General features: G+C 41.5%; 33 protein-coding genes and 14 pseudogenes. 23 read left to right on the forward strand and 24 right to left on the reverse strand.

What is annotated here, in order from left to right:
* Nucleotides 1–248 precede the first annotated feature (248 nt).
* Nucleotides 249–356: pseudogene (locus NI455_RS15565) on the forward strand (site-specific integrase); the annotation flags it as partial.
* A gap of 64 nt (nucleotides 357–420) precedes the next feature.
* Nucleotides 421–1496, forward strand: a protein-coding gene (locus NI455_RS12435; RefSeq protein ID WP_253114452.1) for an IS3 family transposase whose coding sequence is annotated in 2 segments (ribosomal slippage) — nucleotides 421–673 and nucleotides 673–1496 — 1077 coding nt in all. Because the reading frame shifts where the segments join, the coding sequence is not laid out codon by codon here.
* Between the two features lie 168 nt (nucleotides 1497–1664).
* Here the strand turns inward: NI455_RS12435 and NI455_RS12440 are convergent.
* The 4 genes and pseudogenes from NI455_RS12440 to NI455_RS12455 all read right to left on the reverse strand — a co-directional run bounded on the left by NI455_RS12440 (nucleotide 1665) and on the right by NI455_RS12455 (nucleotide 7394).
* A complete protein-coding gene (locus tag NI455_RS12440; RefSeq protein ID WP_253114471.1) occupies nucleotides 1665–4331 on the reverse strand; it encodes an excinuclease ABC subunit UvrA in 2667 nt (888 codons plus the stop codon).
* Between the two features lie 42 nt (nucleotides 4332–4373).
* Nucleotides 4374–5596, reverse strand: a pseudogene (locus tag NI455_RS12445) (IS256 family transposase).
* A 93-nt stretch (nucleotides 5597–5689) separates the two neighbouring features.
* Complete coding sequence (gene acuI / locus NI455_RS12450) at nucleotides 5690–6667, reverse strand: acrylyl-CoA reductase (NADPH) (protein WP_166137089.1); 978 nt, start codon at nucleotides 6665–6667, stop codon at nucleotides 5690–5692.
* A gap of 82 nt (nucleotides 6668–6749) precedes the next feature.
* Nucleotides 6750–7394 carry a TetR/AcrR family transcriptional regulator gene (locus NI455_RS12455; protein ID WP_166137092.1) on the reverse strand — a complete coding sequence of 215 codons (645 nt, stop codon included), beginning with the start codon at nucleotides 7392–7394 and terminating at the stop codon, nucleotides 6750–6752.
* A gap of 303 nt (nucleotides 7395–7697) precedes the next feature.
* Here NI455_RS12455 and NI455_RS12460 point away from each other — a divergent pair.
* From NI455_RS12460 to NI455_RS12495, 8 genes and pseudogenes are all read left to right on the forward strand, one after another.
* A pseudogene (locus NI455_RS12460) lies at nucleotides 7698–7931 on the forward strand (transposase); the annotation flags it as partial.
* A gap of 114 nt (nucleotides 7932–8045) precedes the next feature.
* Nucleotides 8046–8878: pseudogene (locus NI455_RS12465) on the forward strand (IS982 family transposase).
* Nucleotides 8879–8886: 8 nt separating this feature from the next.
* Nucleotides 8887–9008 (forward strand): annotated as a pseudogene (locus tag NI455_RS12470) (IS5/IS1182 family transposase); the annotation flags it as partial.
* A gap of 85 nt (nucleotides 9009–9093) precedes the next feature.
* The gene (locus NI455_RS12475) at nucleotides 9094–10905 is read left to right on the forward strand and encodes a monovalent cation:proton antiporter-2 (CPA2) family protein (RefSeq protein WP_004647827.1); all 1812 of its coding nucleotides are present in this window, start codon (nucleotides 9094–9096) and stop codon (nucleotides 10903–10905) included.
* Nucleotides 10906–11038: 133 nt separating this feature from the next.
* Nucleotides 11039–11305: a transposase gene (locus NI455_RS12480; protein ID WP_228127489.1), complete on the forward strand. Its 267-nt coding sequence runs from the start codon at nucleotides 11039–11041 to the stop codon at nucleotides 11303–11305.
* Between the two features lie 84 nt (nucleotides 11306–11389).
* Complete coding sequence (tnpB, locus tag NI455_RS12485) at nucleotides 11390–11779, forward strand: IS66 family insertion sequence element accessory protein TnpB (RefSeq protein WP_253114455.1); 390 nt, start codon at nucleotides 11390–11392, stop codon at nucleotides 11777–11779.
* A 160-nt stretch (nucleotides 11780–11939) separates the two neighbouring features.
* Nucleotides 11940–13093, forward strand: a pseudogene (gene tnpC, locus NI455_RS12490) (IS66 family transposase).
* A 31-nt stretch (nucleotides 13094–13124) separates the two neighbouring features.
* Nucleotides 13125–13492, forward strand: a pseudogene (locus tag NI455_RS12495) (HipA domain-containing protein); the annotation flags it as partial.
* 29 nt (nucleotides 13493–13521) lie between these two features.
* Here NI455_RS12495 and NI455_RS12500 read toward each other — a convergent pair.
* From NI455_RS12500 to fruB, 4 genes and pseudogenes are all read right to left on the reverse strand, one after another.
* On the reverse strand, nucleotides 13522–15204 hold the full coding sequence (locus tag NI455_RS12500; RefSeq protein WP_253114458.1) for a fructose-specific PTS transporter subunit EIIC: 1683 nt from the start codon (nucleotides 15202–15204) through the stop codon (nucleotides 13522–13524).
* Between the two features lie 4 nt (nucleotides 15205–15208).
* Nucleotides 15209–16141 (reverse strand): 1-phosphofructokinase, encoded by a 933-nt coding sequence (pfkB, locus tag NI455_RS12505; RefSeq protein WP_253114460.1) that lies wholly within the window; start codon nucleotides 16139–16141, stop codon nucleotides 15209–15211.
* Nucleotides 16142–16148: 7 nt separating this feature from the next.
* Nucleotides 16149–17798 (reverse strand): annotated as a pseudogene (ptsP, locus tag NI455_RS15610) (phosphoenolpyruvate--protein phosphotransferase); the annotation flags it as partial.
* Nucleotides 17799–17884: 86 nt separating this feature from the next.
* Nucleotides 17885–19013: pseudogene (fruB, locus tag NI455_RS15615) on the reverse strand (fused PTS fructose transporter subunit IIA/HPr protein); the annotation flags it as partial.
* Nucleotides 19014–19341: 328 nt separating this feature from the next.
* Here fruB and NI455_RS12515 point away from each other — a divergent pair.
* Nucleotides 19342–19491 (forward strand): annotated as a pseudogene (locus NI455_RS12515) (VF530 family DNA-binding protein); the annotation flags it as partial.
* Between the two features lie 352 nt (nucleotides 19492–19843).
* Here the strand turns inward: NI455_RS12515 and lldD are convergent.
* The 4 genes from lldD to NI455_RS12535 all read right to left on the reverse strand — a co-directional run bounded on the left by lldD (nucleotide 19844) and on the right by NI455_RS12535 (nucleotide 23795).
* On the reverse strand, nucleotides 19844–20989 hold the full coding sequence (gene lldD / locus NI455_RS12520) for an FMN-dependent L-lactate dehydrogenase LldD (RefSeq protein ID WP_253114465.1): 1146 nt from the start codon (nucleotides 20987–20989) through the stop codon (nucleotides 19844–19846).
* A 3-nt stretch (nucleotides 20990–20992) separates the two neighbouring features.
* Nucleotides 20993–21736: a transcriptional regulator LldR gene (lldR, locus tag NI455_RS12525; protein WP_005093795.1), complete on the reverse strand. Its 744-nt coding sequence runs from the start codon at nucleotides 21734–21736 to the stop codon at nucleotides 20993–20995.
* A gap of 17 nt (nucleotides 21737–21753) precedes the next feature.
* On the reverse strand, nucleotides 21754–23418 hold the full coding sequence (gene lldP, locus NI455_RS12530) for an L-lactate permease (protein ID WP_180181368.1): 1665 nt from the start codon (nucleotides 23416–23418) through the stop codon (nucleotides 21754–21756).
* Nucleotides 23419–23642: 224 nt separating this feature from the next.
* On the reverse strand, nucleotides 23643–23795 hold the full coding sequence (locus tag NI455_RS12535; protein WP_370940781.1) for a hypothetical protein: 153 nt from the start codon (nucleotides 23793–23795) through the stop codon (nucleotides 23643–23645).
* A 288-nt stretch (nucleotides 23796–24083) separates the two neighbouring features.
* Between NI455_RS12535 and NI455_RS12545 the strand changes: the two genes are divergently transcribed.
* Both NI455_RS12545 and NI455_RS12550 read left to right on the forward strand, forming a co-directional pair.
* Complete coding sequence (locus tag NI455_RS12545) at nucleotides 24084–24317, forward strand: hypothetical protein (RefSeq protein WP_225554309.1); 234 nt, start codon at nucleotides 24084–24086, stop codon at nucleotides 24315–24317.
* A 190-nt stretch (nucleotides 24318–24507) separates the two neighbouring features.
* Nucleotides 24508–24849, forward strand: a complete 342-nt coding sequence (locus NI455_RS12550; RefSeq protein ID WP_004282152.1) for a histidine kinase dimerization/phospho-acceptor domain-containing protein — start codon at nucleotides 24508–24510, stop codon at nucleotides 24847–24849.
* Nucleotides 24850–25270: 421 nt separating this feature from the next.
* Here the strand turns inward: NI455_RS12550 and bioD are convergent, their stop codons facing one another.
* The 7 genes and pseudogenes from bioD to NI455_RS12585 form a co-directional block, all read right to left on the reverse strand.
* The gene (bioD, locus tag NI455_RS12555) at nucleotides 25271–25936 is read right to left on the reverse strand and encodes a dethiobiotin synthase (protein ID WP_044112456.1); all 666 of its coding nucleotides are present in this window, start codon (nucleotides 25934–25936) and stop codon (nucleotides 25271–25273) included.
* Nucleotides 25933–26718, reverse strand: coding sequence for a malonyl-ACP O-methyltransferase BioC (gene bioC, locus NI455_RS12560; RefSeq protein WP_004647806.1), 786 nt, complete (start codon nucleotides 26716–26718; stop codon nucleotides 25933–25935). The genes bioD and bioC overlap by 4 nt, the downstream gene beginning before the upstream one ends.
* Nucleotides 26685–27854, reverse strand: coding sequence for an 8-amino-7-oxononanoate synthase (locus NI455_RS12565; RefSeq protein ID WP_004647805.1), 1170 nt, complete (start codon nucleotides 27852–27854; stop codon nucleotides 26685–26687). The genes bioC and NI455_RS12565 overlap by 34 nt, the downstream gene beginning before the upstream one ends.
* Nucleotides 27851–29131 carry an adenosylmethionine--8-amino-7-oxononanoate transaminase gene (gene bioA, locus NI455_RS12570; protein ID WP_253114467.1) on the reverse strand — a complete coding sequence of 427 codons (1281 nt, stop codon included), beginning with the start codon at nucleotides 29129–29131 and terminating at the stop codon, nucleotides 27851–27853. Before bioA ends, NI455_RS12565 begins: the two co-directional genes overlap by 4 nt.
* An 88-nt stretch (nucleotides 29132–29219) precedes the next feature.
* Nucleotides 29220–29930 (reverse strand): alpha/beta hydrolase family protein, encoded by a 711-nt coding sequence (locus NI455_RS12575; protein WP_253114468.1) that lies wholly within the window; start codon nucleotides 29928–29930, stop codon nucleotides 29220–29222.
* A gap of 66 nt (nucleotides 29931–29996) precedes the next feature.
* Entirely contained in the window at nucleotides 29997–30986 is a 990-nt protein-coding gene (bioB, locus tag NI455_RS12580) for a biotin synthase BioB (protein ID WP_004647802.1), read from the reverse strand.
* Between the two features lie 147 nt (nucleotides 30987–31133).
* Nucleotides 31134–31742: pseudogene (locus tag NI455_RS12585) on the reverse strand (IS982 family transposase); the annotation flags it as partial.
* On the opposite strand from NI455_RS12585, the pseudogene NI455_RS12590 reads away from it, so the two are divergent.
* The 8 genes and pseudogenes from NI455_RS12590 to mdh form a co-directional block, all read left to right on the forward strand.
* A pseudogene (locus NI455_RS12590) lies at nucleotides 31731–32261 on the forward strand (TolC family protein); the annotation flags it as partial. The pseudogenes NI455_RS12585 and NI455_RS12590 sit on opposite strands and share 12 nt — an antisense overlap.
* Nucleotides 32251–32661: pseudogene (locus NI455_RS12595) on the forward strand (transposase); the annotation flags it as partial. The pseudogenes NI455_RS12590 and NI455_RS12595, both read left to right, overlap by 11 nt.
* A 306-nt stretch (nucleotides 32662–32967) precedes the next feature.
* Nucleotides 32968–35124, forward strand: coding sequence for a TonB-dependent siderophore receptor (locus NI455_RS12600; protein ID WP_004647799.1), 2157 nt, complete (start codon nucleotides 32968–32970; stop codon nucleotides 35122–35124).
* A gap of 71 nt (nucleotides 35125–35195) precedes the next feature.
* Entirely contained in the window at nucleotides 35196–35807 is a 612-nt protein-coding gene (locus tag NI455_RS12605; protein ID WP_004647798.1) for a DUF4198 domain-containing protein, read from the forward strand.
* A gap of 42 nt (nucleotides 35808–35849) precedes the next feature.
* Nucleotides 35850–36131: a hypothetical protein gene (locus NI455_RS12610; RefSeq protein WP_004647796.1), complete on the forward strand. Its 282-nt coding sequence runs from the start codon at nucleotides 35850–35852 to the stop codon at nucleotides 36129–36131.
* Nucleotides 36132–36134: 3 nt separating this feature from the next.
* On the forward strand, nucleotides 36135–37694 hold the full coding sequence (locus NI455_RS12615) for a PepSY-associated TM helix domain-containing protein (protein WP_253114469.1): 1560 nt from the start codon (nucleotides 36135–36137) through the stop codon (nucleotides 37692–37694).
* Nucleotides 37691–37963: a hypothetical protein gene (locus tag NI455_RS12620; protein ID WP_004647794.1), complete on the forward strand. Its 273-nt coding sequence runs from the start codon at nucleotides 37691–37693 to the stop codon at nucleotides 37961–37963. The genes NI455_RS12615 and NI455_RS12620 overlap by 4 nt, the downstream gene beginning before the upstream one ends.
* 255 nt (nucleotides 37964–38218) lie before the next feature.
* The gene (gene mdh, locus NI455_RS12625; RefSeq protein WP_071850974.1) at nucleotides 38219–39391 is read left to right on the forward strand and encodes an iron-dependent methanol dehydrogenase; all 1173 of its coding nucleotides are present in this window, start codon (nucleotides 38219–38221) and stop codon (nucleotides 39389–39391) included.
* A gap of 505 nt (nucleotides 39392–39896) precedes the next feature.
* On the opposite strand, the gene NI455_RS12630 is transcribed toward mdh, so the two are convergent.
* A complete protein-coding gene (locus tag NI455_RS12630; RefSeq protein ID WP_004647792.1) occupies nucleotides 39897–41078 on the reverse strand; it encodes a helix-turn-helix domain-containing protein in 1182 nt (393 codons plus the stop codon).
* Between the two features lie 201 nt (nucleotides 41079–41279).
* Between NI455_RS12630 and exaC the strand changes: the two genes are divergently transcribed.
* Nucleotides 41280–42791 carry an acetaldehyde dehydrogenase ExaC gene (gene exaC, locus NI455_RS12635; protein ID WP_253114470.1) on the forward strand — a complete coding sequence of 504 codons (1512 nt, stop codon included), beginning with the start codon at nucleotides 41280–41282 and terminating at the stop codon, nucleotides 42789–42791.
* A 177-nt stretch (nucleotides 42792–42968) separates the two neighbouring features.
* On the opposite strand, the gene pnuC is transcribed toward exaC, so the two are convergent.
* The 4 genes from pnuC to NI455_RS15510 all read right to left on the reverse strand — a co-directional run bounded on the left by pnuC (nucleotide 42969) and on the right by NI455_RS15510 (nucleotide 47424).
* Nucleotides 42969–43538, reverse strand: coding sequence for a nicotinamide riboside transporter PnuC (pnuC, locus tag NI455_RS12640; RefSeq protein ID WP_004281962.1), 570 nt, complete (start codon nucleotides 43536–43538; stop codon nucleotides 42969–42971).
* Nucleotides 43539–43566: 28 nt separating this feature from the next.
* Complete coding sequence (locus tag NI455_RS12645; RefSeq protein ID WP_191112722.1) at nucleotides 43567–45747, reverse strand: TonB-dependent siderophore receptor; 2181 nt, start codon at nucleotides 45745–45747, stop codon at nucleotides 43567–43569.
* A gap of 40 nt (nucleotides 45748–45787) precedes the next feature.
* Nucleotides 45788–46993 (reverse strand): phosphotransferase enzyme family protein, encoded by a 1206-nt coding sequence (locus NI455_RS12650; protein ID WP_155861424.1) that lies wholly within the window; start codon nucleotides 46991–46993, stop codon nucleotides 45788–45790.
* A gap of 299 nt (nucleotides 46994–47292) precedes the next feature.
* Nucleotides 47293–47424 carry a hypothetical protein gene (locus tag NI455_RS15510; protein ID WP_005100775.1) on the reverse strand — a complete coding sequence of 44 codons (132 nt, stop codon included), beginning with the start codon at nucleotides 47422–47424 and terminating at the stop codon, nucleotides 47293–47295.
* Between the two features lie 337 nt (nucleotides 47425–47761).
* Here NI455_RS15510 and NI455_RS12655 point away from each other — a divergent pair.
* Nucleotides 47762–48441: pseudogene (locus tag NI455_RS12655) on the forward strand (IS30 family transposase); the annotation flags it as partial.
* Nucleotides 48442–48522: the final 81 nt, after the last annotated feature.

The following is a 48522-nucleotide window of genomic DNA, read 5'->3' on the forward strand; positions in this document are numbered from 1 at the left end:
ATATTTTATATCCAGTCCATGGTGATAAAAACCATCATAAACCAGACATTTTTATTGGTGAGAATATAGACACTTTAAATGGGTTCTAACACACTGATTTCGTATAATATTGATTATGTTAAATCCGATACACCTAACAATAACTTCATATCCTTCTTTCTTAAACCAAAATTCAATAACTTAAGTGATTTCTATTTTACTCATAAAATATGATATGTTGACCTTAAGAATACTTCATAAACTTTACTATGTTTGCTTTAAAAACAATTCATTTGGAAAAGAAAGTTTCAAACGAAAATCAAATTATTCTTTTGTTTGATCTGGATTCATCATGTCCATGTTTGTACCCAGTAATCCCTCCTAAAAACAATAGGACCTAAAAGTAGAATTTTCTCTTAAAGTATAGGCAGGAGATTCTGCATGAAAATATCTAAATTTACTGACAGTCAGATCATGTCCATTTTGAAACAGGCGGAGTCTGGCACACCTGTAGCCGCCCTTTGTCGTGAACACGGTATGAGTAATGCGACCTTCTATAAATGGCGTGCCAAATATGGCGGTATGGATACATCATTAATGGCAAAACTCAAAGAACTGGAAGCAGAAAATACCAGACTTAAAAAGATGTATGCTGAAGAACGCTTAAAGGCAGAGATCATTCAGGAAGCGATGGCAAAAAAGTGGTGAGGCCATCTTGCCGACGTAAGATGGCACAACAGGCAGTTGCCCACTATGCGATTAGCATTCGTTTGGCTTGCCGAGGATTTAGTATCAGTGAAACCTGCTACCGTTATCAATCCAAGTTAAACGATGACAATACATTAATTGCAGAACAGCTCATTGAGCTCACTGAAGAAAATACAGATTGGGGTTTTGGTCTGTGTTTCTCTTATCTACGTCATGTTGAAAACCATGTTTGGAATCATAAGCGTGTTTATCGCATTTACTGTGAGTTAGCACTGAATCTGCGCATTAAACCGAGAAGAAGACTAAAACGGCATGCACCAGAACCACTGAAAGAGCCGATCCGGGCAAATCAGGTCTGGTCACTGGATTTTATGCATGACCAGCTGATCGATAGTCGTAAGTTCCGATTGTTGAATGTGATTGATGATTACCGTCGAGAAGGTTTGACTATTGAAGCAGGATTCTCATTACCCACGATCAGGGTTATTCACACATTGAATCAGTTATTGGAATGGCGAGAAAAACTGTTAGTTATTCGGTGTGACAATGGCCCGGAGTTTATCAGTCACGAATTTGTACGCTGGGCAACTGAACAAGGTATTCGTATTGAATATATTCAACCAGGTAAACCACAGCAGAATGCGTATATTGAACGCTATAATCGGACTATACGTTATAGTTGGCTGAGCAAACATTTATTTGATACTTTGGATGAAGTACAAGATTATGCAACAAACTGGCTGTGGCATTACAACCATGAAAGACCACACCAAGCAAACAAAGGAAGGCCACCTCTAATGGCTGCTTAACCTCTACTTTTAACTTCGGTTATTAATGGGAGGATTACCGTTTGTGCAACAAAGCCCTTAGTTGAAAAAAACTTTTAGATTTCATGCTCACACACCACCTAAAACAAAAAATATCTGATTGATTTTACAGGCTTTTAATTTAAGGTTTTATTCTACCCACTCGCAATATCAACGTTTAGTATCACGACTCACTAACTCATTAACTAAATATGGAGCAGTACGGCTATCTTGATTTTCTGTTATTTCTTTTGGTGTTCCTGCCACAACAATATTCCCACCAGCATTTCCAGCACCTGGTCCCACATCAATCACCCAATCTGCTTGTGCAACGGCACGCATATCATGCTCAATCATAACCACGGTATTACCCGCATCGACTAATCGCTGCAATTGAACTAACAATCGATCTACATCTGATGGATGCAAACCTGTAGTTGGCTCATCAAGTATATACAGTGTATTTCCACGCTGATTGCGTTGCAGCTCGGTCGCCAATTTAATACGTTGCGCTTCTCCACCAGATAGTTCAGTCGCTGGTTGCCCTAAACGTAAATAACCAAGGCCAATTTCCTTTAATAATTGTAGTGAACGAGCAATCGAGACCTCTCCATCAAAAAAATCACGTGCTTCATTGACGGTCATTCCTAATACTTCAGCAATATTACGTCCATTCCAGCGAATTTTCAGAGTGTCATCATTATATCGAGCACCATGACATGTCGGACAAGGGGCATATACACTTGGCATAAACAATAACTCTACACTGACAAAGCCTTCACCTTCACAAGTTTCACATCGCCCTTTAGCCACATTAAACGAAAAACGTCCAGCATCATAATGAGCTTGGCGAGCTTCAGGAGTCCCAGCAAATAACTTTCTAACATGATCAAATAAACCCGTATAAGTTGCCAGATTAGAACGTGGAGTACGGCCAATTGGTTTTTGATCAACCTGTACCAGACGCTGTATAGCCTCCACATCACCAGCCAGAGAACCCTGTGTAACCTCGTTAACCAACATTCCTTCATTTAAAGGATTATTTTCATTATTGTTTTCAGTTTCAGACTCATTGCCTAAATATGAAAGTACTAACTCGGGTAAAGCTTGAGAAACGAGACTAGATTTACCTGAACCTGAAATACCTGTAACTGCTGTAAGTACACCAAGAGGTATACGAGCATCAATATTATGCAGGTTATGTCGGTAAATATTGTTAAGTTCAAGCCAACCAGAGGGTGTACGTCCATAACTTTGAGTAACTGGGATTTTATTAAATAAATAACTTGCAGTACGTGACGCTGAAATCTCACTTAAACCCTGAGGTACTCCACTATATAAAATATTACCACCTTGCTCTCCTGCATCTGGTCCAACATCCACTAACCATTGAGCACGACGCATGAGCTCTAAATCATGCTCTACAACAAATACGGAGTTTCCAGCGTCTCTTAATTTATCGAGAGAATCATATAATGACTGACTATCTGAAGGATGTAATCCAGCAGACGGTTCATCCAGTACATAAACTACACCAAATAGCATAGAACTTAATTGTGTTGCTAAACGCAAACGTTGTAACTCTCCCGCTGAAAGAGTCGGTGTGGCTCTATCTAATGTTAGATAACCAAGACCTAACTGGCGTAATTGATTTAAACGCCCCACCACACCATTTGCTAAACGCTGGGCAGCAATTTTCTTTTCATCTGAAAGTGCTGACGTACGTCTTACATCTGGAGATACAGAATGCACTGCTCTACCTGTTGTTGCTCGTTCAGATCTATCAAGTTGGGTTACTTTATTATTAGCCTTTTCTCCAGCATTATGAGCGTCGAAATTGCCAAGAACAATGGGCTCAAGCAGGCAAGTTAACTTATCCAAAGAAAGTTGCATAAACTCACCAATATCTACTCCAGCAAAGGTAATAGATAAGGCTTCTGGTTTAAGGCGTTTACCATGACAGGAAGGGCATATTTTTCCTTCCATAAAACGTGAAACACGTTTTTTCATCAACGTACTTTGGGTATTAGCAAAAGTATGAAGGACATAGCGACGAGCACCAGTGAAAGTGCCCATATAGCTGGGTTCTAGTTTACGTTTAAGTGCAGATTGAGTCTCAGCGGGGCTTAAACCAGCATAGACAGGAACTGTTGGGGTTTCTTCAGTAAATAAAATCCAGTCTCTATCCGATTGCGGTAAATCTTTCCATGGTCGATCAACATCATACCCTAGGGTTACTAGGATATCGCGTAAGTTTTGCCCGTGCCAAGCAGGTGGCCATGATGCGATAGCTCTCTCACGAATACTGAGTGTTGGGTCAGGAACCATTGTCGATTCTGTAACTTCATAAATGTGACCTAAACCATGACAGGTAGGACAAGCACCTTGAGGAGTGTTCGGTGAAAAGTCCTCGGCATATAACATTGGCTGATCGGCAGGATATGCACCAGCACGCGAATAAATCATTCGCACGAGACTTGATAAAGTTGTTACACTTCCAACAGAAGAACGGGTATTACTTGCACCACGTTGTTGTTGCAATGCTACTGCTGGTGGTAGACCATCAATAGCATCAACATCTGGTACTCCGGCCTGATCTATTAAGCGTCTTGCATAAGGTGCAACAGATTCGAAATATCTTCTTTGTGCTTCAGCAAAAATAGTTCCAAAAGCAAGTGATGATTTTCCTGAACCCGATACACCTGAGAAAACAACAAGTGCATTTCTTGGGATAGAAACATCTACATCCTTAAGGTTATGCTCACGTGCACCTCGAACTTCAATACAATTATTAGATAAAGTAATGTTATTGTGTTCACCAAAAGAATGTATTTTCATGTTTCTACGAGCCTGTAAATTATTTTGTGTAAGTCTCATTTTTTATAAATGATCTTTTAATCGATCATCGAACTGAATCGTAAACCAATTCATTGCTAAACGCCAATTTTGAATTGGCATGGTCCATTTTTTAGCAGCATTTGAAGTTGCTAAATAAATGACCTTTTTCACTGAATCATCAGAAGAGAAGATCTTTCTCTTTTTAGTTGAATGGCGGATCACGCTATTCAATGATTCAATTGCATTTGTTGTATAAATCACATGACGTATTTCAGCAGGATAGCTAAAGATCGTTCGGATATTTTCCCAATTTGCCCGCCAGGATTCTCCAATTTTTGGATACTGGTGATTCCATTGATCGCAGAAGATATCTAGGGGCTTTAAAGCATTTTCCTCTGTACTTGCCTGATAGATCGCCTTCAATCCTGCTGTTACAGCTTTGTAGTCCTTCCAGCTCACAAATCTCAGGCTATTGCGTACAACATGTACGATACACAGCCGGATATCAGTATGAGGGTAGACAGAGGCTATCGCATCAGGAAAGCCTTTTAGTCCTGAGAAGCGCTGCTTCGCAAGGCAGGCTACAAGAATATCTTGCACTCCTCGATTTTTAAGCTCTGTCATGACTGATAGCCAGAATTTGGAACCTTCTGTTTGAGCAAGCCACATGCCAAGAAGTTCTTTTTGGCCATCCAGGTTAATGCCTAATGCTAAATAAACTGATTTATTGATTACTGTTGAATGCTGACGAACCTTAACAACAATGCAATCTAAATAGACAATAGGATAAAGACTATCGAGTGTTCTATTTTGCCATTCTGTCACTTGTTCAATGACAGCATCCGTCACCTTACTAATAAGGGAGGCAGATACATCGGCATCGTACATTTCTTTAAAAAAGCAACAATTTCTCTATTTTTCATTCCTTTCGCATATAACGAAAGAATTTGATCATCCATGCTAGTAATGCGTGTTTGATGCTTCTTAATAATCTGTGGTTCAAAAGAGCCATCACGATCACGAGGGATATCTAAAGCAAGCTGCCCATCTTGTGTTAGAACTGTTTTGGAGCTAAAACCATTACGTGCATTAGATCCTTTCTTAGGTTGATGCTTTTCATAGCCTAAATGTTCAGAAAGCTCAGTATTCAGAGCGGTTTCGATCATGAACTTTTTAAATATGGCTGTCATTTGGTTTAAATTTTCAGGAGTTTTTAAACCTTTAGCTAATTCAGCTGCCATACTTTTGATTGTAGCTTCATCCATGTGAAGTACCTCTTTTTATTATCCTCAATAAGATAAATAAAAATTAAGTACTTACACAAAATTTAGAACAGTCCCACAATTCATTTTGTTGAACTATATCTGTACAACAACTCTACCTCGAATTTTTCCATCTAAAATTTCATTTGAAATATTTAAAGCATCTGTTAACTGAATTTCAGTCGTTACTGTTTCTAATTTTGTTTGATCTAATTCTGTAGCCAAACGTTCCCATGCTTCTTTTCTTAATTCGATTGGTGCCATCACGCTATCAATTCCATATAAGGTAATCCCTCTTAGAATAAATGGAGCAACTGTTGCTGGAAAATCCATTCCGCCTGCCAAACCACACGCAGCAACTGCACCACGATATTTTGTACTAGCACATGCATTGGCTAAAGTATGGCTTCCAACAGTATCAATTACGCCAGCCCAAACCTCTTTGTTTAATGGCTTTCCTGGGGAAGATAATTCAATACGATCAATAATTTCACTCGCACCTAGATAGGTTAAATATTCTGACTCTTGAGGTCGACCAGTTGAAGCTGTAATCTCATAACCAAGATGATTCAAAATAATAATGGCAATACTACCTACTCCACCATTTGCACCTGTCACTAAAATTTTTCCATCACTTGGTTTAATACCATGTTTTTGTAAAGCCATAACACACAACATTGCGGTATAACCTGCTGTACCAATAACCATCGTATCTTTAAAAGAAAAAGCAGAAGGTTTTTGTATGAGCCAATCACCAGAAACAGTGACTTGCTCGGCTAGCCCTCCAAAATACTTTTCACCCACTCCCCAACCATTCAGTAGAACTTCATCTCTTTTTTTCCATGCTGGATGTTTTGATTCAATCACAACACCCGAAAAATCGATGCCTGGGGTCAAAGGAAAACTACGCACCACTGGTGAACGCCCAGTAATGGCTAAAGCATCTTTATAATTGAGTGTTGAATATTTGACTTCGACTCTAACCTCTCCTTCTTGTAAAGGCTTTGATGCAATCTCAGTAATTTGTGATGTGTAACCAGCTTCATCTTTAGTAATTACAATACCTTTGTACATAGAACTTCCTCTCTATTTAATTAGACTGCTTGTCTAGAATTAATTAAAAAATAAATACAGACATCTGCATTTATTTTTTTAATTAACTTTTTACGTGATTTTGTTTTTTTACAGCTAAAGTAAACAAGCGATAAAATGCTTCTAAGGGACTTGTTGATTTGACCAAACGTGCTCTTAGAACTGCACCTTCCCACCCAATCCAAAACTGATAAGCAGCTTCATCGCAATCAGCTAGGCTATATTGTGAATTTGACTGATGGAGGCAATCAGAAACTAATTTCTCCCATACCTTAAAGATACTTTCGATTCGGGCAATGATTCCTTGTGGCAAATACGACACTTCTTGTCCTAAGTTACCTAAAATACAACCTCTTTTAAAATCATATTTTTGCATTTTTTCACCCGCATCTTTTACAAAATTTTGCAGCTTTTCTAGTGGGGAAAGATCAGTTTGACTTAAAAACTTATTCAATCGCTTCACAAAATAAAGTTCATAAGCATCTAAGACTTCTAAAATAAAAGCCTCTTTATTTACAAAATAATGGTAGAAAGACCCTTTAGGAACTTGGACTGATTTCATGAGATCGTCCAAGCTCATAGCATTCATTCCACGTTCGGTCAGTAACTCGATACCTCGGTGGATTAAAACTTCTCTAGTGTCTGCATAGTTACAACCGTGTTTGGTTGGTCGACCACGTGGTCTTTTGGGTGAGGAAGAATAATTCATATAATAAAAATAGACTATGTGACTAGAAATAACAACAATAAGATTATTTGATTGAAAATTTTATCTAAACGTCATCTAGTTCTCTTTTTTCACAGTACTTAGTCATTCATATAAATGCTTTTAAAAATCCTATAAGTTTATGAACTAATTTTTTATAAATTTCTATTATTTTTCTTCAAAATATTGAAATTAATAAATATATTGTAAAAATAATTTATAAACTAGATTTTAGGTAAACATAAGTTAAATAGAAAATTTTTAGTTAAATAAGGCTCTGTTGCACAAACTTACCACTGGAGGCTTCTTAGCTATCAAAAAAGTCGCGATAGTCTCCATCTACTCATTGACCCTACTGGCTTGAGGTTTTTAGGAGAAGGTGAATGAAAACGTAAAAAACATCAGTCTGAATATCGATGACAATAGCGTAAACTTCACATAGGTATAATAGATGCTGAAACACTGCAAAAACTTGCAGCTCAGCTCACAACCAATAATGTCAGTGACTCACAGGTGTTTGGTGATGGATTGGATAGCATAAAAAAATAATTAATATATTTCAATATATTAAACCCCAATCTCAACTTTTTAAGTGATTGAAATAAAAAGGACATAACCCTATTTTAGTTTCCACCAAGAAATTAAAGCAAAGTTATGTCCATTGAAGAATTTATCATTTTTGTCTATGTAATCATAGAACAGCTTTATCCCATTGTTGTTATTCAGCCTCTGAGAACTCGTGGTTTTCCGCCTGCTGTTACTGATGTAGAAATCATCACTATGCAAATAGTAGGTGAATTTCTTGTTTTAGATACAGACAAAAATATTTGGATGTATTTCAAAAACAATTGGTTAGAATGGTTTCCAAAATTAGGATCTTATCCCAATTTCTGTAAACATTGTGCATACCTGTGGCATGTCAGTCAATCCATTATGGGACAGCTCATTCAGCGTTATGGTTCAGATAACATTCACTTTATTGATGGCTTCCCACTCCCTGTCTGTAGTTATACCAGAGCTAGAAAGCATAAAAACTTGATGGTTTCAAAGCTCATATCGTCATTAATCTTTCAGGCATGATTACGGGTTATACCTTTGCACCTGCTCATTGTGATGAGCGAGATGTTGCACCTGAAATCACGAATGATATTTACGGTTTACTGGGAGCAGATAAGGGCTATTTAAAACCAGAATTGAAACGATATTATGAATATCAGGGTATTGATTTACAAACACCCTTTAGAAAAAACATGATAGATTTCAGACCTAAAGAGACAATGCAAATAATGATGAAAGCCCGAAGAAAGATTGAAACAGTGATTGGTCAATTAACAGATCGCTTTCACATTCAGAAAGTGAGGGCAAAAGATCTATGGCATTTAACCCACCGCATAACTCGTAAAATTCTGTCGCATACAATTTGTGTGGTGCTAAATAAAAAGCTTGGTCATTCACCAATTCAATTCGAAAATCTTATTTTAAGTTGAGATTGGCGTATTTATATAAAATTAGATACTTAGTTGAGAACGCATTTATAGGTTAAAGCAGTTCAGAGGAATAGCAACACCATATGATAAGCTAAGGTGTAGCTATGAGGGTGCAGTTGCATTAGCTTGAAGCCTGTATATATATTTGGCTACCTTTATCGGGTAAATTCTATACTTGAAATGTCAACAGACCCCATACAAAATCTGAGAAATATATGAGTGCAGAAGCCACATCTATCAGCCTTCTATCCCCTGTCATACTGCTCACAGCGGCAGTGATCTCAGTCCCCTTAATAAAGCGTCTAGGATTAAGCTCGGTATTGGGATATTTAATTGCAGGATTAATTATTGGTCCATTTGGACTGGCGTTTTTCTACGATTCTGCATCTATTCTGCATATTGCTGAGCTTGGTATTGTGATGTATCTGTTTGTGATTGGACTAGAAATGCGTCCATCGTATTTATGGAGTTTAAGAAAAGAAATTTTTGGATTAGGCGCATTACAAATTAGTGCCTGTTCATTGGGGTTAACGGCGGTAGGCTTGATCTATGGCTATTCTTGGCAAGTGAGTTTTGTATGTGCTGCAGGCTTTGTACTCACCTCGACTGCAATTGTGATGCAACTTTTGGGAGATCGTGGAGACATTGCTCAACCACGAGGACAAAAAATTATCTCGATCCTGCTGTTTGAAGATTTATTGATTGTCCCTTTATTGGCAATTGTCGCTTTTATCGCACCGAATCATGTTGTTGAAAGTACTTCTACGCGTTTGCAGAGCATCGGAATTGGTTTAATTTCAATTGCAGGTTTAATCGCTGCAGGCTATTGGTTGCTTAATCCTTTATTTCGCTTATTAGCCGCAGCCAAAGCCCGTGAAGTCATGACTGCAGCAGCACTCTTAGTGGTACTCGGCGCAGCATTACTGATGCAAGTCAGTGGCTTATCGATGGCAATGGGGGCTTTCCTTGCAGGGGTATTACTCTCCGAATCCACTTTTCGCCATCAGATTGAAGCAGATATTGAACCGTTTCGTGGCATATTGCTCGGATTATTTTTTCTAGGTGTAGGCATGTCACTAGACCTTAACGTCGTAAAAAATAACTGGGTGTTAATCTTAAGTGCTGTACTTCTGCTGATGTTTGTCAAAGCATCCATGATTTACCTAATTGCACGCATGACCAAAAGTTCACACTCCGAAGCACTCGATCGCGCATTACTGATGGCTCAAGGGGGCGAGTTTGCTTTTGTACTCTTTGCTGCCGCCATGAGTGCTCAAATCATTAGTGCTGTTGAAAGCTCAAACCTGACTGCGATTGTAGTCTTGTCGATGATTTTGACCCCGATTATAGGCATTCTATTTAAACCTTTTACCCAAACTACAGAACAAACTTCTTTAGAAAATATCCGTATTGCCGAAGGACTTTCTGGAAAAGTATTGATGATTGGTTTCGGTCGTTTTGGACAAGTCTCCAGTCAATTACTGCTTGCTCGAGGGATTGATGTGACCATCATTGATAATGATATCGACATGATTCAAAACGCTGAAAGATTTGGATTTAAAATTTACTATGGCGATGGTTCTCGTTTAGATATTTTACATGCCTCGGGAGCAGATACGGCTGAGGCAATTGTTGTTTGCGTAGACCACAAAGAAACGACGAATAAGATTGTAGAGTTGGTGCAACATGAATTTCCTTTAACCAAGTTACTGGTTCGCTCTTATGACCGTGAGCATGCGCTGCATTTAGCAAAACAAAATGTGGATTACATGATTCGAGAAACCTTCGAGTCGGCAATGCTATTTGGCGGTGCGATTTTAGAAGAATTGGGTGTTGACCAGAGTGATGTTGAAGAAATTAGCCAAGAAATCCGAGAACGAGACAAAGAACGTTTTGAAACCGAAGTTGCAGCAGATGATGTCTATGCGGGTATCGGCTTGCAATACACAGGACCGCGTCCGACTGCACCTTTAATTACACCAAAGCACACAGGGCAAATTCTGAATGAAGATGACACTCATCAATAATTTCACGTATTAAGCCCAAATAAAAAGAGGTCTCTGTAGATCTCTTTTTCGGTAAGCATCCGCTGAACCCCACTTTTCTTATTTTCTCAATATACCAATAGTGCCCATTATTTATTAAATGGACATTATGTTTATGGCCTTAGACACTTTTATAGACACTGAACAAACGACAGAAAGAGCCCGCAGAATCTTCGCAACTGATTTTAAACAGCACTTGGTCGAGCTTTGCCTGCAGCCAAATACATCAGTGGCTAAGGTCACAATGCAACATCAGATCAATGCCAATCTATTACATAAATGGATTCGTCATTCACAACCCCTTCCATTCCACAGACCGACTTTCTTCCCGTCATTCTTCACCCGACACCAGAGTCAAACAAGAAGCACCGCCGCCACCTGAACCGGAAAAGAATGCTGTCGCTCATATCAGAATTCCACTGCATCAGAAACAATGCTCCGCAAGAGATCAGGTGATCGAAATAGAATGGCCAGTGGAATCGGCCAAGGAGTTGCTGCTTTTACTTCAGGGCTTGATCAAATGATCCTCATTGATGAAATCTGGCTTTCTACCCAACCTCTGGATATGCGAGCAGGTATGGATACTGTCATGGCTCAGGTGCTGAGAGCCTTTGGCTATATCAAACCGCATTGTGCTTATCTGTTCTGTAATAAGCGTGGCCGTCGCATGAAAGTGCTGGTGCATGATGGGCTGGGCATCTGGCTATGTGCCCGACGGCTGGAACAGGGAAAATTCCACTGGGCTAAAGTTCACCAAGATGAAACCGTGACCCTCAGCCCGGAGCAGTTACAAGCACTGATCCACGGTTTAACTTGGCAAAGAATCGGTCTGCAGCAAGTGGTAACAATGCTCTAAATCGAACTCATCCATTCTGCTATTCTCCAAACATGATCTCAACCATACTGCAGTCATGAAAATGCTGCCTGATTTAAACCAACTGACCCATGAACACCTGCTGGAATTTATCCGACAGTTGGCGCTGCAGCATCAGTCTTTAGCATAATCAAAACAACAACTGGAACAATCAAATCAGCAATTAGATTCTAAAGTTAAATCTCTCTCTAATCTCAATCAAAAATACGAGCATGAACTTTTGCAGTTTAAACGGCATAAGTTCGCCCAGAAGAATGAATACTTAACGGCCAAACAAATCCACCTCTGGGATGAAGCGGTTGAAGAAGATATTGCCGCGGTTGATCTGGAACTGGAACGGCTGAATGCAGCTAAAACCGATGCAGCGACACAGAAAGCCCCAGCCAACAAACCTAAACGTCGACCGCTACCTGATCATCTACTCACTCTGCGTATTGAGCACGAACCTGCCTCAACGCAATGCAGCTGTGACAGCTTGTACTGCAGCAACAGGTGCTGCATGCCGATGAAACACCGGTCACCATCATGCAGATGGGTGAGAATGAGAAAAAACCGAAGAAAGGTTATGTCTGGGCCTATGCCACCACACAGTACAATCTACTTCAGGCGGTGATCTATGACTTTCAGGATAAGCATGCTGAAGAGTTCCTGAAAGACTGGCAAGGCCATCTGGTCTGTGATGATTATGGTGGTTATAAAGCACGCTTTAAATCAGGCCAGATCATTGAGGTGGGCTGCATGGCCCATGCACATCTTAAATTCCATGAACTGCATGTGACCGGGAAAAGTCAGGTCGCTGAACAAGCATTAGTGATGATTCAGAAACTGTATGCCATAGAAGCAGAACTCAGGAAAAAGACCGATGGTACAGCGCAACACCGTCGCGAATACCGGCAACAACATAGCTAATCGGTGATGCAACAACTATATGAATGGCTCAACCAACATTATCTGACGGTGCCGTCGAGTTCTCCAATCGCCAAGGCGATCAATTACACTCTGAAGCGTTGGCCAGCTTTAAGTCGCTATTTGGATGATGGCAATCTACCGATTTGCAACAATTGGGTCGAAAATCAAATGCGTCCCTGGGCATTGGGACGCAAGGACTGGTTGTTTGCTGGCTCGCTACGCAGTGGTCAGCGAGCTGCGAATGTCATGACCCTGATTCAGTCAGCAAAGCTGAATGGGCTAGATCCGTATGCCTATTTAAGTGATGTGCTGAAAAGGTTGCCGACACATAAAGTGACCCAGATTGAAGAATTACTGCCACACCGCTGGAAACCCAACTCAAATTAAAAAATAGCGATGGGGTTCAGCGGACGCTTACGCTGTTTTCAATGTAGTATTCAATAATCGAGATGATCATTGCAAAAACTTTTCATTTCTGATGTCCCAAAATGGGCAATGGAAACTCGCCCCTGCCTATGATGTTACTTTCTGTGAAGGACCAGGGGGATATCATCAAATGGATATCATGGGTGAGGCACTGGATATTCCTCGACAAGCTCTTGTGAAACTTGGTACTCAGGAAGCGGAACTTTGTGTCCAAGAAGTCGATGAAATTATTGGCTCGATTTGTAAGGTTGCAATCCGATTCAGCAATATCGCTCATGACCTATTACCTGGACAAATTCAAGCAGAGACTCTCCAACTGGTCCAAAATAGGATTGAGCAAATATTCATTTATTGCACTAAATAGCTTTCACAAAGCTTCTATGAAGGGCTTATTCTAATCGTTGTTTTATCACGGCATAAGCTACACCAGTCACCACACTTCCAATCGCAATCGCCAATAAATATTTTAATGGATAATTCATCGCATTCGGAATGATCAGTACCATTACACCGCCATGAGGAGTGACTAGTTCACATTTAAATAATGCAACCAAAGCCCCAGTTACAGCACCACCTGCGATCGCGCATGGAAGCACTCGAATCGGGTCTTTGGCAGCAAACGGAATAGCCCCTTCCGAGATGAAACATAGGCCCAGAACTACAGCAGCCTTCCCTGCATCTTGCTCAGGTTTGGCAAATTTATGCTTTGCCAGAAAAGTTGCAATTGCCATACCCAATGGCGGTACCATACCCGCAGCCATGGTAATCGCCATCGGTCCGTATGTTTGTGACGTAAGTAAGCCCACCGTAAAGGCATAAGCCGCTTTATTTATTGGCCCCCCAACATCAATACACATCATACTCCCAAGGATAATCCCCATGATCATGGCATTGGTCGTCCCCATATTGGCAAGGAAGTGTGTGAGTAATTCAAACAATTGTGCAACAGGCTGTCCAACCACATAAATCATGATTAAACCAACAGCTAAACTGGCCAATAGTGGAATAATCAAAATTGGTTTTAATGCTTCTAGGCTACTTGGGAGTTTAAGCTGTTTCGATAAAAATAACGCAATATAACCTGCAATAAAACCTGCAACTAATCCACCGAGAAAGCCTGCCTCTAATTGTGTTGCAAGTAAACCGCCAATCAAACCTGGAGTTAAACCCGGACGATCCGCAATAGAATAAGCAATATAACCTGCCAGCATAGGTACCATAAGAGTAAATGCTGCAGCACCTATTTGCTTTAAGGATGCGGCAAAGCTTCCTTCAACAGGATTGAGGCCAAACATAAACGAGATGGCAATGATCAAACCGCCCGCCACCACCATCGGCAGCATGAAAGACACGCCTGTTAAAAGGTGTTTATAAATTCCTGTTTTTTCTTTGTTTTCATTTTCTGTCTTAGTGGCTGTTTGCTTACCCGTTTCAAGCAGTTTGGCCTCAGCAATTGCATTTGCAAAAGTCTTATCCGTTTGCTTAAGGGCAAATCCTGTACTACAGCGATATACACGTTTGCCTACAAAGCGATCTGTATTGACCTCAATATCCGTTGCTAAGATCACGACATCTGCTTTGGCAATACTTTCTGCCGATAAAACATTTTTAGCCCCAACCGATCCTTGGGTTTCAACATCAATCTGATACCCGTGCTTTACTGCACCTTGTTGTAAGGCTTCGGCCGCCATAAACGTATGCGCAACGCCAGTTGGACATGCTGTAATGGCGACAAACCGTGTAACCCCTACATTGGCTGCAATAGTTTCATCTAAAGCATCTGAATGCTCAAGAACTTGTTGCAAAAGCATGATCGCATCGTGTTGTGCGTTATTCAAACCAATGACTTTCACAACCTTGTCACGCAGTTGATCTGCATCTGCCGACTTCTGTCCAACAAAAACAACCGTATCAATAACATTTGATAAATCAAGATGCTCGACTGATGTCGCCACATGATTGGAAATACCAAGTGCTGTTGCTGCTTTGGAGAGTTTTTTGGCCAAAATCACTGCATTAATCGGCTGCTCGGGGCTATGTGGCACAAATAAAATATGTTTTATCTCTTGCATCGTATTAACTCAATGATTGGACTGAGATTTGCGATTTCAAATCTTCAATAACAGTAAAGTCTGGAAGAGCAAACCCAATTTGGGTCACAGCATTGCTCGCAATTGCGGTTGCTGTTTTCAATGTTTCTTCTGGGGAAGTTGAACTCAACAAGCCATGAATCATACCTGCCAGCAAGGAATCTCCCGCACCCACCGTACTTTGGACGGTGACCTTCGGTGCAGTAGCATGCAGGGGTTGCGTGCGGTGAAGCCAGTTCACCCCGTTTTCACCCATCGAGACCACAATATGTTCGATCTGACTATTTAAACTGGCAAAAAGATGCTGCTGTTCTGCAAACGTTTCTGCTGGCAAATGGTAGGTTTCAGTCAACTCATCTGTATTAGGCTTAATCAACCAAGGATGGGCAGCAATTGCTGCTTTCAACGCAACACCACTGGTATCTACTGCGACTTTTTTACCCGCAGACTGTAACCATAGAATCAGTGTTGAAAGCTCTTCTGCAGAAAAACCTTGTGGCAAACTACCTGCAATCACAATCACATCAACCTCTAAAATCAGTTGAGATAGGCGTTCACGTAATTGTTGTTTTGCTGAGGTATCTACAAAAAAGCCCTTGCCATTGATGTCAGTCATCTGACCAGAAGCTTCTGCAACTTTAATGTTTTGTCGTGTTTCACCTGCAACATAAATAAATTGGTTATCAAATTGCTCTTGCTGGATATGATGGTCAAAAATTTGACGGTTTTCTTGCCCCAAAAAGCCACTCACAATCAGTTCATGTCCCAAATCCTTAAGGACTTGTGCCACGTTTAAGCCTTTACCTGCTGCATGGCTTTGGGCCGTTAACTGACGATTGACCTCGCCAACTTTTAGTTGATCCAATTGCACGGTGAGGTCAATTGCAGGATTCAGAGTAATGCTTAATATCTTAGCCATTCGGTAATTACTCCACCAATGCACGTACGGCAGTTGCACTGTCACAACTTAAGGCTTGCTGTGCAACCTGTTGGCAATTTATATAGTTCAAACCACGAATTTGCGCCTTCACCAATGGAATACTGGTACTCGACATACTCAACTCATCCACGCCCAAGCCCATCAATACAGGCACAGCTTTTGGATCAGCAGCCAATTCACCACAAATGCCCACCCATTTACCATACTGATGCGCTGCCCGAACAGTTTGATCAATCAATAGTAAAATACTCGGATGTAAGCCATCAGCTTCGGCAGACAATAGTGGATGACCACGGTCAATCGCCAGAGTATATTGAGTCAAGTCATTGGTTCCAATACTAAAAAAATCAACTTCTTGAGCAAGAATTGGAGCCAACAATGCTGCCGCAGGAACCTCAATCATAATACCGACTTGTAAGTTTGCACATGGATGCTGTATGCGAACCTCATCCAAAATTGCTTTTGCTGCTCGCCATTCTTCAACCCGCCCAATCATGGGAAACATAATTCTTAATGGGCGATTATCTGCTGCTTTAAGTAAAGCAACCAATTGCTGATGTAACAACTCTGGCTTACGTAAAGTCAGACGAATACCACGTAAGCCTAAGAATGGATTTTCTTCCTTTTCAATAGGCAAATATGGCAAAGGTTTGTCCCCACCCACATCAAGTGTACGTACCACCAATGGACGACCCGCCAAAGCATCTAACACCACCCGATAATCGGCTTCTTGTGTAGCCTCATCAGGCGCACTGCTGTGTGACATAAAGACCAATTCTGTGCGTAGCAAACCAATTGCTTCTGCCCCATCGGCCACAGCCTGTATCGTAGCGCCCACTTTGCCAATATTGGCTGCGATTTCAACTTGATGTTGATCCAGTGTGATGGCAGGTTCTAAACAATGCTGTTCCGCTTGTTCTCGCAACTCACGCTGGCGTTGGCGCTCTGCAATGGCATGATCAATCTGACTTTGCTCGGGTGAGACCACATACTCACCACTATCCCCATTAATTAGAACTGTGGCATGGTTCTCAATATTTAAAACAGCTACACCCGCACCTACGACTGCTGGAATAGCCAGAGCACGTGCCACAATAGCACTATGGGCACTCGCTCCACCAACCGCGGTCAAAATGCCTGCAACACGATCTTTATTCAGACGCGCTACATCACTCGGGCCAACATCATGCATAATTAAGATATAAGGTTGCTCGGGTTCTATGACATCGGCCACACCGCACAAAACAGCCAAAACTCGCTCACCAATATCCCTTAAATCAGCCGCACGCTCTGCAAGTAAACGATCGCTAAGTGCAGCCTGTGCGGTAGCAGCCACTTCAATATGATCATGCCAAGCTGCAGCAGCAGACAACCCCTGTTTTAAACCGCGTTGTACACTTTGGAGGAGGTCTGGATCATCCAGCATTTCCAAATGTGCCATGAATATCTGCTTAATGGGAGTAGATTCAGTATGTGCAATAAATTGACGTAAGCTATTTTTCACCTGATGAAGCGCAATTTCAAGCTTTTCATTCTCAGCTTTAAAACTCTGTCCGCGACGTTCATAACTAAATTCGCGTGGCTTCACCACATGAGCAGGACCAAAAGCAAGGCCAGTTGATGCCGCAATACCGCAGCTACCCGTATCGCCATGTGATTCAAAAGGCATTAATTCCAAAGTATTTACGACTGGGTCACTACTGCTGTGCTGATGAGATACAAAATCAACAGCTTCAACCTCTTCTCCTAAGCCCTGTTTAACTGCATCAATAATCTGTTCTAAGCCTGCTACAGCATCGGTATCGGGTTGTGCAATAAAAGTCAGAGTTTGACCACGACGACATCCCATAGCTAATAATTTGGTTAAACTTTTTGCCGAAACGTAAGCTCCCTCATCTACAGCAACGAGAATATCCCCTGCAAATTTCTTAGTCATATTGACCAAGTGTGTCGCGGGACGCGCATGTAGACCATGAGCATTAGCTAAGACAATACGACGAGATGGCCAATCAGGAATCAGTTCAGCACCAATTAACTGCGCCAACTGGTGACTATCTTGCTCTTGGTTGAGGATATGAACTTGTTCAGTATCAAACAAAATATCCATTAACCGTTGAAACCGTTGCATATCCAGTTGCTCATTACTGGCAATACACACCAAAGTCTTGAGCATTTCCTGCTGATGGCTTAAAACCTGTTCCGCTTTTACCAAACTTACAGCTGGGCTCAAAACATGCTGGTTAGAAGTGATCGACCAGACCCCCTCCCCTAAATGAATCATGCTGTTTAGGTTTAAACCCGACAGAAAACCACACTCCACCATTTTTTGCTGTTTCAGCAACTGTGTTGCGTGCCAAATTAAATCTTCTACATCAAGTGCGGGAACTTGAGTGGCGATTAAATTTTCATGCAATGCCAAAGATGCAGGTTGGGCTTGTAATAATGCAATAATTTGCTCTGCGGATTGAGCCTGTTTCACTTGATCAGCGACATCATTAATTAAAGCCCGCGTCAAAATTTGTAAGACTTGCAAATGCTCATCTGATTTCGCAGCAATCACTACTGCTAAATAAATTTTATTTTCACCGTCCCAAACAACTCCTTCAGGAAAGTGCGCCAGACGAATACCAGTTTTTAAAATATATTGGCGAGACTGAGGCGTCCCATGCGGAATGGCAATTCCTTGCCCTAAATACGTTGCACTTTGTTGTTCGCGCCCGGTCAACCCATGAATATAATCAGGTGTAACCAACTGGTCTTCGACCAAGATATCGACTAGACATTGCAACGCTTGTGCTTTATCAGTGGCGTGTTGTTTCATTCGAATATGTTGTATATCTAGCGCGAGCATAAAGCGTCCTTGCAAAATAGCATAGTGAAAAGCTATGCCTTTTTACTGGAGAAAAAATAAAAGTCGAATTCTACTCAGGATTTACACAAAAATCTGTATATTTTGATTTTATCTTGATAATCATTATTACGACGCAATTAAGAAACGACGAGATTCTCCAAAGCTCAGTGTTGCGATAGTTGGGTTTAGTTCTAATTGAACCGCTCTATCTCTGATTTCAGGGGTATATTTAGGTTTTTCATCGGATCACTACGCTTCGCTACGTCTTGCGAAGCAATGCGTCTCATCTCAGAAAGTTTGGTCTCCGACAAACCCGGTACGGTTCAGTTTAAGTCGTAAAATTGAAGTTAGATGTTTTTGCATAGATCCAAGTGTTAAATCATCATTGCGATTCTTGCGTACCACACCCTAGGCACGTGAAAAAGTAGAAAGCTTATATTTGTACATGTTACGTCAAAAAGCAAAACAGAAACCGTAGCCCCAGGCAACACCCCTCTCATCATAAAATTATACCAGTCAGTAAAATACCTTTAGATTAAGCATGTGTATGTTGGTTATTATTGTTGATTATCACAATAAATTAGTGACCAAAAATCAAAGTATCCTACCCTACCTTGAATTACACCACATAAAATAAAAACTCTATATAACTGTTATATATAGAGTTTATTTAAATACCAATTATAGTATTTAGTGTATTTTATGTCGGTGACTCTTACCAAGGTTGGTTTTTTCAAAAGGAAGCTTTGTTTACCCAAATTATTTAGATAAGAATCTCTTTTTCCAAAGGAAAGTTGGCAAAGCCTTACTAATGTGAGTAATTAAATCGCTTACTCTTTCTCTAGCTTGACCAGGCAATCCGATGTAATATCTGCAATGGTTCTTGCACCAGTCAATGTCATTGCCACACGCATTTCTTTCTCAATCAAATCTAGTAAATTACTTACCCCAGAACCGCCGGCAGCACCAAGTGCGTATACAAATGCACGACCAAGCATACAAATATCTGCACCCATAGCCAACATACGTACCACATCAAGACCGTTACGAATCCCTGAATCTGCTAAAATTTTGATATCACCTTTGACCGCACTTGCAATTGAAGGAAGCGCACGAGCAGAAGACAAAACACCATCAAGCTGGCGACCACCGTGATTGGAGACTACAATTCCATCTGCGCCAAAACGTACTGCATCCTTGGCATCTTCAGGGTCTAAAATCCCCTTAATAACCATGGGACCCTCCCAATAATCACGAATCCACTCAAGATCTTTCCACGAAATTGAAGGGTCAAAGTTATTTCCTAGCCAACCGATATAATCCTCCAGACCTGTCGGCTTACCTAAATATTTCGAAATGTTACCTAAATCATGCGGACGACCCAATAAACCAACATTCCAAGCCCAGTGTGGGTGTATACACGATTGCATATAACGACGTATTGCAGCATTTTTACCACTCATTCCTGAATGTGCATCACGATAGCGCGCACCTGGAACGGGCATATCGACTGTGAATACTAAGGTAGAACAGCCTGCGGCTTTAGCACGTTCCAAGGCATTTTTCATAAATCCACGGTCACGTAGTACATACAGTTGAAACCACATTGGACGTTGAATCGCAGGTGCCACTTCTTCAATTGGACAAACTGAAACTGTTGATAAGGTAAATGGAATGCCCTTTTTATCTGCGGCAACCGCGGCTTGAACTTCACCACGACGCGCATACATACCAGTTAGACCTACAGGTGACAATGCCACTGGCAACGCCAAATTTTCACCAAACAATTGCGTTTCTAAGCTCAGCTCAGACATGTCATTTAACACACGTTGACGTAAAGCGATTTTTGATAAATCTTCTACATTACGCTTTAAGGTATATTCCGCATAGGCACCACCATCGATGTATTCAAATAAAAATGGCGGTAAACGACGTTTCGCAGCTTCACGATAGTCATTTGCAGAAGAAATAATCATAACTTATGTCCTATTTAATCGACTCGAACGTTGACGACGAGCTTCTTCTTCATCGATCATACGTACGCGTTGAACAACAAATTCAATATGCCCACAAGCTGCCTTACGTGCAGTCTCTGAGTCTTGACGTTCAATTGCGTCCATCACTTCAAAGTGCTGGTCATGCAATTGTTCAAAATGTTGTGGTGTAGTGTAGACTTTACGTCGCCCTAACATCACGTTGTCTTGCAATAAATCAAACAAACTACGCATCATTTGGATCAGCACTAGATTGTGGGATGCTTCTGCAATCGCCAGATGAAACTTCGCATCCGCTATTGCTGCGTGGGCATCATCACCTAAGGCCTGAAAATGGCTAATCTGCTCAAAACACTGACGAATATTGATCAAATCACTGGGTGTGGCACGTTGTGCGGCATACCACGCTGTACCACCTTCAAGCACCATACGAGCTTCTTGTACATCAAAACGATATTCAGGATCTTGATCCATCAAACCGGATAATGGCTCAACGATTTGATGCTGTGACCAATGTGCAGGCAACTGCTTTAAATAGTTGCCTGCACCCGCTTTGCTCTGAATAATCCCTGCGGTAATCAGCTGTTGAATAGCCTCACGTAAAGAGCTACGAGACACACCCAACTGTTCACAAAGTTTGCGTTCGGCAGGCAATCGCTCTCCGACTTGCACATTATTTTTTTCAATCAATAGACGTAACCGCTGTACTACTTTGTCGGAGACTTTCATTTTTTTCCTTGGCCCGTTTACGGAATCATCCACGGGAAAACATAAGCTTGTAAGGTCACAATAATACCAATCATCACCGTAAAGATAATGCTGTGTTTTACTGTAAATCTAAATAAATCAGATTCTTTACCAACTAAGCCCACTGCCGCACAAGCAATCGCAATTGATTGAGGAGAAATCATCTTACCTGTTACCCCACCACTGGTATTGGCAGCAACTAACAAGACTTCAGGCACACCGATTTGCTGTGCTGTAGTTGCTTGTAACGCTGAAAACAATGCGTTAGCTGAAGTATCTGAACCTGTAAGAAACACTCCAACCCAACCCAAGAATGGTGAGAAGAAGGTGAAAGCCTGACCCGTATGTGCCAGTGCTAAAGCAAGCGTTGCTGACAGACCTGAATAGTTTGCAATGAACGCAAAAGCCAGTACCATACCAATCGAATAAATTGGGGTTTTTAGTTCATTCACGGTTTCAAAGAATGTCGAAACTGCCTCTTTAGGTTTCATGTTTAAATAAATAATCGTGATCAATGCCGCCAATATAATCGCCGTACCCGTTGCTGATAACCAATCAAACTTATAAATCGCATCATAATCTTTAATTTCAGGCACGACAGGTGGTAGCTTTTGAATCAATTGGTGCAAATACGGCACTTTAATTGAAACTACTAAATCACTTAATGGGCCGTCCTTAACAAATAAATCTTTAAAAGGTTTGATGCTCCAGATCGTCACCATTGCTGTAAGTATCAGAAATGGAGACCAAGCTTTGGCTATCTGTGCCACACTATATTGTTTACGAGCTTGCTTGATAATAGTTTCATCTACCTGTATATTTTTATCCTCAAAAATAAAAATATGTTTTGGTTTCCAATACTTAAGTAAGATAGTTAAACTGATTAATGATGCAATTGCAGCAGTGATATCGGGTAACTCAGGCCCAACAAAATTTGATGTTAGATATTGCGCTAAAGAAAAAGATAAGCTGGCAACTAAAATAGCAGGCCAAGTTTCTTTAACCCCACGCCAACCATCCATGATTGCCATGATCCAGATCAATACAATTGGCACCATAAAGGGTAACTGACGACCAACCATTTGACTGATTTCCATGGTGTCAACACCTGAAACCTGCCCAGCGACAATGATCGGAATTCCCATTGCACCAAAAGCAACAGGTGCAGTATTAACTATCAGGCATAGCCCAGCCGCATATAAAGGCTTAAAGCCGAGTCCCACCAACAGTGCCGCAGTAATTGCGACGGGCGCACCAAAACCTGCCGCACCTTCTAAAAACGTACCAAAAGCAAACCCAACTAATAGCATTTGCAAACGTTGATCTTCTGTAATTGACAGAATAGACGAACGAATAACATCAAACTGTCCTGTTTTTACTGAAATCTTATATATAAAAACTGCACCGATAATAATCCATGCAATTGGCCACAGGCCGTAGAAGAATCCATAGACCATTGATGCTAATGCCATTCCAATTGGCATTTTGTATAAAAATAATGAGACCAGAAAGGCTAAAAAAACGGTAATTGTAGCGGCTACACTACCCTTCATGCGAAAAATAGCTAACGCTAAAAAAAAGAAAATAATTGGAACTAGCGCAATAGCACTCGAAATCCAGATATTGCCTATAGGATCATAAATTTGTTGCCACTGTTGAAGCATTGTCTACTCCTTGAAATGCTTAACTACTAGATTGAACAGTTTATTGTACTTAAACACTAAATTGGTATGACCAATTTAGTGTTTAAGAGATAAAATGTGCATTTTGTATTGGCGATATTAGTAATATTAACCCAAAAACACAATATAAAAGATTTAATTTATTTTTTGGTATGACCAATTTTTATAATCTCTTAAAATTTTATATATTAGATTTCTTTCATAATTCACTTTTTACTCAGCTCAAAATTATAGATTCCCACAATTAAATTAAATCTTAATCCTAGTCTTTTGCCAGGGTTGCGATATCGCTCGGCAAGGATTTTGAAGGTTTTCAAAGTTCCAAATACCTGTTCAATCCCAATTCTTCTTTTATTGATTTCTTGGTTATAAAGTTTTAGCTCGAGATCTGGTTTTTAGTGCTTTTTTGCTTTTAATGGCCATAAACTATTTGGATACAATGTATAAATCCCTTGATAGCCTTTATTTGCAAGAGGCTTTGTTGCACAAACCTACTACTGAAAGCTTCTTGGGGAATATAATTTCTAAATGAAGAGGTCTGCACCCAAGATCTATCGTACAACCAGTTGATCTACCTACAATAAAGCCTTGCTCAGTCAAGGAAATATATCAATTTGGTTTGATTCAGCCATCCAATGGTCGCTCGATTGACTCAACAACTGCCGATGCAAAACTTGGATGAAAATGTACTAGCCCAACAACTTCATTCCACCAATCAAGAGCAGTTGATTGCCTATAAAGTGTCTTTATTTGGCTCTGACGTCAGTGTCGTTCAGCATGTGGTAGCAAAAACCCGAGGTGCACCGAAAGATTTAAGCCACCAAGTAGTTGGCTTTAGTACAAAGCAACAAGGTGAGGCTCAGTTATGTGTTACGTCGTGAGGATATTCAAGTGGTGGTAGCAGAGCGGATGTTCCTACGTGGATAATTGCTCAAAAAGATTTTATAATCGGTATTAATACCAATAATTTTGTCTTTATTGCTATGTTATAGACTTAATCGTTTTGATTATTCGTCGAGAGCTTAAAGCCTTAGATGAAGTTTCAACCTTTTAAGTCAGCCAAATTTATCAGTGAATGATGCTACTCACTATTTAAAAACCTTAGATGCCAAAGTAATGCCTTCCAAGGTACAGTCCTTTGCCCAAAACTCTAAGCACTTAATACATAAACTGCATCAAAATCCGGAAAATGAAAAAGTATTTAGTTCATACGCCGCCCATGAATTGCGTAGTCCTTTAACCGCGATCAAAACTCATATTCAGCTTGCACAACTGATGGCAGAACAACAGGCAAGCTCGCCAAAATTGCAACAGAGCTTGCAGCAGGTACACCTTGGTATACGCCGATGTACCCAGCTACTGGAACAGCTTCTAGCACTTTCCTCTACCGATCAAGTACTGAGTGATATCTAGTACAGTATTGAAATTGCACGGCTCCTGACTCAGGTGATTGCCGATTTACAGTCGCTTTATCCGGAAATTGAACCCAGTTTAACAATTGACTGACCGAGCCTGACCCGAATTGCCCTACCCGATTTTGAACTAGATACCGTCTTTAAAAACCTACTTAACAATGCTCTATTGCATGCACAGGCAAACACCATTTCAATTGCTATGCTGCATGTGTGCTGATCATTCATAATGATAATCAAAGGTTGAAGATATGCATACTTGGGACAGCGTTTCTGGCATAAATCTCCCTAGCAAAATGGGCATGGGCTAGACTTGTATTTGATGAAAATGGTGTTAAACAAATATGGCTATCAGATTCAATTTACAGTGGCGCAACCTCAATATTTAAGCATTCACATCAGCCTCGCTGCAAGCGGATCACTTACTTATGAGAAGACAGGGCTAAATTTAAAGCTGGAATATCAACCCATGTCGTATCAGCAAAATCACGCTGCAAATACTGTTTTAAATAAGCAATGGTATCTTCAGCGATCAAGGGATCTTTGGAGTTATCTGCATGATTAAAAGCAATGGCATATAATTGAACCCCGCGGAGTTTTAACAACTCAAGACTCAGCAAGGTATGATTAATACTACCCAAACGCCCTGAAGTGACCAGAATCACCGGATAATTATGTGTCTGAATATAATCAATAGTTAGGAACTCTTCGGTTAAGGGCACCATTAGACCACCTGCACCTTCCAGCAAAATACAGTCATAGCCCGCAGCCAGCTGTTCGGTGGCCTGCTGAATCTGTTCAAAATTAATGGCTCGCCCATCTAGACGCGCAGCAAGATGCGGTGAAGCCGGATACGTAAAAATTTCCGGCATGGTCAGTTTTTGCTGGTCTTCCGGTAACAGTCCACAACCCATAATTGCACGATGCTGTTCGATATCTTCTGATATATCGACATTTCCGGTCTGGATCAGCTTTTGGGTTATAGTACGAATACCCTGCTCATTCCAAATTTTGGCCAAGAAACCAGTAGTAAAGGTTTTACCAATTGCGGTATCAATGCCGCTGACAAAATAAATCTGTGCGCTCATGCTGTCTTCCGTGCAATGACATAAACCGGATGATAGGTCAGTGCATACTGTTTGCTTTCAGGATCTTGGAATTGTTGATAGCCGGTATAAAAATCCTGTAAGGACGATTTTGTCCACCGAAACCCCTGTGCCGTCGCCTGTACACCAGTGGCTTTGATATGCTGTAACACCTGTTTCGGATGCTCAAAATATAAGGTCATCTGTTTTTCTATCTGCAGCAGAATGTCAAAGCCTAAGGATTGGAGCAGTTCACAGACCTTTGCTAAAGGCAGATAATCCAAGCCCTGTCCGGTCAGTGCCTTAATTTCCTTTAAATTATTGTCAGTATAACTGGCAAAACACAGATGCCCAGAGGGATTTAAGGCCTGCGCAATGTTGAGCAATAATGCTTTTAAATCCGAGATCCATTGCAATGCAGAACAAGACAACACCATGTCCAGAGACTGAGGCAGTGGCAAGGTTTCAATATTACCAATCTCCCACAAAAGCCGATTAGATTCCGGGAAGTGCTGCTTCACTTCGACATATAGGTCATTTAAAAATAAATGATCAAAGCTATAATGCTGCATAAAAAGCCGGGTAAACAATCCTGAACCGCAGCCAATTTCCAATACCCGTTGCAAATGTGGTTGTGCCACATGCTGCTGCATGAAATGCATCAACTCTGCAGCTACGGTACTTTGTACCAGCGCATGCTGTTCATAACTGAGATTTGCCTGAGCAAAACGCTGGGCAATCTGTTTGCTGTTCATCGCGGTAAATTCCTCAGCACCTGCAGACATGCGTCCAGCTCATCCGCAGAAATGTTCTGGTTCAGGGAAATTCTGAGTCTGGAGGTGTTGGCAGGAACCGTTGGCGGACGTACTGGCAGCACATAAAACCCCTGCTGTTGCATAATTTCAGTCGCCTGAATGGTGCGTTTTGCCTCACCAATCAGTACCGGCACAATTTGCGAGGTTGACGGACAGTGATATCCCAAGTCTTGAATGCCCTGCTGACAGCGTACAGCCAATGCTGCCAAATGTACTCGTTCTGCCTGAAGCTGCTCTACCTTCTGAAAAATAAATCTAGTCCAGGCCATACATAGTGGCGGCTGGGCGGTACTAAAAATTAAAGGTCGCATGCTATTGATCAGATAGTCACGAATCACTGGCGCACAGACCAGATAACCACCAACTGAAGCCAAAGCCTTGCCAAAGGTACCGACTAGGAAATCAATTTGATCCAATACTTGATACTGTTCTGCGCAGCCCAATCCACGTTCACCGCGCACACCAATTGCATGTGCCTCATCGACATAAAGCATGACTTTTGCAAACTGCTGTTTTAATGCCACCAAAGCAGCTAAATCTGTTTCATCCCCATCCATACTGAAAATTGATTCAGTTACCACAATGATGCGCTGGATAGATTCATCTGACTGATATTTTTCTAAAAACTGAGTCAAATGCTGCAGGTCATTATGGCGGTAACGCACATAGCCAGCTTTAGATAAACGAATCCCGTCGATAATACTGGCATGTACTAGTTTGTCAGCAATGATCATGGTTTTAGCATTACTGAGCGCAGGAAGAATCCCGATATTCATGTGATAACCACTATTAAACAGCAGTACTGAACGTCCAAAAGCCTGTGACATCTGTGCTTCAAGTTGTTCAAAATTGGGAAAGTTTCCTGTCAGTAAACGTGAAGAGCTTGAACTCATATATCGCTCAGACATCGGCGTGAGGTCAAAAAATTCTTCACGTAGCGTTAAGTTGGATGCCAGACCTAAATAGTCATTGGATGCCAGATTCAGCATCTCTTGGCCATTGAGTTGCAATCGTGGCTGGCTAGAAATATTGGACTTAAACTGGCGATATTGCCCTTGCTGTTTCAAGTCATCTAGCTGCTGCTGGAAATGGTCAAGATGGTTCATGCTACTGCCTCTATCTGCTGAATCATCTCCCGCATATGCTTTAATAAAGTTTCAAGTTGCTGTGTTGAAATTACATATGGCGGCATGACATAGACCAGACGGCCAAAAGGACGAATCCAGACGCCACGGCATACACATTCAGCCTGAAAACGCGCCAAATCAATAGTTTGATGTAGCTCAACCACGCCAATTGCGCCGAGGACACGCACATCTTTGACTTGTGCCAAGGATTTTAAATCCAGTAAATATTGTTCTAGTGTCCTTTCAATCTGTTGAATACGCGTCTGCCAGTCTTGAGCCAGTAACAGCTGGGTACTTTTTAATGCGACCGCACAGGCCAACGGATTAGCCATAAAAGTTGGGCCATGCATGAACACACCCGCTTCACCACTTGAAATCGTCTCTGCTACATGGCGAGTGGTTAAGGTCGCTGACAAGGTCATATAACCACCAGTCAATGCCTTACCGATACACATAATGTCTGGTGTGACCTGAGCGTGTTCATAAGCAAATAGTTTTCCAGTGCGGCCAAAACCGGTGGCAATTTCATCTAAAATCAGCAGTACATCGTACTTTTCACACAACAACTTAGCTTGCTTTAAATATTCTGGATGATAGAAACGCATCCCGCCTGCACCTTGCACAATCGGCTCAATGATCATGGCAGCAATCTGTTGATGCTGCTGTACCAGCAGGCGCTCAAGTGGCTGTATATCTTCTGGTTGCCATGCCCCATCAAAACGGCTTTGAGGTGCCGGAACAAATAAACGGTTCGGCAAACTCGAACCAAAAATTTGATGCATACCAGTTACAGGATCACAAACCGACATGGCATTCCAGGTGTCGCCATGATAGCCAGAGCGTGTGGTAACAAAGTTAGTTTTTTGCGGTTGCTGACGCGCATGCCAATATTGCACAGCCATTTTCAACGCTACTTCAACCGCGACCGAGCCGGAATCAGCAAAGAAAATTTTATCCAGTGCAGGCGCCGTGATCTCGAGTAGCAGTTTAGACACATCAATCGCAGGCTGATGAGTCAAACCACCAAACATGATATGTGACATCGACTCTAATTGTTTTGTTACGGCCTGATTGAGTTCAGAATGATTATAACCGTGAATTGTGCACCACCAGGACGACATGCCATCAATCAGCTCGGTACCATCTTCAAGTTCAATGACTGCACCATGTGCAGCTTTAACTTTGTAACATGGCAAGGGTTGTGTCATGGAGGTATAAGGATGCCAAATATGCTGTTGATCAAAAGCGTCCTGCACAGAATTTACCCCAATTATTAAAACTAAAACTGATCTTAGCGCGTTAAATCTGAAAATGAAACGTCAAGAGCTACCAATCTCTTTGTGCTTAAGCCAGATCGGCTAAAAATTTTAAAATTGGCTCAACGAGTAACTTGGTATCAAAAAGGATGGCATCGTGCGTGCCCTGTATTTTTACCAAATTCAGATTTTGGGTTGTTAAAAACACGGATTCTTGACTAACTTTGTAAGGAACCAACATATCATTCTCGGAAAATATAAATAGCATCTTGACTGAATGATTTTTTAAGATATCCACTAGATCTAATTGCTGCAATAGATAAAGATGCTTAACCTGATAGTTTAAATCAATACTATTTAACTGTTGGTGCAATAATTTTGCACGTTCACGCGCTGCTGCGCCAGCTAAAGTGACCAAGGTACAGAAGCGCTGCATCCCGCGTTTTGGATCAGCCAGTATGGAGGATTTAAATTGTGTATATTGTTCAACTGGCATTGCCTGTGGCCATGCTTCGTTGGCCACGAAACAGGGATTTGACATACAGCAAATCACTGGCTTGGCAATTTTCAATTGTTGCTGGATTTCATTAGCCAGCAAAAGTGCCAACTGTCCACCCAAAGACCATCCCATCAAGACATCAAAAGAACTCGCCTGCCTAACTTTTTCGGCCAAAATACTTTCTACGTTAGGATCAAAAATATCCCATACTTCAACTTGATGCTGCTGCCGTAACTGTTCTACAAACGGGGTTAAGACCGCTGTTCCTAGCCCCCAACCCGTAATCATCAGTATCTTCATTTTGTCTGTTCCAATAAAAAAGGGACCAATTCAAGTTGAAATGATCCCTGTTTGTTACACGATTAATTAAGCAGGTTGCATCGCATCTACAGCCAATTCTTTAGCTGTTTTCTTGGCAGCTTCAGCTTTTAAGCCTAATTTAGCAAACAAGGCTTTGTCTTTACCTTCACCACTGTTCGGGGCAGTAAGCAATTTATCACCTGAAAATAATGAGTTAGCTCCAGCCATAAATGCCAGTGCCTGATCAGAGTCAGAGAGAGATTCACGACCTGCCGACAAGCGGATATAACTCTTCGGCATAATAATCCGTGCTACCGCAATAGTACGAATCCAGTCAATCACATCCAGTTTTTCAACATCGGCCAGTGGTGTGCCTTCAATAGGAACCAACATATTTATGGGCACCGAACCCGGGTGAATCGGCATAGTCGCTAGTTCAAACAACAAACCGACTCGGTCTTGTACGCCTTCGCCCAAGCCGACAATACCGCCACTACAGACATTAATTCCGGCATCACGTACATGATCAAGCGTATTTAAGCGTTCATCAAAGCTACGTGTACTGATGACATTGGCATAATATTCACGTGAGGTATCAAGGTTGTGGTTGTAATAATCTAGCCCTGCATCTTTCAGACGTTCCGCTTGTGAGGCATTCAGCATTCCTAGAGTCATACAGGTTTCCATGCCCAGTTTCTTGACTTCCTGCACCAGTTCCAGCACATACGGCATATCGCGTTCATGCGGATTACGCCATGCTGCGCCCATGCAGAAACGGGTCGAACCGGAAGCTTTGGCCTGTTTGGCTTCAGCAATCGCCTTTTGTACTTCTACGCGTTTTTCAATTTCCAGATCAGTATCGTAATGTGCAGATTGCGAACAGTATTTACAATCTTCCGGACAACGGCCCGTTTTAATTGAAAGCAGAGTACTGACCTGAACAGTATTCGGTTCAAAGTTTTGGCGATGAATTTGCTGTGCCTGAAACAGTAAATCCATTAAAGGCAAGTCATAAATTTCTTGTATTTCGGCACGTGACCAATCATTACGGATCATCTTGTCTGCATCATCTAAAATTCCATTGAGTAAATCATACGCTGTTTTTTTTATTTTTCTTTAGCGTTTTCTTTCATATTCATTGCCTGCTTAAAATAGCTTTAGTGTATCAAGCTATTTTGAAAGCTTATTTAACTCGAATCCTGCTTAAGCCGATGAGTCCTTAATTTGAATTGTTGGCTTATTTCGATGGGTTAATTGATATCCACATAGTGAGGCGTAAATTCCACGCAGAAATCCATGAAGACTACGTGCTTTACTCGTCAATAAATTGTATTGCCCCTTCAATAAACTGAATAATGTTTCTATCTTATTGCGTTGTCTTAGGTGATATTCATCTGATGCACAAAGTTGAATAGCCTGCATATTCTTTCGATCATAAATAATTAAATCAATACCTTGATCTTTCAATCTAATTTTTAATTCTTGGCTGATGTAACCTCGATCCCCGTAAAGTTTTGCTTCTACACCAGCAACCAATTGCTCAACCATTTTTATGTCAGCAACATGTCTATTCGATAAAGCAGAACAGGCAATTTCACCAAATTGATTCATCGCAATATGTAATTTACAGCCATAAAACCAGCCCATTGAGCTTCTACCATGTGATGCAATTTGGATTAATGATTTATGACGCTGAATACGTTGATTTTTACAAATTGGCAGAGTTGTTGAATCAATCCATAAATATTGTGTACCTTGGCCTTTCATCAGTGTCACATGTAAAGCGTGTAGAGCTAATTCATGCATACCCAATTGGCTCAAGCCAATGTGAAAGCCCAGCAAGCGGCAAAAAAACCGAATGTTTTCGCTTTTGGCGAATATAGTCTGGATCAAAATGAAAACTGGATTGTCGGAGTTGCCGCACGCTATAACCTGTTTTCCGGGATCGATAAAAACAAGAATATTCAGGCTGCCGAACTCAAACGCTCTGCTACAGAATTACTCACTGCACGCACCCAGCAAGAAATTGAAAATCTGATTTATAAATCTTATAGCGAAGCACTCAGTGCACAGCAAAGTGATGCACTTCTGGCACAAAACTTGAAAGCCGCACAGGAAAATTTACGCATCCAAGAATTGTCTTTTAAAGAAGATATGGGCACCGCCACACAGGTCATCGATGCACAAAATATGCTGAGCGGACTACGAGCTGAAACTGCCTTGAATGCCTACAAATATGTGATGTCACTGGCCACCCTATTACAAAGCCATGGCTCGATTACAGAATTTCCGAACTACATTCAACATACCAATACCCACTATAGATGCTAAAACTCTTCAAATACGAGCAGTTCAGCTCACAACGAATAATGTGAGTGATTCACGAATCCTTGGGGAGTTACTTGATCAAATTCCGTTGGATGAACAGATTGATTCAGTTTATACAGACGAGGCTTATAACACCAAGCAATGCCGTCAAGTCATTGCAGACCGGTAAGCATATGCGGTAGTTCCCTCCAGAAAAAATGCAAAGCCTTAGAAAACTACAAAAGTTCATTCGCAAGAGCGAAATGAATTACTTCAAACCGTTAAATGTTTAGGCAGGACACTATGGAAGAAATGGTCAGGCTATTATCGGCGAAGTTTGGTCAAAACCAAAATGTATTGCATTAAATTATTAGGCGATAAATTAACGGAATTAGGTCGACCTCATACCCAAGTTGTCACTTGAATTCGAGTAACTTAGAAAAGATCTATCTCTGAAGCCTTTATGCAACAAAGTCACTCCAGATTGAGGATTTGAAAATTTATAGTGCAGTATATAAACAAATTGGTTCAGGAGCACAAAAGTAAGGTAATAACATCTTTTTTTAACAGTGATATTTTATTGTTCCCTACTTCTTACATTAAACTTTTATTTGTAGATTTACCTATCATTAACTCATTTTTCATTTGGATTTCCTATTATATTGAGATTGCTTTAAGAGATATTAAACAATAATATTACTGATAATTATTATCATTTACATTAACTAAAATGTTTTATACCGTTCCTCCATCATTTAAGCTTTCTCTTCTTAGTCTTGCAATTTTAGTGTCCCAGCAAAGTTTTGCCGATGATACTCAGCAATTACCGACGATTACAGTTACAGCGGAATCAGAACAGAGTGAGCTCAGCTCCGAACAGAGTAAGGCTTATATCATCCAAAATTCGTCAACCGCCTCAAAACTGAATATTCCACTCAAGGAAACGCCGCAAACAGTCAATGTCATCACTCGCCAGCAACTGGATGACTTTGCCTTAGATAATACCCGGGAAGTACTGCGTAATGCCCCTGGCATTATTGTCAACAATCAGGAAACGGAACGGAGCTCCTACCTTGCCCGAGGTTTCGAGATTTCGAATGTTTTAGTGGATGGCGTTGGTATTCCACTCGAAGGCTATAATTATAATAATGATAATCCGGACAGTTTTTTGTTTGACCGTATCGAAGTGGTGAAAGGCGCAAATGCCTTAAATAATGGAATTGGCGATCCTGGTGCAACCATTAACATGATTCGTAAACGCCCTACTCAGGAACTTCAGGCAGCCTTGAATGCCAGTTACGGTTCATGGAATACGCAGCGCTATGAAGCAGATATATCCTCTCCTCTCACCCAGGATGGAAAAATCAGAGGCCGTGTATTTGGCTATCAACAGAATGGTGACAGTTATCTGGATCGTTATGAACTGGAAAAAAACGGCATAGGTGCTGTTGTGGAGGCAGATGTAACTGACACAACCCTATTGACCGCAGGCTATACTGAAAGCAATCATAAGCCGAATGGTGTGAATTGGGGTTCTAATCCACTGATCAATACCGAAGGCGAGCAGCTCAGTTACTCACGGAATTATAATTACAGCCCAAGCTGGACCTATTGGGATAGCAATATTAAAAGTTACTTTGCCGAGCTTGAACAAAAACTGGCAGGCGACTGGACAGCCAAACTGACTTATGATGAAAAACGCACACAACGTGATTCAAAACTCTTGTTTCTGTCTGGAAAACCTGGCGCAAATGGCACTTCAGGTATCTTCCTCTACCCAGGCATGTATATTGATGACAATACAGAACAACAAGCCAGCCTGAGTTTTAGCGGCACCTATCCGCTTTGGGGACAACGCCATGAAGCCTCATTGGGCTATGTCTGGGCCAAAAATCGTCTGGATGAATTGGGTTATGCTGGCAGCTTTGTCAATCCGCTGACCACAGATTTAGCCAGCTTTACACCAGAAGAACCAAGCTGGGATCTATCGAAAACCAGTGGGGAAATGCATATCCGGCAGAAGAACCAGAGCCTTTATGCTGCGACCCGACTGCATCTGAATGATGATCTGAAACTGCTTTTAGGTGCGAACTATGTTCAGGCTGAAAGCAGTGGTAGCAGTTATGGGACCGACACCATTTATGATGAAGATAAAGTTTTACCCTATGCCGGTTTGACCTATAACTTTAGCCCTGAATATACAGGTTACCTGAGTTATACCTCGATTTTCCGTCCGCAAACCACCAAAGCAGATGATGGCAGCATTAACAAGCCGATCGAAGGTGAAAGCTATGAAGTCGGAGTCAAAGGTTCTTGGCTAGATGACAAGCTTACCGCCACCATGGCCGTGTTTAGAACGGAGCAAAGTAATTATCCGCTTCGTGATTCTGATGGTATTCCGACTTTACGCAAGACTCAGGTTAGTGACTTGCGTTCCCAAGGCTACGAGTTCGGCTTGGCGGGACAACTGAGCGACCATTTAAACTTAAGCTTTGGTTATACCCAGTTTAGCCTGAAAGATCTGATCAATGGCGGTGATGCGCGTACCTTCAATCCAACCCAGTCTTTTAATCTTTTAACTACCTATCAGGTGCCGCAACTTCCAAAACTGAAACTGGGCCTTGGTGTGCAGTGGCAAGATCAGACCTATCTAGATGTGCCTGAAGCAACCGCCAATGGAGTGATTACCCAGAAAGCTGGAATCATTGAGCAGGATGCTTATGCGCTCGTGAACTTAATGGCCAGCTATGAGCTGAATGAGCATATGACCTTGCAAGCCAATGGTAATAACCTGACCAATGAAAAATATCTGTTCAATTTCCCCAATCAGCAAGGTTTTTATGGTGCACCAGCGAATTACAGCGTTGCCGTGAAATTTAAATACTGATTTTCAAGCTTAGCCTTAATGACATGTTCAGGGCTAAATCATCACTACATACACAAAAATAGGTAAAACAAATGAAAAAAATGATCGCTTTGACCCTTGGACTGTCTATGACACTTTCAGCTCAGGCGCATATGCTTTGGCTAGAACGTGGCACAAATCAGCAGACTCATGCGTTCTTTGGTGAATATAGTGAACAGCTCAAAGAAACGCAGCAAGGTGCCCTCAAGTCTTTCAATCAGGCAAAGGCCGTTCAGGCCAAAAAAACATTTAGTCCTCAAATGCAACAGGATCATTTGCTCTATGCAACCCAAGGCCAGACCGATGTCCAGCTCACTCATGAATTGATCTATGGAGAATCATTGCTGAGCTATCATGCCAAATCCGGCAGACAAAACTTGAAAGCAGAGTCCGAACTGGATATTGTCCCGACCCAGATCAACAGCAATACATTTACGGTACTGTATCAGGGTAAAGCTGCTGCGGATGTTGAAGTCACAGTCTTTTCCCCGCAATTCTGGCTAAAAAAATACACCACCAACGGCCAAGGCCAGATTACGATCGCCACGCCATGGAAAGGTCAATATGTCATTGAAGTTGGCAAAGAAGCAGACAAGGCCGGAAAATTGAATCAGCAGGCCTATAAAAAACAGTATCTGGTAACGACTTTAAGTTTTGTTTATTAAGTTTTTAGATTTTCATCAGTATAGATTTATTCAAGGCCAAATATGATGTCTGTTGTAGTGCAGCCACTCGCCATTTTCTATCGCTTAGGCATGAGCTTTGGGATGGGCTACTTGTGCAGTTATTTGATCGCACTCGATCTGGCTTACTTTCTACAGGCTTTTCTGCCCAAAGCAGAATCCGTCTATTTGGCCGCCGTTATTGCCCTGATTTTTTATGTCTGTTTTGTGATTGGCATCTTCTGTATCCAGAGTTTAAAAAAGCTTTCGGTCTATAGCCTGCTTCCTTTCCTTAGCTTATTTACCATCTCCCGCTTCATAGGTTAAACCATGCATAAATCTGTCCGTCAATCCATGGCATGGCTACATTCATGGTTAGGTTTAAGTTTTGGCTGGCTGCTCTTCGCGATCTTTTTAACAGGCGCGGTCACCTATTACCGGCATGAAATCAGTATATGGATGCAGCCTGAATTTGCCTCAATACAAGTCAATCAGGAAACTGCCTTAAAATCTGCTTACAGCTATTTACAGCAGCATGCACCGGACGCCCAAAACTGGTATATCGGAGTCGCCAATCAAGATTCACCTGTGAATAAAGTCTACTGGCAAAAAGCGGATGGTGGCTATGAAGTCAAAACCCTGGATGCTCCGACAGGAAAAGAATTAAACCTCTCGGCCACCCAAGGGGGAGATTTTTTCTATAATTTTCATTTTCAGCTCTATGGTATGCCCTACACCATTGGTCGGCTGATTGTGACGATTGCTGCCTTTATCATGTTATTGACTCTGATTTCAGGAATCATTACCCATAAAAAAATCCTGACAGACTTTTTTACCTTAAGAGCATTTAAGGGGCAGCGCTCCTATCTGGATTTTCATAATGTTAGTTCAGTGATTGCCCTGCCGTTCTTTTTGACCATGACATTTACCGGGCTGGCGATTTTCTTTTATATCGTACTGCCTTCCGGCATGAAAAAACTCTATCCAGACAATCCCTTTCAGTATTTTGAAGAAATTCGCACAGTCAATGTATTGGCCAACTCTGTGGTTCCGGTGAAAACCGAGATGCTGCCAATTCAACATTTTATTAGCACGGCGCAGCAACACTGGGGACATGCGGAATTTGACAATATCACGGTCAAGCAGCCCAATACCCAGCTGGCACACATAACCTTAACACAGCTCAAAGATCATTCCATTACCAGAAATCAGGCACAGCTCATTTTAAATGCTGCTACCGGAAAATTGCTTGAAAATACACGCAATGAAAGTGCAATTGCCACACTCAATGCCGGCATGTATGGTTTGCATATGGCACGTTTTGCTGAACCTGCTTTACGTTTAGGATTGTTTTTCTCTGGCATATTGGGCTGCGCCATGATTGCCTCCGGTCTGCTGCTGTGGAGTCTGAAACGCCAGATTCAGAAAAAATCAGCGCGGTTTCATCTCGGACATTATTTGGTGAACCGCTTGAATATCACCATGATACTTGGCTTGCCGATTGCCATGCTGGCTTATCTCTATGCGAATCGTTTTATCAGCATCCCTGTAGGTGCACCAAATTATGAGATTTATAGTTTTTTCAGTATTTGGCTCGGCAGTTTCATTCTGGCATGTTTAACACCGCAGCAATATTTATGGAAAATTCAGCTTAAAATCCTGATTGGTACTGCTTTTATGCTGCCGCTGATCAATATTTATTATCTCATTTTCCATGATTATATTGATTCTTTTACAACTTACTGGCCATTTCTGCGAATCGATCTGATGCTGTGGAACTTGGCACTTCTCGCCCTATTGTTACACCAGAAAATTACCCCTATTCAGCAAAAGGCGGTCAATAAAATTCACGCCAAACTAAAAGTTACGCAACAGGAATCATCAACATGATATGGATTGCAGTGATCGGTCTGCTTTGGCTGAGCTGTTTTGGTTTTTATGCGGTAAGTGCAAAGCAGATCCTAAAAACCCGAAAATCTCGTTACGCTTTTTTAGCTAATTTTCCTACGCACACTAAATTCACTGCGGGTATTTTCTTATTCGTCGCGATGTTTTTATTACGTACCCAGTTTAGCTCCAGTATTAGCTTTGTGGCTTTATGGGTATTTCTAAGCCCTGTACTGTTTATCTTTATCTTAAAAATGAATAAAGCATTTTAGTATTTATTTAAAATCAGAAAGTAGTAAACAGCCTAGTGCGCTACTTACATGCCCTCTATTGAACCAATCTACTCAGTATCTGCTAAACCTTGCCAACCTACTTTTAAATATTTCAGATTCATTATTTTGGCTAGAATCAGAAATTTAAATTGGTAGGTATTTGGTAGGTAGGATTCTTTTTAACTTCATCCAATACTTATATTACGGTGAGGGTCACCGATAAAATAATCAATTAATGGTAGAAGGAATCACGCCATGGCTTTTAAAAATATTTCAGATCAAACTAACGGTTTTTATATTCCCTGTGTTTCACTTTTTGGTCCGGGCTGTGCTAAAGAAATCGGGATAAAAGCACAAAATTTAGGTGCCAAGAAAGCGCTGATTGTAACTGATGCGGGGCTGTTTAAATTTGGTGTTGCAGATGATATTGCAAATTATTTGAAAGAGGCGGGTGTTGACAGTTATATTTTCCCAGGCGCGGAACCCAATCCAACTGATATTAACGTGCATCATGGAGTTACAGCTTATAATGAAAATGCCTGTGATTTTATTGTATCGTTAGGTGGGGGTTCCTCACATGACTGTGCCAAAGGCATTGGTCTAGTCACTGCAGGTGGCGGACATATCCGTGATTATGAAGGGATTGATAAAAGTACCGTCCCGATGACACCACTGATTGCAATCAATACTACGGCAGGGACAGCTTCGGAGATGACACGTTTCTGTATCATTACCAATACCGATACCCATGTGAAAATGGCGATTGTAGATTGGCGTTGTACACCACTCATTGCGATTGATGACCCTAAACTTATGTTGGCCAAACCTGCAGGGCTGACTGCGGCAACAGGTATGGATGCCTTGACGCATGCAGTAGAAGCTTATGTGTCTACGGCAGCAAATCCAATCACTGATGCCTGTGCAGAAAAGGCGATTACCATGATCAGCGAATGGCTTAGCCTGGCAGTGGCGAATGGGGATAATCTGGAAGCACGGGATGCCATGAGCTATGCCCAATATCTTGCCGGAATGGCCTTTAACAACGCCTCTTTAGGATATGTGCATGCGATGGCACATCAGCTCGGAGGCTTCTACAACTTGCCGCATGGTGTTTGTAATGCAATTCTGCTCCCCCATGTTTGTGAATTTAACCTGATTGCTTGTCCTGAACGTTATGCCAAAATTGCCCAATTGATGGGGGTGAATACAGAAGGTTTAACCGTAACTGGAGCAGCTTATGAAGCGATTGGCGCCATTCGTCAGCTTTCGGCTTCAATTGGTATTCCATCTGGGCTGACGGAATTAAATGTAAAAGAAGCTGACTTGGCCATCATGGCGGAAAATGCACAAAAAGATGCCTGCATGTTGACCAATCCACGTAAAGCCAACCATGCCCAAGTGGTAGATATTTTTAAAGCGGCGATGTAGTACCTCAATGTAAGTATTCTCTCCAAGTATCTGACTTACATTTTTAACAGCCCCTGTTTCACTTCCTGAGGAAGTGTGCCAAGAGCAGACATGCATTTTCCTGTTCCTGGCTGATCCTTTTGCCTTCATAAGAGGATAAAAGCGGGGGGTGTTTCTTTTTTATGAAGTCCCCTTCATTATTAATATCGACATTAATCCCATGGTAGAAAAATGCCACTATTTTTTTAGCCCGTTCTAGCCATAAATAAAATTTCATAGCGTATTATCTTACGATTATATTTGATCCCTGAGGAATAAACTGCGCGTCCTTCAAATGACATGAAGGTGAGCGTAGCTGATATCAAGCATCTAGGCAAACAGCAAACTGGGTAGCCACTGATAAAAATTTTAGGATCAGGTTCAGTCTAAATTAATAAGTAAACTCACAGTAAGCAAGGATAATACTTAATATTCCAGAATATTCCTATTTTAACTGTTTAGCTTTGTACCGACAGTTACATCAGCTTTAAAGATTTTTATATTTTAACAGAGTCTGATGAACGGGATGGTTTTTGGGCATCAGTTCAATCAGGCGTTCTACAGCATCAATCGCTTCAGGAAAATGTGCCACATGTTTCAGCAAGACATCGGTTTCATTAGCCTTGAAAATGGCATCGCTCAGGCGTGATTCCAGACAATCTCTCCAAGCGCATAGAAATGGACTTTCTGTTTTGGCCAGAAATACGCCGGTACATAATTTCAAGGCTGAATCGATATACCCAGCATCTAAAGATTGCTCTGTCATTAAAAAATCAGCCTCTACATGCGCCAATAAACGATAGGGTCTGGAACCCAGCATACCACCTAATAAATCGCGTAATTGTGACATTTCTGCTTTTAAAGTCCCCATACTGACCTTGCGCTCGCCATATAAGGCTTGATGCAATGTATCTAGACTCAGACCCTGCGGACATAAGGCTAGAATGGTCAGAATTTCAATCTGTCGAGGAGTCAGAACCAGCATCTTGCCATTAAACAGCACTTGAGGTACTGAAAAAGCTCGAATAAACAGGCGCTGCTTCTGGCATTCTAGTAGAGCCGACTGGATGATCGTAGCACAGCGCTCCGCAGCTAGTAGTGCTAAACTGTTATGCTTTGGCCAGGTAGTCGACAGATCAATGACACCTAAGACCTGTTTTGAATAGGGATCAATAATCGGGGCAGCGTAACAAACCCAATCATGAATGGAGGACATGTAATGTTCACTGGAAAAGACACAGCTGGATTGTTGAGTTTTTAAGGATAATGCCAATGCATTGGTTCCGACTAGCTCTTCGCGCCATTGCCCACCTTCAATAAAATGTACACTTTCTGCGGCACTTTGCATTTGTGGGCTAGAAGCTGCCCAAATGATGGTGCTGCCGATATCTCCGACCGCCAGCACCATAGAAGATTGCTCGGCAATATGTTTTAAATCCTGAGCACAATGTTGCAGGGCTTGGGCTAAAGTTGAGGAAGAAGTGGTCTTTTTTAAATCCGTCAGCGGTGCTGCTAAACGATTCTTCGGGATTTCAGCCGAGGATGAACGTTGCCAGGAGCTGGCAATACTCTGTCCCAGCTGTTCTGCATGTAAGGGAGACAAACTGCTGTTTTGCCGAAGCTGATCAGTATTGTGCCTTTTTTCCATCAAATCTTGTTTTGTCATCATTCCTTATTCTCACAACAATTCATGATTTACATCCGCTGTAATCGTTATTTTTTTAAAATGGATGAAAATATCGTGAACATGCTAGCCCCAACCTTTTTCCAACCTTATACCAGTTATATTAATCAAATAAGGTGCAGAAGTACCTTATACCAAAGCTGTAGAAGCGGTTTTGCCATACGAAAATAAGCAAAGGAAATAAATATGCGTTACGTCGATCCTAATCAACCTGATTCAAAAGTTCATTTTAAAGCACAATACGAGAATTTTATTGGCGGCGAATGGGTCGCTCCGGTCAAAGGTGAATACTTTGACAACATCTCTCCGGTAGATGGCAAAGTCTTTACCAAGGTTCCGCGTTCTTCTGTAGAAGACATTGAATTGGCCCTGGATGCAGCGCACAAAGCCAAAGAACAATGGAACAGAGCATCGCCGACCACCCGCTCCAATATTCTGTTGAAAATTGCCGATCGTCTGGAACAAAATCTGGAACTGCTGGCAGTGGCAGAAACCTGGGACAATGGCAAACCGATCCGTGAAACGCTGGCTGCCGATATTCCGCTGGCTATTGACCATTTCCGTTATTTTGCCGGCTGTATTCGTGCGCAGGAAGGCGGCATTTCCGAAATTGATGAAGATACGATTGCTTATCATTTTCATGAGCCGTTGGGCGTCGTGGGTCAGATTATCCCGTGGAACTTTCCGATTCTGATGGCTGTCTGGAAACTGGCACCTGCCCTGGCTGCGGGCAACTGCATTGTGTTGAAACCTGCAGAACAGACTCCGGTCAGCATTCTGGTGCTGGCTGAACTGATTCAGGATATTTTGCCACCGGGCGTGTTGAACATCGTCAATGGCTACGGGGTCGAAGTCGGCCGTCCACTGGCGACCAATCCCCGTATTTCCAAGATTGCCTTTACCGGTTCCACCGCAGTGGGTCAGATGATCATGCAATATGCGACTGAAAATATTATTCCGGTGACGCTGGAACTGGGGGGTAAATCACCAAACTTGTTCTTTGCCGACATTATGGATCAGGAAGACGATTATCTGGACAAAGCGCTGGAAGGTTTTGCCATGTTTGCCCTGAACCAGGGTGAAATCTGCACCTGTCCATCGCGTGCGCTGATCCAGGAAAGTATTGCTGACGAATTTCTGGCGCGTGCCGTTGAACGGGTGAAACGGATTAAAACCGGGCATCCGCTGGATACTGACACCATGATTGGCGCGCAAGCCTCACAGGAACAGCAGGACAAGATTCTGGGCTGTATTGCCACTGGTCGTGAAGAAGGCGCACAGATCCTGACTGGTGGTGAAGCACGTCAGGAAGTGGGTCAAGGTTTCTATATTGAGCCGACTATCTTTAAAGGCACCAATGACATGAAGACCTTCCAGGAAGAAATCTTCGGGCCTGTACTGGCTGTGACCACCTTTAAAGACTTCGATGATGCGATCAAGATCGCCAATGATACGATTTATGGACTCGGTGCCGGTGTCTGGTCACGCTCAGCGCATACCTCTTACCGTGCAGGCCGTGCTATTCAGGCCGGCCGGGTCTGGACTAACTGTTATCACATCTACCCTGCCCATGCGGCTTTCGGTGGTTATAAAAAATCAGGGATTGGGCGAGAGAATCACAGAATGATGCTGGATCATTATCAGCAGACTAAAAACTTGCTAGTCAGCTATTCGACCAAACCAGCCGGGTTCTTTTAAGAAGTGAAATACATTCAAAGCGAACTTCGGTTCGCTTTGAATGTATGGTAGCTAGCTTTCACAAAATATCAGCAACATCTTCAAGCTGCGGCCAATTCAAATAAAGTTTTTAGTCTATAAATACTTTTTTTAAAGGAAAGAGCATCACCTCAAATTTCTATTTGCAATAGTGTCATTTCAAGATAATTTCACTCTATAAAGATTTCGCCACATTCTCCAGCCATTGAGTGCCAGAAGAATAAAAATAAAATAAAGCACGGCGGTTAAATACAATGACTTATAGCTATACATGCCGACATAAATCACATCTAACACACACCATAATCCCCAGCTTTCAATATATTTTTTTGCCGCCCAATAACTTGCCACCAAGCTAAAAGAAGCCAACATGGAATCCAACCAAGGGAGTGATGCTGTGGTGAAATGAGCAAATAAGGCGCCAATCACCAGACCGGCGACAATACCCACAATCAGGCTATATACCCAGATTTTTTTATTCAAATAGCCAATCTGCACGGTGATAGCCTGGTCATGATTTTTCTTCGACCAGCTATACCAGCCATACAGTTGCATCAAGATAAATACGGCTTGTAATGCTGCGTCTGCAAATAAATTGACACGATAAAAAATAATCATATATAAAAATACAGCGACAATATTCACCAACCAGCAGACTTTATATTGTTTGGAGGTCAACCAGACACCTAAAACGTTTAAAATAAACGCTGCAATTTCTATATTTTCCATAGCAATATAACCTGATTAAGCAGCCAATTTAGAAGTTCAGATTGAATGACAAGGTTGCTGTACGCGGCGAACCCAAGAATAAATAATCGTCACCCAAAAATTCACCTGCATCACGCCAGTATTTCTTGTTGAACAGATTATTAATATTCAAGCGTAGCAATGCATCGGTCGTATTTAGTTTAAATTGATAAGCAGCGCCTAAATCAACCACACTATAACCTGCAACTTTCGCAGCACCCTCTTTGTTGGCATATTTGCTGGAACTGTATTGACCACCTGCCAGAACAGTGAAACCTGCAATGCTCGGTACGTTATAGCGAAGATGTGTTGCGAAACGAGCTTTTGGCACGTTTTGCGCCTGATGATTACCATATTCAACCGCTTCCACATTTTCTAAACGGGCTTTGGTCAAGGCTAAAGATGAAGTTAAGGCCAGATGGTCGGTTAATGCACCATTCAGTCCTAATTCCAGGCCCTGACTATGCTGTTCGCCTTCCGCAATAAAATAGCGAAGTCCTGAAATCGGCTTGCTATATTGATTGTCCTGACGTAAATCAAAAACGGCTGCAGTCAACAGGAAATCATGGATCTGTTGTTTGAAACCAATTTCATATTGCTCTGAATAGATCGGTGCTAGAGTTTCAGCCGCATTCTCTGCAAACCAAGGCGCTGTTTTTCCATCTGACAGGCCTTTAGCATACGAGGCATAGACGGTAGTCGATTCCAAGGGGCTATAGCTGATCGCAAATTGCGGTAAAAATTTGCCTAAATCAGTATCGCGGACTTTTACCCGATCTGCATCATATGCTTGTTCATCCAGCTCGATCCATTTTCCGCCAATCAAAGTGGTCCAATGTTCATTCCATTCAATACGATCAAGAAACGTCAATGCAGTTTGTTTACTGTCTAAAGCTTTAAAATAAGGACCTAGATTTCCTTCTTCTGGGATCCTGTCGTAGGTATCTTGGTAAATATTACCAACATAGTCTTCTGAATTTATGTACTGGTTTATACCGTTGTAACGATTTCTAGATTTATCGGTGTAAGTCAAATCAAAGTTAAGGTGATGTTGTACCCAATTGGTATCAATCACCCCATCCAATTTGACTTTAAATTGATTGGTTTTAAAGGTTTCATCTGGATTCTGATAATCGTAAATATCATACTCGCCAGCTTTACCAAACGTGTTACAGGAATACTCTTCCAGACAGCCTTCCCGATAATAACCATAAGCAAAGCTTGAATAGTCATCAACTCTGGATTTACTGTGTGCTGCAACGAGTCCCAGGTTCCAGTCACTATTCAAAGCATAGCTATATTTTAAACTGCTATTCAGACTATCGATCGTGACCGGTTTGCCCCAAGTCTGGTAACCCAGCAATCGATCCCATTTCACATTTTCTGGGACTTTGCCATCGAGTAATTGATAGCCTGGCACTGATCTTTGTTCGGAACGCTGTGCTTCAAGATCAAATTCCAATTTAGATTGCTCAGATGTTTTCCAATCTAAGGCCAATGCCGCTAAATAGCGTTCACCATCCACATGATCGACATAAGACTCAATCTGTTCATTCACCAGATTGATGCGATATCCGAATTGTTGCTCATCACCCCAAAAACCACCTAGATCAGTTGCCACTGAAAACTGTCCATGTTGATCAGCAGAGAATGTCAGGGCCTGGATATCTTTAGGTCGCTTTGTGACATAATTGACCACACCACCCGGGGTCGACATACCACTTTGAATCGCGGAAATGCCTTTTAAAATTTCCACACGTTCTTTGTTTTCAAGTGCAACATTTTGTTCACCACGAATCACATTGCCATTAATGAGGTAGCTTGATGCCAAATCGAGTGCAAAGCCACGCGAGACAAAGTTTGGATAATAGCCAATTGCAGCATAGCCCTCACCGATGGCTGCATCATTTTTTACCACATCGCTCAGCACACGAGCATGTTGTTCAGCAATGAGATCGGCAGTCAAGATAGAGACCGATGCAGGGAGTTTTTGCAGACTGTTCGTAGCAAATCCTTCAACATTCACTTTGGCACTCGAGTAAGGAATGCTTTGATCGGCGGTGATAACAATCGTGTCAAGCTGTTGCACAGCGTCTTCAGCATAAGTCAGCGGGGCTAAACACAGCTGCGACAGAATGATCATATTTAAAGATCGAGTTAATACATTCTGTTTGAGTTGACGAGTGTTCATACGAAACCTTATGTCTGTGAAGTGGGTGATGATGCTGGGTTTAGAGAGAGCATTGAGAAGATTGCAATTCATCTTGAATGAGCCGGGTTAAGGTCTGGGTAAATTGTTGACCTTGTTCGCCAAAGAACCAGTCCACATGACCGATAATCCAGTCGTAATAAGCAGCATCTGCATGTTGCTGGTTTTGAGTAATCCCAACAAAATACTCAAGCTCTGAAAAAGCGAAATCCAAATGCACGATTTTCAGTAGTTCTGGCAAAATACTAAAATCTTCTTGTGGATGTACTTCAGAAAAATAAGCATGTAGAAAGGCGGTTAAACCAGCTTCATCAATCTGAATATGTGGGCTCTGCTCTAATTCCAACCAATCAATGAAATTACGTTCAATCGTCACAGCCAGATCATAAAGTGCAGAGTTTCGGTCAGATAAACCAAAATCAATTACGGCAGTAATTTCAGCTTTGGCATCCGGCGCTGACCAAAACAGATTAGAAGCGTGTAAATCGTTATGGGTCCAAATTTTGCTTGCCTGTTGCAATACAGGCTGAATACGCTGGTGAACCTGTAAGATTCGATCTAAAAAGTAAGGATCTAAATTTTTATCGGCAAAATAACGGCTTAATTCTGAACTGTTTGCAATGCGCTGTTGAATGGCTGTAATGATATTTTCACTGTCTAAAAGCTGCTGATTGGAAACCAAATAAGATGCTGATCTGCCCTGCTGTTCGGGAAAATCCTGCATCGCCAGATGTAGTCTGGCCAGTAAAGCCCCTGCCTTGGCGGCATGTTCAGCATAGAAAAAAGGTTTCCAGGATTGCTGATCTGCATACAGATCTAAACCGGCTGCTTTTGCATAAACTTCATAGGTCCAGTCACCCACCTCTAAAGCAGTCAGATCTTGATTTGACCTAATCAATGCTGCAACAGGAATTTCTTTGCTGGCTAAATGCTGAAGAACGGCATGCTCCTGTAAAATATCGTGGGCACGACGAAATGAACAATGACTGCGCTTGATCAAATACTGATGCGCGACTGCTTCATCCCTGCTCACAAAATCCTGCTCCACCTTGACCAGCGCCGCAGATGAAAATGGCCGGGGACTACACCACAAAATCTGAATATGACCTTGTAAACAGGAATAATGCTGCTGCAGGCTTTGTAATTCTGGATCAGAAATATGTGCCCAGTCTTTATGTTCCCAGGCATTGCCCATACCATGACCTAAATCATCAGTCATTGTGGTCATTATCAATATTCCTGAGCCAGATCATTATGTAATAATGGAAAATCATTGTTTAGGCGAACATGCAAACAGTATTTTTAAATACATTTAATATTGAAGACACGCCCTAAAATTAAGTGGTACATACCAGTATTAAATTGGAGGCAAGTTTAGCCTTATAAATATAAAAATAAAATAGATCTCTCGCATAAATCAAAAAATGATCTTCTTTTTGGTTAATATTCGAACTCCAGATTTCTTAGCATTCGCGCATAATCTGCGGATGAAATACATCAATTCAAACAAGCTTTCTGATCCTCAGTTCAAGCGATAACATAGTTTTGAAATGCACCGTAATTCATTTTCATGACTTCACTAAGTAGCTCTTTAAATCCATGTTCCTCAGCAGCAAATTCTACCAGTGATTCATTGTTCAGATCAGTAACACATGCCATGGTTGTACACTTGAATGATTTTGGTCTTTAATGAAGTTCTTTAACGGCTCAGTATGGATTGCCCAGGTATCGAAGTCTTTCATCTGTATCTGACGAACTTCAATGTCATTGATTTTGATGCTTCGATTCGTTTCTAAAAAAAATCATTCATAATGATGTCTCAAATTAGATTTTAATGACAAAAAAATACCCTGATGGTTATCCCATCAGAGCTAAATATAAAATTATTTATTTCTTAATTTGAAATACTTTGATCAATCAGTTTCTCAATAATATTAGAGGCAAGGCAGAGTAAAACTTGAAGTGCGACATAAACCACCTAATTAATTTAAAGGGTATGGAGTATATAAAATTGTCATACCATCATCTTAACTTTGAAGATCGTACTGCATTAATGCTTGAGTCAAGAAAAGAAGGCTTTTCACCAAGAAAATTTGCCGAACTCATTAAAAGACATCCAAGTACGATCTATGGTGAGCTTAAAAGAAATAGTATCAATGACGTTTATCAAGCTCGATATGCTTCTGATAACACCTTCGCTAGACGTAGACGTAGTCACAGAAAGCTCAAAATCGATTCAATCCTCTGGAGATTTATTGTTGAAGCGATCCGTTGTTTATGGTCTCCTCAGCAAATATCGAAGCGTTTAAAGACAATTCCTGATTTGGATCAAACAATGAATGTAAGCCATACAACGATTTATTCAACGATACGAGCATTACCAAAGGGTGAGTTGAAAAAAGACTTATTATCCTGTCTGCATCATGAAAATAAAAAGCGAAAAGCTAACGGTGAACCTAAAAAAGATTCTATATTACAGGATATTAAAACTATTCATGAGCGCCCAGCCGAAGTTCAAGAAAGATACCGGGTCATTGGGAAGCCGATTTAATTAAAGGTAAAGACAATAAAAGTTCGATAGCAACACTTATTGAACGAAATACACAGCTCTGTATCTTGGCAACATTATCTGATGCAAAGGCAGAATCAGTGCGCAAGGCTTTAACAGAGGTGGTCCCACTTGTTTGAACAACTAAAAGCGTATTTATAAGTGATATTCCGCTCTAGTTAAGCCACCTTGTTTTGTTGGGGTAGCTG

Source organism: Acinetobacter lwoffii (assembly GCF_024129435.1).
In the GTDB taxonomy this organism is placed as follows: domain Bacteria; phylum Pseudomonadota; class Gammaproteobacteria; order Pseudomonadales; family Moraxellaceae; genus Acinetobacter; species Acinetobacter lwoffii_F.

Excerpts from the sequence above, each read along its gene's own strand:
- NI455_RS12440 (WP_253114471.1), bottom strand. The coding sequence starts at position 4,331 with ATGAAAATACATTCTTTTGGTGAACACAATAACATTACTTTATCTAAT.
- acuI (WP_166137089.1), bottom strand. The coding sequence starts at position 6,667 with ATGTACAAAGGTATTGTAATTACTAAAGATGAAGCTGGTTACACATCA.
- NI455_RS12455 (WP_166137092.1), bottom strand. The coding sequence starts at position 7,394 with ATGAATTATTCTTCCTCACCCAAAAGACCACGTGGTCGACCAACCAAA.
- NI455_RS12475 (WP_004647827.1), top strand. The coding sequence starts at position 9,094 with ATGAGTGCAGAAGCCACATCTATCAGCCTTCTATCCCCTGTCATACTG.
- NI455_RS12480 (WP_228127489.1), top strand. The coding sequence starts at position 11,039 with ATGGCCTTAGACACTTTTATAGACACTGAACAAACGACAGAAAGAGCC.
- tnpB (WP_253114455.1), top strand. The coding sequence starts at position 11,390 with ATGGCCAGTGGAATCGGCCAAGGAGTTGCTGCTTTTACTTCAGGGCTT.
- NI455_RS12500 (WP_253114458.1), bottom strand. The coding sequence starts at position 15,204 with ATGCAAGAGATAAAACATATTTTATTTGTGCCACATAGCCCCGAGCAG.
- pfkB (WP_253114460.1), bottom strand. The coding sequence starts at position 16,141 with ATGGCTAAGATATTAAGCATTACTCTGAATCCTGCAATTGACCTCACC.
- lldD (WP_253114465.1), bottom strand. The coding sequence starts at position 20,989 with ATGATTATTTCTTCTGCAAATGACTATCGTGAAGCTGCGAAACGTCGT.
- lldR (WP_005093795.1), bottom strand. The coding sequence starts at position 21,736 with ATGAAAGTCTCCGACAAAGTAGTACAGCGGTTACGTCTATTGATTGAA.
- lldP (WP_180181368.1), bottom strand. The coding sequence starts at position 23,418 with ATGCTTCAACAGTGGCAACAAATTTATGATCCTATAGGCAATATCTGG.
- bioD (WP_044112456.1), bottom strand. The coding sequence starts at position 25,936 with ATGAGCGCACAGATTTATTTTGTCAGCGGCATTGATACCGCAATTGGT.
- bioC (WP_004647806.1), bottom strand. The coding sequence starts at position 26,718 with ATGTCTGCAGGTGCTGAGGAATTTACCGCGATGAACAGCAAACAGATT.
- NI455_RS12565 (WP_004647805.1), bottom strand. The coding sequence starts at position 27,854 with ATGAACCATCTTGACCATTTCCAGCAGCAGCTAGATGACTTGAAACAG.
- NI455_RS12575 (WP_253114468.1), bottom strand. The coding sequence starts at position 29,930 with ATGAAGATACTGATGATTACGGGTTGGGGGCTAGGAACAGCGGTCTTA.
- bioB (WP_004647802.1), bottom strand. The coding sequence starts at position 30,986 with ATGATCCGTAATGATTGGTCACGTGCCGAAATACAAGAAATTTATGAC.
- NI455_RS12600 (WP_004647799.1), top strand. The coding sequence starts at position 32,968 with ATGTTTTATACCGTTCCTCCATCATTTAAGCTTTCTCTTCTTAGTCTT.
- NI455_RS12605 (WP_004647798.1), top strand. The coding sequence starts at position 35,196 with ATGAAAAAAATGATCGCTTTGACCCTTGGACTGTCTATGACACTTTCA.
- NI455_RS12610 (WP_004647796.1), top strand. The coding sequence starts at position 35,850 with ATGATGTCTGTTGTAGTGCAGCCACTCGCCATTTTCTATCGCTTAGGC.
- NI455_RS12615 (WP_253114469.1), top strand. The coding sequence starts at position 36,135 with ATGCATAAATCTGTCCGTCAATCCATGGCATGGCTACATTCATGGTTA.
- NI455_RS12620 (WP_004647794.1), top strand. The coding sequence starts at position 37,691 with ATGATATGGATTGCAGTGATCGGTCTGCTTTGGCTGAGCTGTTTTGGT.
- mdh (WP_071850974.1), top strand. The coding sequence starts at position 38,219 with ATGGCTTTTAAAAATATTTCAGATCAAACTAACGGTTTTTATATTCCC.
- NI455_RS12630 (WP_004647792.1), bottom strand. The coding sequence starts at position 41,078 with ATGATGACAAAACAAGATTTGATGGAAAAAAGGCACAATACTGATCAG.
- exaC (WP_253114470.1), top strand. The coding sequence starts at position 41,280 with ATGCGTTACGTCGATCCTAATCAACCTGATTCAAAAGTTCATTTTAAA.
- pnuC (WP_004281962.1), bottom strand. The coding sequence starts at position 43,538 with ATGGAAAATATAGAAATTGCAGCGTTTATTTTAAACGTTTTAGGTGTC.
- NI455_RS12645 (WP_191112722.1), bottom strand. The coding sequence starts at position 45,747 with ATGAACACTCGTCAACTCAAACAGAATGTATTAACTCGATCTTTAAAT.
- NI455_RS12650 (WP_155861424.1), bottom strand. The coding sequence starts at position 46,993 with ATGACCACAATGACTGATGATTTAGGTCATGGTATGGGCAATGCCTGG.
- NI455_RS15510 (WP_005100775.1), bottom strand. The coding sequence starts at position 47,424 with ATGGCATGTGTTACTGATCTGAACAATGAATCACTGGTAGAATTTGCT.